Origin of the sequence: uncultured Porphyromonas sp. (assembly GCF_900541275.1) — a bacterium.
In the GTDB taxonomy this organism is placed as follows: Bacteria; Bacteroidota; Bacteroidia; order Bacteroidales; family Porphyromonadaceae; genus Porphyromonas_A.
On sequence record NZ_UQJH01000010.1, the window covers coordinates 1 to 49,959 of the forward strand.

At 56.3% G+C, this 49,959-nt stretch carries 39 protein-coding genes; 27 read left to right on the top strand and 12 right to left on the bottom strand.

Annotation, left to right across the window (positions count from 1 at the left end):
• The first annotated feature begins 847 nt into the window (after positions 1 to 847).
• From QZR17_RS05490 to QZR17_RS05560, 15 genes are all read left to right on the top strand, one after another.
• Complete coding sequence (locus QZR17_RS05490) at positions 848 to 2,680, top strand: DUF6259 domain-containing protein (protein WP_297128679.1); 1,833 nt, start codon at positions 848 to 850, stop codon at positions 2,678 to 2,680.
• Positions 2,681 to 2,712: 32 nt separating this feature from the next.
• The gene (locus tag QZR17_RS05495) at positions 2,713 to 4,329 is read left to right on the top strand and encodes a phosphodiester glycosidase family protein (protein ID WP_297128680.1); all 1,617 of its coding nucleotides are present in this window, start codon (positions 2,713 to 2,715) and stop codon (positions 4,327 to 4,329) included.
• Positions 4,330 to 4,355: 26 nt separating this feature from the next.
• Entirely contained in the window at positions 4,356 to 6,596 is a 2,241-nt protein-coding gene (locus QZR17_RS05500) for an alpha-N-acetylglucosaminidase (protein WP_297128683.1), read from the top strand.
• Positions 6,597 to 6,630: 34 nt separating this feature from the next.
• Positions 6,631 to 6,837: a twin-arginine translocase TatA/TatE family subunit gene (tatA, locus tag QZR17_RS05505; protein WP_297128686.1), complete on the top strand. Its 207-nt coding sequence runs from the start codon at positions 6,631 to 6,633 to the stop codon at positions 6,835 to 6,837.
• Positions 6,812 to 7,630, top strand: coding sequence for a twin-arginine translocase subunit TatC (locus QZR17_RS05510; RefSeq protein ID WP_297128689.1), 819 nt, complete (start codon positions 6,812 to 6,814; stop codon positions 7,628 to 7,630). Before tatA ends, QZR17_RS05510 begins: the two co-directional genes overlap by 26 nt.
• A 47-nt stretch (positions 7,631 to 7,677) precedes the next feature.
• On the top strand, positions 7,678 to 8,490 hold the full coding sequence (locus tag QZR17_RS05515; RefSeq protein ID WP_296159935.1) for a glycerophosphodiester phosphodiesterase family protein: 813 nt from the start codon (positions 7,678 to 7,680) through the stop codon (positions 8,488 to 8,490).
• A 41-nt stretch (positions 8,491 to 8,531) separates the two neighbouring features.
• Complete coding sequence (locus tag QZR17_RS05520; protein ID WP_296159941.1) at positions 8,532 to 9,626, top strand: DUF4434 domain-containing protein; 1,095 nt, start codon at positions 8,532 to 8,534, stop codon at positions 9,624 to 9,626.
• Complete coding sequence (locus QZR17_RS05525) at positions 9,623 to 11,554, top strand: FAD-dependent oxidoreductase (RefSeq protein ID WP_297128691.1); 1,932 nt, start codon at positions 9,623 to 9,625, stop codon at positions 11,552 to 11,554. The genes QZR17_RS05520 and QZR17_RS05525 overlap by 4 nt, the downstream gene beginning before the upstream one ends.
• A gap of 79 nt (positions 11,555 to 11,633) precedes the next feature.
• Positions 11,634 to 12,320 carry a GDSL-type esterase/lipase family protein gene (locus QZR17_RS05530; protein WP_297128694.1) on the top strand — a complete coding sequence of 229 codons (687 nt, stop codon included), beginning with the start codon at positions 11,634 to 11,636 and terminating at the stop codon, positions 12,318 to 12,320.
• A gap of 9 nt (positions 12,321 to 12,329) precedes the next feature.
• Positions 12,330 to 13,751 (top strand): sugar porter family MFS transporter, encoded by a 1,422-nt coding sequence (locus QZR17_RS05535; protein ID WP_297128697.1) that lies wholly within the window; start codon positions 12,330 to 12,332, stop codon positions 13,749 to 13,751.
• A 13-nt stretch (positions 13,752 to 13,764) separates the two neighbouring features.
• Entirely contained in the window at positions 13,765 to 16,050 is a 2,286-nt protein-coding gene (locus tag QZR17_RS05540) for a family 20 glycosylhydrolase (RefSeq protein WP_297128699.1), read from the top strand.
• A gap of 127 nt (positions 16,051 to 16,177) precedes the next feature.
• Positions 16,178 to 19,252 (top strand): TonB-dependent receptor, encoded by a 3,075-nt coding sequence (locus tag QZR17_RS05545; RefSeq protein ID WP_297128702.1) that lies wholly within the window; start codon positions 16,178 to 16,180, stop codon positions 19,250 to 19,252.
• Between the two features lie 31 nt (positions 19,253 to 19,283).
• Positions 19,284 to 20,987 (top strand): RagB/SusD family nutrient uptake outer membrane protein, encoded by a 1,704-nt coding sequence (locus QZR17_RS05550; protein WP_297128705.1) that lies wholly within the window; start codon positions 19,284 to 19,286, stop codon positions 20,985 to 20,987.
• 19 nt (positions 20,988 to 21,006) lie between these two features.
• Positions 21,007 to 22,821: a DUF5018 domain-containing protein gene (locus QZR17_RS05555; RefSeq protein WP_297128708.1), complete on the top strand. Its 1,815-nt coding sequence runs from the start codon at positions 21,007 to 21,009 to the stop codon at positions 22,819 to 22,821.
• Positions 22,822 to 22,872: 51 nt separating this feature from the next.
• Positions 22,873 to 24,072: an AGE family epimerase/isomerase gene (locus QZR17_RS05560; RefSeq protein WP_297128711.1), complete on the top strand. Its 1,200-nt coding sequence runs from the start codon at positions 22,873 to 22,875 to the stop codon at positions 24,070 to 24,072.
• A 64-nt stretch (positions 24,073 to 24,136) separates the two neighbouring features.
• On the opposite strand, the gene QZR17_RS05565 is transcribed toward QZR17_RS05560, so the two are convergent.
• From QZR17_RS05565 to trpS, 11 genes are all read right to left on the bottom strand, one after another.
• The gene (locus QZR17_RS05565) at positions 24,137 to 25,108 is read right to left on the bottom strand and encodes a metallophosphoesterase family protein (RefSeq protein WP_297128714.1); all 972 of its coding nucleotides are present in this window, start codon (positions 25,106 to 25,108) and stop codon (positions 24,137 to 24,139) included.
• Between the two features lie 107 nt (positions 25,109 to 25,215).
• Positions 25,216 to 25,830 carry a ribonuclease HII gene (locus tag QZR17_RS05570; protein WP_297128717.1) on the bottom strand — a complete coding sequence of 205 codons (615 nt, stop codon included), beginning with the start codon at positions 25,828 to 25,830 and terminating at the stop codon, positions 25,216 to 25,218.
• Positions 25,827 to 26,861, bottom strand: coding sequence for a cation diffusion facilitator family transporter (locus QZR17_RS05575; protein WP_297128720.1), 1,035 nt, complete (start codon positions 26,859 to 26,861; stop codon positions 25,827 to 25,829). The genes QZR17_RS05570 and QZR17_RS05575 overlap by 4 nt, the downstream gene beginning before the upstream one ends.
• Positions 26,840 to 27,601 carry a hypothetical protein gene (locus tag QZR17_RS05580; protein ID WP_297128723.1) on the bottom strand — a complete coding sequence of 254 codons (762 nt, stop codon included), beginning with the start codon at positions 27,599 to 27,601 and terminating at the stop codon, positions 26,840 to 26,842. Before QZR17_RS05580 ends, QZR17_RS05575 begins: the two co-directional genes overlap by 22 nt.
• 11 nt (positions 27,602 to 27,612) lie before the next feature.
• Positions 27,613 to 29,028 (bottom strand): UDP-N-acetylmuramate--L-alanine ligase, encoded by a 1,416-nt coding sequence (gene murC / locus QZR17_RS05585; protein ID WP_297128725.1) that lies wholly within the window; start codon positions 29,026 to 29,028, stop codon positions 27,613 to 27,615.
• A complete protein-coding gene (gene murG, locus QZR17_RS05590) occupies positions 29,000 to 30,136 on the bottom strand; it encodes an undecaprenyldiphospho-muramoylpentapeptide beta-N-acetylglucosaminyltransferase (protein WP_297128728.1) in 1,137 nt (378 codons plus the stop codon). Before murG ends, murC begins: the two co-directional genes overlap by 29 nt.
• A gap of 10 nt (positions 30,137 to 30,146) precedes the next feature.
• On the bottom strand, positions 30,147 to 31,550 hold the full coding sequence (locus QZR17_RS05595; protein WP_297128731.1) for an FtsW/RodA/SpoVE family cell cycle protein: 1,404 nt from the start codon (positions 31,548 to 31,550) through the stop codon (positions 30,147 to 30,149).
• A gap of 3 nt (positions 31,551 to 31,553) precedes the next feature.
• A complete protein-coding gene (locus QZR17_RS05600; RefSeq protein WP_297128734.1) occupies positions 31,554 to 32,222 on the bottom strand; it encodes a DedA family protein in 669 nt (222 codons plus the stop codon).
• Positions 32,223 to 32,228: 6 nt separating this feature from the next.
• Entirely contained in the window at positions 32,229 to 34,223 is a 1,995-nt protein-coding gene (locus tag QZR17_RS05605) for a hypothetical protein (RefSeq protein ID WP_297128737.1), read from the bottom strand.
• Between the two features lie 282 nt (positions 34,224 to 34,505).
• Positions 34,506 to 35,000, bottom strand: coding sequence for a DUF3127 domain-containing protein (locus QZR17_RS05610; protein WP_297128740.1), 495 nt, complete (start codon positions 34,998 to 35,000; stop codon positions 34,506 to 34,508).
• A 56-nt stretch (positions 35,001 to 35,056) separates the two neighbouring features.
• Positions 35,057 to 36,055, bottom strand: coding sequence for a tryptophan--tRNA ligase (gene trpS / locus QZR17_RS05615; protein ID WP_297128743.1), 999 nt, complete (start codon positions 36,053 to 36,055; stop codon positions 35,057 to 35,059).
• Positions 36,056 to 36,303: 248 nt separating this feature from the next.
• Here trpS and QZR17_RS05620 point away from each other — a divergent pair, with 248 nt between their 5' ends.
• The 11 genes from QZR17_RS05620 to QZR17_RS05670 all read left to right on the top strand — a co-directional run bounded on the left by QZR17_RS05620 (position 36,304) and on the right by QZR17_RS05670 (position 47,882).
• Positions 36,304 to 37,866 carry a HAMP domain-containing sensor histidine kinase gene (locus QZR17_RS05620; RefSeq protein ID WP_297128745.1) on the top strand — a complete coding sequence of 521 codons (1,563 nt, stop codon included), beginning with the start codon at positions 36,304 to 36,306 and terminating at the stop codon, positions 37,864 to 37,866.
• A 9-nt stretch (positions 37,867 to 37,875) separates the two neighbouring features.
• Positions 37,876 to 38,616, top strand: coding sequence for a response regulator transcription factor (locus tag QZR17_RS05625; RefSeq protein WP_070464831.1), 741 nt, complete (start codon positions 37,876 to 37,878; stop codon positions 38,614 to 38,616).
• A 9-nt stretch (positions 38,617 to 38,625) separates the two neighbouring features.
• Positions 38,626 to 39,126, top strand: coding sequence for an SsrA-binding protein SmpB (smpB, locus tag QZR17_RS05630; protein WP_018106577.1), 501 nt, complete (start codon positions 38,626 to 38,628; stop codon positions 39,124 to 39,126).
• 360 nt (positions 39,127 to 39,486) lie between these two features.
• Positions 39,487 to 40,896 carry a TolC family protein gene (locus tag QZR17_RS05635; protein ID WP_297128748.1) on the top strand — a complete coding sequence of 470 codons (1,410 nt, stop codon included), beginning with the start codon at positions 39,487 to 39,489 and terminating at the stop codon, positions 40,894 to 40,896.
• A gap of 15 nt (positions 40,897 to 40,911) precedes the next feature.
• Positions 40,912 to 41,844: an HlyD family efflux transporter periplasmic adaptor subunit gene (locus tag QZR17_RS05640; RefSeq protein WP_297128751.1), complete on the top strand. Its 933-nt coding sequence runs from the start codon at positions 40,912 to 40,914 to the stop codon at positions 41,842 to 41,844.
• Positions 41,845 to 41,846: 2 nt separating this feature from the next.
• Complete coding sequence (locus QZR17_RS05645) at positions 41,847 to 42,806, top strand: ABC transporter ATP-binding protein (RefSeq protein ID WP_297128754.1); 960 nt, start codon at positions 41,847 to 41,849, stop codon at positions 42,804 to 42,806.
• A complete protein-coding gene (locus tag QZR17_RS05650) occupies positions 42,799 to 43,536 on the top strand; it encodes an ABC transporter ATP-binding protein (protein ID WP_296158870.1) in 738 nt (245 codons plus the stop codon). Before QZR17_RS05645 ends, QZR17_RS05650 begins: the two co-directional genes overlap by 8 nt.
• Positions 43,533 to 44,681, top strand: a complete 1,149-nt coding sequence (locus tag QZR17_RS05655; protein ID WP_296158871.1) for an ABC transporter permease — start codon at positions 43,533 to 43,535, stop codon at positions 44,679 to 44,681. Before QZR17_RS05650 ends, QZR17_RS05655 begins: the two co-directional genes overlap by 4 nt.
• On the top strand, positions 44,678 to 45,799 hold the full coding sequence (locus tag QZR17_RS05660; protein WP_296158872.1) for an ABC transporter permease: 1,122 nt from the start codon (positions 44,678 to 44,680) through the stop codon (positions 45,797 to 45,799). Before QZR17_RS05655 ends, QZR17_RS05660 begins: the two co-directional genes overlap by 4 nt.
• Before the next feature lie 332 nt (positions 45,800 to 46,131).
• On the top strand, positions 46,132 to 47,433 hold the full coding sequence (locus QZR17_RS05665; RefSeq protein WP_296158873.1) for an AAA family ATPase: 1,302 nt from the start codon (positions 46,132 to 46,134) through the stop codon (positions 47,431 to 47,433).
• Positions 47,430 to 47,882 carry a hypothetical protein gene (locus QZR17_RS05670; protein WP_296158874.1) on the top strand — a complete coding sequence of 151 codons (453 nt, stop codon included), beginning with the start codon at positions 47,430 to 47,432 and terminating at the stop codon, positions 47,880 to 47,882. Before QZR17_RS05665 ends, QZR17_RS05670 begins: the two co-directional genes overlap by 4 nt.
• 60 nt (positions 47,883 to 47,942) lie before the next feature.
• Here the strand turns inward: QZR17_RS05670 and QZR17_RS05675 are convergent, their stop codons facing one another.
• Positions 47,943 to 48,869 (bottom strand): DUF5106 domain-containing protein, encoded by a 927-nt coding sequence (locus QZR17_RS05675; protein WP_297128759.1) that lies wholly within the window; start codon positions 48,867 to 48,869, stop codon positions 47,943 to 47,945.
• 870 nt (positions 48,870 to 49,739) lie between these two features.
• On the opposite strand from QZR17_RS05675, the gene QZR17_RS05680 reads away from it, so the two are divergent.
• Positions 49,740 to 49,959 (top strand): DUF3575 domain-containing protein (locus tag QZR17_RS05680; protein ID WP_297128762.1); only part of this gene is annotated, 220 nt, incomplete at its 3' end.

Sequence of the window (49,959 nt, forward strand, 5' to 3'; positions counted from 1 at the left end):
GTACGCAGGGAGAGTAGGTAGCCGCCGTCTTTTTGAGAGGAGAGATCAGACACACTCGTGTCCGGTCTCTCCTCTCTTTTTTTGCTCTGCGGTAGGCCTCAGTCGCCTAGTCGGATCAGTTTGTAGGTGTAGGATGTATGGCGCTGTTCCGCGTGAGCCCATGCTTAATGAGGGCGGCATAATGTGCCGCGCGCCGAAGCCGACCGTTAGCTCCTGGTGGTATTCTAAGTACTCTTTGGGGGAACTTTTTGTATGAGAGCTGCTGACCGTATAGTACAGCGTAATGCTCTCCAATTTCTCTCTGAGCGCCGACAGCCCCCTCCACACCTCATTTTCAACTCATCTTCAAATCTATGGATTGATTAAAATAAAATTAGAACCGTCTGATAACCAGATTTGTGATCACTCGCCTTAATGAGTGAGCATCTGAAATAGAGCGCAGAAAGTAAACTCTGCAACACGTTTTTCCCTATATTACTTATAATAATTATAAGTAGCCTTATTTATCCAGTCTTGATTAAATATATATGGGCATCGCTGGTATTTTATTCGATTTGTCGAGGAAATAGTTGGTGGAGATAAAATAATTAGTAGATTTGCGATGAGACTGATCGAGCTTTTGATAAGAATCGACAAAGTCCGTCACAAGCAATCACTACATAAGCCGCCAGCTGTTATGAGAATGAAAGAATGTTACGCACGACGCATCTCGCTAATGCTTCTGTTTATGCTACCGCTGTTGGGGCTTATAGGTCCCCTTTCTGCGCAGCAATACAGAGCTTTGACGCTACGTAGTGACGAGGTGTCTCTTTCTTTCAGCTCAGGAGACGGGTATGGTTTTAGTGTTTTGTCTCCTACTACCTCTGCCTCTTCAGAGGTTGATAGGACTCTCCCGTGGAGTCTGCAGTTACCGGATGGTGAGCTCTCTGACAGCCAAGTAGAGTATGTAGGTGGTCGTCAGGTGCGTGACGACCTCGTCGAGCTGACCTGGCGAGTGAGACAGGATGTCGGTACCTCTACTGTTACAGTGGAGATCTCTAACGTGGATGGTGATCCACTCCCCGAGTGGAGCCTTCGTATCACCGGCCCGATCGTCCGACAAGTAGACCAGATTACCTTTCCGAGGTTCAAGGTTCCCCGTGAGGATAGTATGGAGTTGATTATGCCCGTGGGGTATGGCATCTCGAAGACGATCGAGTTGGGGACTGAGGCCTGTCTCCCTTATCCATCCGGAAGTGGGACGATGCAATTTCTTATGGCATCCTCCTCGAGCGGAACCGCTTTTATCTCAACACGTGACACGGAGGGACACTTCAAGCACTTCAGGAGTGTTGCAGATGAGCAGTCAGTATCGATGTACGTTACTGTCCCTGTCTCAGAGGACTGGAGGCGTAATGATGATCTGCGATTACCATGGTCAAGTGTTATTGGCTATCGCAAGTCCGGGTGGGAGAGTACGGTAATTGACTGGTATCGACCCTTTACTTATCAGACAGAGTGGGGGGCAAAGACAGTCACTGAGCGCCAGATCCCGCGCTGGCTGATGGAGAATGACCTTTGGATCCAGAAGCAGAAGGAAGATAGCTATAGTGAATTGCTTCGTGCTATGGCGCTGTATGGTAATAACGTCGGCGTACACTGGTATCACTGGCATCATTACCCATTTGATACGCGATACCCTGACTATTTCCCTCCGAAGCCTCTGATCAAGGAAAAATTTCGTGAGCTATCCCATATGGGCGCTCACGTAGTACCCTATATTAATGGGCGTCTCTGGGATCCACTGTCGGAGGCTTTCCGCACCTATCATGGTGATAAGGCGCTCTGTGTGAAGAAGGACGGGTCCTTCTACGAAGAAGTGTATCGCTCTAAGGTCCCTCATAATGTGGCTTGTCCATCCTCTGAGATCTGGCAGAGAGTTCAGGGTGATGTGATCGATAGCATCAGTAAGAGACTCTCTACATCAGGAGTGTATATAGATCAAGTGGCTTGTGCGGCACCTGATCTCTGCTATAATCCCGACCATAACCACTCTCTCGGTGGTGGCAACTGGTGGGCTAAGGGGTATCGTGATATGTATCAGGCTGCTCGTGCGAGGTCTATAAACGATGGACAGATCCTTGCGACAGAGGAGTGTGCTGAGTGTTACATCGACCTTTTTGACCTGATGCTCATAGTGAATACCGACAGGCGTGGAGATAATAAGCCTATTCCTCTCTTCCCCATAGTCTACTCTGATAGAGCTCTCTACACAGGATTTTGCTATATCGCATCGCCCATTAATAATGGATCCTTCAAGTTTATCACTGCCAAGAGTCTCCTCTGGGGAAGTCAGCTTGGCTGGATACAGCCGGGAAGGATTGTGGCTGCAGATGCACAGCGGGAAGCCCTTTTCCTGAAGCGTATGCAGCAATTCCGTGCCAAGGTCAGGTCGATCCTCGTCGGCGGGCAGCTTCTCTGTGAGTGGTTTCCCGGCGAAGTCCCCCTGATGGATGTCCCCGGTCATGGTCAGTATCCAGCTGTATTGGGTGCTAAGTGGCGCTCCGCCGAGGGGAAGCCTTATCTGCTACTTGTCAATTGGGATGATCAGTCTCACAAGCTGACGCTACCCACCGGGAAGAGGATAACCCTCGCTCCACTCTCCGCCCGGGTAGATGAAGTCCCCTGTCAGGAAAAATGAAATAATCGATCAACTCATACTATATCTACCTTATGAAACCCTTATCTATCCACGTCTATTCTCTGCTGCTCCTGCTTGCGGTGGCGGGATGCAGTAAGTCAGCTGACTCGCAGCCTGAAAATGTAATCATGCCGGAGAATCTCTCCATCACACAGTCGATGGAGACCGGTAGGGTGATACTCTCCTGGAGTGATCCCAATGGCTCGGTTGATGGCTTTGAGGTCAGCTACAAGCCTGTCGGCACGGAGCAGTATGTGGCACTTGCTAAGCTGCCCGCCGATGCTCGCTCTTACGTGGTGGATCAGGAGATAGCTCCTGATGCATCGTACTACTTTGCTGTCGCTGCTCTGCGCGGTGATAGTCGCTCATATCCTGCCACCTCGCTCTACAAGGTGATCAAGGCAGATGCAATCAAGGGCGTCAGGATCTTACGTACCTATGCCTCCCATGCCGGGGTAGGGGTAGAGTATGAGCCTGCCAATCTGTTTGTAGGGGAGCGCAAAAACTTCGGGCTGATAGTCACACGTACTCCTGAGGAGTCAGCTGAGCCTATACTGGATATCCCTGCTCCTGCTGACTTGAGAGGTAAGTCGGGCTGTATGCAGATGATACCCATCACTCGCCTACCTAAGGATGCGACAGAGATTTATGTCAGAGCCTACGCTCTCGGTGATAAGTCTCGGTACGTAAGTGAGCCGTCTAAGGTTGTTCTCCCGGAGCAACCTGCAGCCATCAAGCTGGACTGGAAAGAGATCACCCCTGACGGACTTAAGGGCAAGGTGGAGGTGTATAGCACTACCTCTACTCTCAATGGACGACCCTTCAATGCCTGGTATGCTGTAGGTAATCCGGAGAAGAGCCGCATCAAGCGCAATGACCCCAGTACCAATACCTCGCTGACGGAGCAGGCCAAGCAGCTCTCAAAGGCTCTTGTCCTTGTGAATGGCTCCTACTTCTACATGAATACTACGCTCGGTATTTATGGACACAATGGGCTGAAGGGTGTCAATCATCCCCTTCGCGGTTCCTTGAGGACCAAGCATCCGGAGTACAACGTCATGTACCATGCGATGAGAGGATTCTTTGGCGTGACGAAGGAGGGAGACGCCAGGGTCTACTGGGGAGGATCAGAGGCCGGCGAGCCACACCTCTATGAGCACCCGATGCCTATCCTCCTGGGAGAGGCAAGATACGACTCTTATCTTCCTGAAATTGTAGGCAAGCCTGTAGAGTGGGTCCCCTACTATGGACTGTCCGGTGGACCGGTAGTACTTAAGGATGGGAGAGTGCCTGTAGACTTCACACCATTCCGTGAGGGTGATGAGTACTACTTGGCCAATTTTGAGCTTATGCCCTACGATATTTTCGGATCAGATATTCGTCCGGATAGGACAGCGGTAGGCATACGAGAGGATGGTCGCATTGTCCTCTTCGTCTGCGATGGACGTATTCCTGAGAGCAAGGGAGCTGACTTAGTGGAGCTCGCTCAGATCATGAAGGGACTGGGATGTAAGGATGCCCTCAACCTCGATGGCGGAGGCTCTACCAACATGTGGGTCAGTGGCGAGATCGTTAATCATAAGGACATAGTAGCTGCAACCGGTGACACCCGTGCGATCAAGTCGATCATCGGATTTTTTGAGAAATAACTCGGCTGCCATTTGTTGTCTCTGATATGAAACAGAAGATCACTTTAGTACTTATCCTCCTTCTCCTTCCTCTTATCCCTGCCTGCGGAAATGGCTCTGAGGAGACGGATGAAGCGATTGCTCCCCTAATCGGGCTGTGTGATCGTCTTTTCCCGGAAAGGAGCGGAGCCTTTCAGTTCGTGCTTGATAGAGACACCACTTCATTGGACTCTCCGTCTCGGTACAGCGTTGTTGCCGAGAGAGGTAAGGTGACTATCAAGGGAAGTGATCCCCTTGCCCTCTCTGTGGGTCTCAATAGGTACCTCAGCGAGTACTGTCATACCTATGTAAGCCCGTACACTTATGATAAGGTGGAGCTGCCCGGTCGTCTCCCCGATACCAAGGGACCCCTTGAGGGATCGGCTGTTGTACCGGAGCGGTTCTTCCTCAACTACTGCACCTTCGGCTACAGCATGCCTTACTGGAAGTGGGCTGACTGGGAGCGCCTAATCGACTGGATGGCTCTTCAGGGTGTCACCATGCCTCTGGCTATTACTGGTCAGGAGAAGGTGTGGCTTGACGTCTGGACGGAGCTCGGTCTCGATCCGGAGTCCGTGAAGAGCTACTTCACCGGTCCGGCCCATCTCCCCTGGCATCGTATGAATAATATCGATCGATGGGAAGGTCCGCTACCTGACTCCTGGCTTGATGAGCAGGTGGAGCTACAGAAGAAGATCCTCGAGCGTGAGCGGTCCTTTGGGATGACACCTGTCTTGCCGGCATTTGCTGGTCATGTCCCCCAGGAGCTTGCCCAGCACTACCCCGATGCAGAGGTGCTCCGGCTTGGTAAGTGGGGCGGATTTGAGGAGAAGTACGGGACTTACTACCTCTCACCGGCTTCGCCACTATTCCGCAAGATCCAGACCCTCTATCTGGAGAGGCAGACTGAGCTCTTCGGCACCGATCATATCTATGGCATAGATGCGTTTAATGAGGTGGACTCTCCCGACTGGTCACCGGAGTTCCTTGCCGAAGTCTCACGGGCAATCCACACCTCACTAACCGATGTCGATAGTGAGGCCAAGTGGCTCATGATGACTTGGCTTTTTTATTACGATAAGGAGCACTGGACTCCTGAGCGGATACGGGCATTCTTAGAGGCAGTCCCCCAGGGGAGCATCTACCTGCTGGACTATTACTGCGATAAGGCTGAGGTCTGGAGGGAGACGGAGGCTTTCTATGGCCAGCCATACTTGTGGTGCTACCTCGGTAACTTTGGCGGCAACAGCTGGCTCTGTGGTAATATGCGTGATGTGCAGGAGAAACTAACTGCTGCGCAGGCCACACCCTCATCAGCACCTATGGGTATAGGCTGTACTCTGGAGGGTCTGGATGCCAATCCGATCATGTATGAGTATGTGCTCTCTCAAGCATGGACGAGCGCACCTACAGCGGATGAGTGGATCAGAATCTGGGCGGATAAGCGCGGTAATAACCCTGCGAATAATTACGTGTACGAGGCTTGGAAGATCCTCGAGAGCTCAGTCTACCGCGACTTCAGCAGAGGAGGTCAGGCGGTGCTGATCCACGCACGTCCCTGTCTGCATGGCTATCAGGGCTGGTGCACAGTGCCCGACTATGAGTATGACAACGATGATCTGCTACGAGCGTGGCAGCTGCTCTTGCAGGGCTACACCTTTGCCGAGACTCACCACAGGGAGCTTACCTATGATCTCGTAAATGTTGGTCGCCAACTCTTGGGGAATCGGTTTATGGAGCTCAGAGATGCCCTTACTAAGGCATACGAGGATAAGGATCTCGACCGAGTATCAGCTGTAGGACAGCAGATGGAGGAGCTTATGGACGACTACGCCGCGCTCCTCACGTATGAGCCCTACTTTACGCTCGGTAAGTGGCTCCGAGATGCGAGAGACTATGGCTCTCACAGTGAGGCAGAGGCTGACTACTACGAGCGAAATGCACGCAGCATCCTCACTGTATGGGGGCAGCCGGGGCGTCAGCTCACAGACTATGCCAATAGAGCCTACGCCGGTCTGGTCACAGACTATTATGCTCCCCGATGGAAGCGATTTATCGAGTCAGTGGAGAGCTCTCTCAGGGAGGGTGTCCCGCTTGACGAGGAGCAGTTTAGGGCAGAGATGATCGCCTTTGAGGATCAGTGGAGACACTCTACGGGGGAGATCGCAGAGGTCAGGCCATCTATGCCCATAGATCGTTATGTGTCACTTCTTATAAGTAAATACTTTCCCTCCGATGAGTCCCGATAGGGGATCATCCGGAGCTCAAATTATCAATAGGCTTATGAATTACTTACCACTACTATTTCTGCCAAGGGTCGGTATGGGCGAGCTGTTAGTTATCTTAGTCGTTGTCCTGATCCTCTTCGGCGCAAAGAGGATTCCGGAGCTGATGCACTCCTTCGGGAAGGGGATCAAGAGCTTCAAGGATGGGCTCAATGAGGATCTGACGGACCCCAAGGACGATGACTCATCCAAGGAGGAGAAGTGAGGAGCCCGATTTCTGGGATAATGCAGAGGTCCTGAGAGGCGTACTTATCAGGGTGTTTATCTACTTCCTGGTCGCTTTTTCAGTTGCCTTTGTCCTTGTCCCCAGGATATTTGACTCAGTGATCCTTGGCCCCTGTAGGGCGGACTTTGTTACCTATCGCTGTATTGAGCGGCTCAGTCCCGTGGAGAGTTTCGAGACCGGTAGCTTCCCGATAGAGCTTGTCAATATCAGGCTAGGGACGCAGTTCTTCCTCCATATCAGGGTTGCCATTGCCATTGCTCTGATCGTCCTCGTACCTCCTGTCTTGATAGAGGTCTGGTATTTTGTACGTCCCGGACTCTATCGAGGAGAGGCCATTGCCCTGAGGCATGTCCTCTTGGGGATGCCGATCCTATTTTACCTGGGTGTCTTAGTGGGTTACTTCTTGGTATTTCCACTGACATTGCACTTTCTTGTGTTTTACAATCTGAGTGACCTCATTGCTAATCAATTGTCTTTGGAGTCCTATATGAGCAACTTCTTTACCCTCATCTCAGCGATGGGCATCATCTTCCTGCTCCCTCTGGTGGTGAAGTTGCTGGCTACTATAGGTGTCCTCAATGTCGACACTCTCAAGCGAGGTAGGCAGTACGCTGTAGTTGTCCTGCTTATCCTTGCTGCCGTCATCACCCCCAGTGGCGATCCACTCACGATGACGGTCGTTTTTGTCCCGCTCTATCTGCTCTACGAGCTGTCTCTCCTGATGGTTAGGGTGGAGAAACCCGGAGTCGCAAAGACGATCCCCTCTGACTGATAGACTTAATGGCACAACTGCTGATAAAATCAAATCAATCACTATATATGAACTATCGAAAGCTTACTCTCTGCCTCCTTCTGGCATTTCTTGCACACCTCCCGCTTATGTCGCAGACAGCCATAATTGCCCATCGTGGGCTATGGAATGTCCGTGGAAGTGCCCAAAACTCTATCGAGTCACTCCATCGAGCCTACGACATCAGGGGCATCTATGGCTTAGAGATCGATGTGCAGCTGACGAAGGACAGCGTCCTTATACTCTCACATGACCCTGATATCGGTGGCTATCGTATCGACAAGACAGACTGGTCTCAGCTCAGAGATAACGTACGTCTCCGCAGCAAGGAGCAGATCCCTACGCTGGATGAGTTCCTGGAGGCCTTGAGCTCGTACCCCGACCTAAAGCTTTTCTTAGAGCTCAAGACTCAGGAAGACCCAGGCTCAGAGCGCTATCTCGCAGATCAAGCTCTTGCTATGGTCAAGGCGCACGGGCTACTGGAGCGGACAGCCTTTATCTCCTTCAGTATCGAGATCTGTAAGCAGCTCGTCAAGTCCTCTCCCGAGTCACTCGTCATGCACCTGAGAGCTGACTATAGTCCCAAGGAGCTGTATGCTATGGGGATGAGGGGAGTAGACTACAATTACTCCGTCTTCTGGAAGCATCCGGAGTGGTTTGATGAGGCCCGATCGCTCGGCATGTCCATAGGCGCTTGGACGGTCAATGAGCCTGCCACGATGCAGTACTTCATCATTCCCAGAGGGTTTGACTTCATGACGACAGACAACGTCATACCCGCTATGGATGTCTTCGACCTCCTGAAGATAGTCCCGAGAGACATCAGCAAGCCGATCAAGTAAGGTCGATTATAACTATTCCCAACAAAGCCCAATAGATAATTATGGAAGATAAGAGTAGAAGAAACTTCCTTAAGAAGAGCGCAGCCATAGGCGCTGCAGCCCTCTCCTCCACGCTACTCTCCAGAGCAGAGTCCATCACGGATGTGTACGGAGAGCCCCTCACCACAGAGTCCCGACTCCGGACGGCTCCTGTCGGTAATGCACTACCGATCACAGGGACCTTCCTTGATGAGATCACCCATGATATCCCCTGCCAAAACTGGGGCGAGGAGGAGTGGGATCGGGACTTCGGGTATATGCGTGCTATCGGCATAGATACTGTCATAATGATCCGCTGCGGGTATCGTAAGTTTATCACTTATCCGTCGCCCTACCTGATCAGCAAGGGCTGCTATCGCCCCGGGCGAGACCTGCTCGACCTCTTCCTGCGGCTGGCACAAAAGCATGGTATGAAGTTTTACCTCGGTCTCTACGACTCGGGAGTCTACTGGGATACCGGTGATATGTCTCACGAGATCGAGGATAATAAGTATGTCATCGATGAGGTGTGGGAGCGCTACGGTAAGCGGTATAGCAGCTTTGGCGGATGGTATATCAGTGGGGAGATCAGTCGTGCTACCAAGGGGGCCATTGGTGCCTTCCACGCGATGGGCAAGCAGTGCAAGGATGTGTCGGGAGGACTCCCCACCTTCATCTCTCCCTGGATAGATGGGAAGAAGGCTGTGATGGCCTCCGGCAGTGCGCTGACCAAGGCTGATGCTGTCTCCGTGCAGCAGCATGAGAAGGAGTGGGACGAGATCTTCTCCGGGATTCATGATGTGGTGGATGCCGTAGCCTTCCAGGATGGCCAGATCGACTACGATGAGCTGGATGCGTTCTTTGAGGTGAATAAGAGGCTCGCCGACAAGTACGGTATGCAGTGCTGGACCAATGCTGAGACCTTTGATAGAGACATGCCGATACGCTTTTTCCCGATTAATTTTGAGAAACTTCGTCTCAAGCTCGAGGCTGCTAAGCGTGCCGGGTACGATAAGGCGATCACCTTTGAGTTCTCCCACTTCCTCTCGCCTCAGTCTGCTTACCTGCAGGCAGGTCATCTATACGACAGATACCGTGAGTACTTTGGCATAAGATGAGGACCATCTCTCTCCATAGTTTCGTCCGGGCTTTCCTTGTCGCACTGTCCTGCCTACTGATGGGTCAGACCCTCTCAGGTCAGGAGAGAGCGTACGATGTGGTCGTTGTGGGTGGTGGTGTCGCCGGTACCGCGGCAGCACTACAGTCGGCCCGCATGGGATGCTCTACCTTGCTCCTCTCTGAGTGTGAGTGGCTCGGCGGGATGCTCACCTCGGCCGGAGTGAGTGCCGTGGATGGTAATTACCGGCTGCAGAGTGGCATCTACGGCGAGTTTCGTCGTGCCTTGGTCGATCACTATGGAGACGACAAGGCGCTGGCGACCGGCTGGGTGAGTCGGACACTCTTTGAGCCTTCTGTAGGGAATGCGATCCTACTACGTATGGTCCGCCGGGAGTCTCACTTGACGCTCTACCCCTCGACCACAGTCTCCTCTATAGTGACAGCCCCCGGAGAGGGGTATCGTCTGCGGATAAGTAGGCCGGAGGGCTCAGAGCAGGTGCTGGCGCGTCGACTGATCGATGCGACAGAGCTTGGTGACATCGCGGGAGAGCTGGGAGTGCCGTACGATGTGGGTATGGAGTCAAGGGCTATCTCAGGGGAGGATGTCGCTCCGGAGGAGTCTAATCACATCATACAGGATCTCACCTATGTAGCCATACTCAAGGAGTACGATCACCCCATACCGCTCCACCGACCGGAGGGCTATGACCCGAGGGAGTTTGCTTGCTCTTGCAAGACGGATCTCTGTCATACCCCTGTCAATCCGAACCGCACCCTCTGGTCGCCGGAGGATATGCTCCGGTATGGCAAGTTGCCCAATGGTAAGTATATGATCAATTGGCCGATAGAGGGCAATGATTACTACGCCAATGTGATAGAGTCATCCGAGGAGGAGCGTCAGGAGGCTTATCAGCAAGCTAAGGAGAAGACCAAGCGCTTCCTCTACTTCATACATAATGAGCTGGGCTTTGATCACCTCGGTATTGCGGATGATGAGTACCCCACTGCAGATGGCTGGCCCTTTATCCCCTACCACAGAGAGTCACGGCGGATCAGGGGGATAGTCCGCTTTGATCTCAATCATCTGGAGCACCCATACGATCAGCCACTCCCTCTCTATCGTACCTCTGTGGCGGTGGGAGACTATCCGGTGGATCATCACCACGAGGCCTATACCGGTGAGGAGGCGTTACCCGACCTCCACTTCCATCCGGTACCCTCCTTTGCTGTCCCGCTGGGCGTAGTGATCCCTCAGGATCAGGGAGACCTCCTCGTCGCGGAGAAGTCTATCTCCGTGTCTAATGTCGTCAATGGTACTACTCGGCTCCAGCCGGTGGTCATGCAGCTGGGACAGGCCGCCGGTCTGCTTGCCGCACTCTCCGTCAGGGATGAGATCTCTGCGGCAGAGGTCTCTGTGAGAGCTGTACAGCGTGAGCTGCTGAGGCGAGGTGGGTATCTGATGCCCTTCCTTGATGTCCCTCAGGGCGACCCTCTCTTCCTCCCCCTACAGCGCATAGGCGTCACCGGGATCCTGAGGGGTGAGGGCAAGACTATTAATTGGTCCAATGAGACGTGGATGCGTGTCGATGCTCCGCTCCACTACGGGGAGATCTTCTGCCTGGAGGAGTACTACCCCGATGCGGTGGAGCAGATCCGCCGGTGGAGAGGAGCCGATCAAGAGGAGGTATCGGTATCCCAGGCACTCCGGCTGATGAGCCTGCTCTCCCAGAGAGAGGTGACAGAGGCTGAGCTCCCGGGGCAAGACCTAGGAGGGACGATCTCGAGGGGAGACTTTATCCTCCTCCTGGATCGCATACTCAATCCCTTTAGTCAAGAAGTGGATCTCTACGGAAATAAGGTGTGCCGACCTGGTGGCTCACTAATACCGGTAAAAGAAAAGTCTAATATCGGTATTAGTGATCTCTAATATCGGTATTAGATCAAGCCCTTGTCCGCTGTAAAGAATCGATGTGATAATCACGGCATTATAATCAAGAAATAAAGACATGAATAGGTATCTGCTTCCGATCCTGCTGCTCCTCCTCGGAGCACAGTCGCTTTACGCTCAGCGCGAGCTACCTCCCTTTGAGCCCTTTGTCCACTATACTATGAGGGAGTCGATGTTTGAGGAGGCTCCCACCCATAATGGTGCGATCATCTTCCTCGGCAATAGCATCACTGATCACTGGCAGTGGCACGAGTACTTTACGCCACCCACCGGTGTCGCGATCCTCAATAGAGGTATCGGGGGTGACATCACAGCCGGAGTGCTCCACCGTATGCCTGAGATCATCCGGCATCAGCCATCCAAGCTCTTCCTGATGATTGGTATCAACGACCTCATCGGCTCTAAGCCCAATGCTCAGATCATTGCTAACATCGAGCATATCCTGAGTATCCTGAAGAGTCAGTGCCCCGACACGAAGATCTACCTCGAGAGTATACTTCCGATCAATCGGGAGATCTTCAAGACTGACACGCCCTCAGTAAGCACCGATAATATCCGTCAGGTCAATGCCGAGCTCTCAGCCCTGGCTAAGAGGATGGACTGTACTTACCTGGATATTTTCTCTCTCCTGATAGACCCGGAGACAGATATGCTGTGCGCCTCCTATACCCGTGACGGCATCCATCTGACTGCTCAGGGCTATCGTCTATGGATCAATGAGATAACCCCCTTGGTGGAGAAGTAAGGCAACAAGATGGAGAAGAAAGAGACCAACTACGGCTACCTGCTCTTCCTGGCGATAATTGCTGCTCTCGGAGGCTTCCTCTTTGGCTACGATACGGCAGTTATCTCGGGGACCATCCCTCTCGTGGTGGGGCAGTATGGCTTAGATACCATGTCGCAGGGCTGGTACGTGGGCTGCGCTTTGGTAGGATCGATTATCGGGGTGCTATGCGCCGGGATCCTGAGTGATGGGATAGGGCGCAAGTGGAGTATGCTGCTCTCTGCGGTCCTCTTCACTACCTCTGCGGTAGGCTGTGCAGTCTGCCACTCATTTGATCAGCTGGTAGTCTATCGTATCATAGGAGGGATGGGGATCGGCGTCGTGTCGATCGTCTCGCCACTCTATATCTCTGAGATCTCTATCCCTAAGTATCGCGGACGGATGGTGGCACTCTACCAGCTTGCTGTCACCATTGGTTTCCTCGGAGCATACCTCATCAATTTTGCACTCCTCCGATGGTCCTCCTCTGAGCCGAATCTCTCCGGAGACTGGATGCAACTCATCTTCTCCGCAGAGGTATGGCGTGGGATGCTGGGCATGGAGACGATCCCTGCTCTGCTCTTCCTTGTGGCTATACTATTTATCCCCGAGAGTCCCCGATGGCTCATCCTGAGACATAAGGACGACCAGGCAAGGGCGATCCTACGCACTATGCATAGGGACCCTGAGGTGGTCGAGAGTCAGATGAGTGAGACGAGAGCAGCTATCGCAGCAACATCCGCTGAGCAGAGCTCTCTCCGGCTCCTGAGGGAACCGGCTGTCCTCCGCCCGGTCTTGATCGGGGTGGCGATCGCTATGCTCGGACAATTTATGGGAGTCAATGCTGTGCTCTACTATGGTCCCTCTATCTTTGAGGGTGCCGGGCTGGCAGCGCAGGACTCTCTATGGTATCAGGTGTGGATCGGTATAGTCAATGTACTTACCACCATGCTGGCGATCTTCCTCATCGATAAGGTGGGGCGGAAGACTCTGGTCTACTATGGCGTGTCAGGTATGATCGTGTCGCTGGTGCTGATAGGGCTATACTTCCTGTATGGTGAGACGATCGGCATCTCGTCCACCTGGTTGCTGGTCTTCTTCCTGGCATACATATTCTTCTGCGCGGGGTCTATCAGCGCGGTGATCTTTGTCTTCCTCTCAGAGATGTATCCGACCCGCATCCGAGGTCTGGCGATGTCCTTGGCGGGTCTCTCGCTATGGATCGGGACCTACCTGATTGGTCAGCTTACGCCCTGGATGCTGGAGACGCTGACGCCGTCGGGGACCTTTTTCCTCTTTGCACTCATGTGCCTGCCCTACCTCTATATCGTATGGAGGCTGATGCCGGAGACTACCGGTAAGAGTCTGGAGGAGATCGAGCGCTTCTGGTTCCGCTCTACTCCATCTCGATGATGACTTAGTCGCCATGAGCTCCACCTCGTACATACTCCGACTCCTCCTCTCCTGCGCTGCCCTCGTAGGAGGTCTCTCCGCCTATTCTCAAGAGGAGGACTACACCCTGATCCCCATGCCTCAGCATGTGGAGTCTCTATCCGAGGGGTATTATGAGTGGTCCGATGGAGTGAGGCTGTCGCTGCCCGAGACTCTTAGTGATCTCTTGCCTATTGCCAGAGAGTTGGTCGGTGAGATCAAGGAGGCGGGGGAGGTCTCGGGTCTGAGCGTCTCGTGTGAGGAGTCGACGGATCGCTCGATGATCCACTTCGAGTATGATCCGGGGATGACGCCGGACGGGTACACACTCAGGATAACTCCTGACGCAGGTGTCCTCCTCCGCTATAAGGAGATCGAGGGAGCGCGCTACGCCCTACAGACGCTTAGGCAGCTGATCACTCCGAGAGGGCTTCCCTCACTGGAGATCGAGGATCGACCGCGGCTTCCCTACAGGGGACTGATGCTGGACGTGTCACGCCACTATATGCCCCTCCCCTTTATCCTCCGACTTCTCGATGAGATGGCTCGGTATAAGCTCAATAAGCTCCACTGGCATCTCACGGATGGTGGTGGATGGCGCCTGGAGATCAAGAGCATCCCTGAGCTGGTAGGCAAGACTGCTTACCGTAGCGAGCCTCACTTTATGACCTGGTGGGACTCCGGTGACAGACGGCATATTCCCTCTGACTCTATCGGCGGCTATGGTGGGTACTACACGCAGGAGGAGGTCCGCGAAGTGGTCCGCTTCGCTCAGGAGAGAGGCATAGAGGTGATCCCTGAGATCGAGATGCCGAGCCACAGCAGTGAGGTGCTCTATGCCCTTCCGCAGCTCTCTTGTAGTGGTAGTCCGGCAAGGTACGAGAGAGATCTCTGTCTCGGTAATCCTGAGACCTACACCTTTATACACCGGGTCCTGGATGAGGTGATGGATCTCTTCCCCTCTCAGTATATCCATATAGGGGGCGATGAGGCAGACAAGAGAGGATGGGAGACCTGCTCACGATGCAAGGCTCTGTGTGACAGGGAGGGGCTGGAGAGTACAGACGCCCTGCAGGGTTACTTCATGACCTCCATCTCAGAGTACGTCACCTCCAGGGGACGCACAGCCATAGGCTGGGATGATGTCCTCGGTGGAGGAGCACCTCACGAGATGACTATTATGTCCTGGCGTGGTGAGGAGGGAGGCATCACGGCAGCCAAGTCCGGTCACGATGCCATAATGTGTCCTGTGGGGATCCTGTATCTGGACTACTATCAGTCGGATAGACGCTATGAGCCGGAGGCCAATGGCTGGACCACTACCTTTATGAGGACTTACGGGTATGATCCTATACCCCCCTCACTCACATCGGATGAGAAGAGGCACATCGTAGGTGTACAGGGAAATCTTTGGACGGAGTATGTGCCTACACCGGAGCATGCAGAGTATATGATCTTTCCTCGCCTCCTGTCTCTCGCCGAGATAGGCTGGACTGAGGTGTCGCGGAAGGATCCGGAGTGCTTTAAGTGGCGTCTCAATCGCGAGGTGGAGAGACTGCGGGGTAGGGGCGTCAATAGCTATAGTCCCTCCTCCATCTTGGATGAGAGTATGACTGTCGACAATGCTCATCGGAGGATACTGGTAACACTGGAGAGTGAGCGACGTCCCCTCGAGGTACATTATACACTGGACGGGACGATCCCGACACTCTCCTCGCCGAGATACAGCCTCGGTGACACCATCGTGGTGAGCGACTCTGCACGGATCATGGCGGCGCACTTCGTGGCCGGCAGGATAGATGGTCGGGTGACGGAGGTGGATGCTGACTATCACTTGGGGGTGGGTAAGAGACTTACCTGGCTGACCCCCACCAGCAGGGAGTATGCCTCTGTGGGTCTTGAGACGGCGCTGCTGGACGGCGTGCGGGGGACGGCAAACTTCTCTGATGGTAAGTGGCTGGGGACTCGTGCCTCTCGCGACAATGTGGCGCTTATCGATCTCGGAGTGGTGCAGCCCATACACAAGGTATCGACCCGATGCATGCAGCAGGCGGGTCCCGGTCTCTATATGCCTCGCTGGGTCGAGGTCTCTCTCTCCGAGGACGGACAGACCTTTACCTCCTGTGGCAGGATCTTATCTGCCACCTCCCCCGACGATCGGAGGCAACGCATAGAGACATTCACTACCAGGACAGATCGTAAGGCGCGCTACATCAAGGTGCACTATCATATGCCTACGGACGATAAATACCTGATGACGGATGAGATCGTGATCTGGTAAGAGTTGATAATGAGATTAATAATAATAGTTTTATAGATTCACAAACCCTAATAAGTCAAAACCGCAGATTATGAAGATCCCAACTGCCTCTATCTGCTGGAGATTGGCCCTTGTGGTTGGAGTGCTAATGATGGCACTACAAGTCACAGCGCAGGGGCAACAACTCCAAGTCACCGGTCAAGTGACTGACAATACCGGACTGCCTCTTACCGGCGTCATGGTAAAGGTCAAGAATACCGGTAACGGCACTGCAACCGATCAGGAAGGTCGGTACTCTATCCGTGCTGCCAAGACCGATGTGCTAGTCTTTAGCTTCATCGGTATGGTACCGCAGGAGATAACCGTCGGAAGTAAGACGGTGATCAACGTCAAGCTACTGGACAATGTAGAGCAGCTCAGTGAGCTGGTCGTCGTCGGCTATGGTACTCAGAAGAAGGAGCACCTTACCGGTGCCGTCTCTACGATCTCCAAGTCCGACCTCACTAAGGTCCCGACAAGTAATGTCTCTCAGCTGCTCGTCGGAAGAGCTCCCGGTCTCTCCGGTGTCCAGTCCGGAGGTGCACCAGGAGCTGATGGCACAGAGATCCTGCTCCGTGGCCTCAATACCTATAACGGTAGCTCCTCTCCGCTGATCTTAGTCGATGGTGTGGAGAGAAGGATGAATGAGGTCAATCCTCAGGATATCGAGAGCATCTCCGTGCTTAGGGACGCAGCTGCGGCTGCAGTCTATGGTATGCGTGCAGGTAATGGTGTCATCCTCATCACCACCAAGCGTGGTGCTGAGGGACGACACAATATCAGCTACTCCGGCTCTTACTCTTGGTCACGCCCGACGACTCTTCCTGAGTTTGTCAACGGTCTGGAGTATATGCAGTGGTACAATAAAGCGCTCGAGCTGGATGGCAAGGCTCCCAAGTTCACTGAGGAAGAGATGGCCCTGGTCACCAATGGTGATCCTACCGATGGGTATGAGAATACCGACTGGATCGCTCCTGCACTAAAGGCCACCTCTATGCAGAAGCACACCGTGTCTCTGACGGGAGGCTCCGAGCGCATCAAGTACTACACCAGTGGTGAATTCATGAATCAGAATGGTATCCTCAACACCAACCACTATAGTCAGTACGGTATACGTGCCAATATTGATGCTGTTCCGGTAAAGAATATCACAGTGTCCATCAATCTCGCAGGTAGATACCGCAATAACTTCATCGATGGTATCCTCTCCTGGGGCAATCAGGAGGCGGGCAACGTCTGGGGCTTACTCATGTACGCGAGGCCATTTGTTCCCCGAGAGTATGACGGCCATCCCACGGCTCCTGCTCGACTTCCGATCAATCCCTACTACAGTATCGGGAACTCCGGATCTGCAGAGAATAAAAATTATGCCTTCGAGGGTTCTGGTAAGATCCGCTGGGACATCCCTTACGTAGAGGGTCTCAATGTCTCGATGTTTGCCTCTTGGGATTATAAGGCACTTAATGGCAAGAGCTTTAATTACGCATATGAGGTGATGTGGTACGACTTCGGGAAAAAAGCGTATACCCTTAGAGACGCTACGAATCTGCAGAAGGACGGTAGCCTCTATATGAGCAACACTCAGAATATCGGCTATACCCTCCGACCCGCTATCGAGTACAGCAATACGTTTGATAAGCACCATATTGGTGCCCTCTTCCTCTACGAGCTTAATGGTCTCTACACCAGTAATTTCCAGGCCCGTCGTCGGAGCTACGACCTCTTCGATATCAGAGAGCTAGATTTCGGTAAGATCATTCCCGAGGCAGGTGAGCGCTGGCCTGGAAACGGAGGAAAGAGTGGCAGTATTGCCAATGCCGGGTACGTGGGGCGTGTCAATTATGCCTATGACAAGAAGTACCTCGCAGAGTTTTCATTCCGCTACGATGGGACCTATCTCTTTGCTAAGGACTACCGCTGGGGCTTCTTCCCCTCCGGCTCCCTCGCTTGGGTGATGTCTGAGGAGAGTTTCATCAAGGACCGCACCGATATCGTCGATATGCTTAAGCTTCGTGGAAGTATCGGTCAGCTGGGACGTAATACGGTGGCTCCCTATCTCTTCCTCAAGAGCTACAGTCTCCAGAATAAGAATGTAGCCTTCGGTAAGGACCCGCAGGCACAGAACACCTTGGTCACCTCCTCTGCCGGTATGCCTATCCCCGACCTGACCTGGGAGAAGACGCGGACCTACAACCTCGGCCTTGACCTTACTCTCTGGAGGGGACTCCTGGGTCTTGAGATGGATGTCTTCTATAAGTATACCTATGATATTCTCCAGCCTCTCGGGGGTAATTATCCACCCTCTCTGGGAGGAAACTATCCCACGATCGAGAACTCAGGTACCTTTGACAACCGAGGCTTCGAGCTGGTGCTCTCACATCGCAATACCGTAGGAGATCTGCACTACAATCTCAGTAGTACCATTTCGTACACTCACAACCGCATCCTCAAGAGAGCAGAGCCGGACAATATCCTACCCTGGCAGAGTCAGATAGGGCGCTCGGTAGGTCGAGTGCTTGGACTCAAGGCAGTGGGTCTCTTCCAGACACAGGAGGAGATTGACAACGCACCCAGACATCCCAGCAAGGTCCGGCTGGGAGATATAAGGTACGAGGATATCAATGGTGATGGACGTATCACTGTCGATGATAAGGTGGAGATAGCCTCCTCCAGATTCCCGGAGCTGGTCTATGCAATCAACGGCTCACTCGACTGGAGAGGGATAGACTTCTCTGTAATGTTTCAGGGAGCGGCTCTCTATAGTCAGATGCTTCAGGGTGCCTGGAATAATGGCGTCGAGGATATGACCCCTCTGACGAAACCCTTCTATGGCGGAGGAGATACCCCGCCAAGGTATCTTGTAGAGGGAAGCTGGAGGCCCGATAACACAGGCGGGAAATATCCTCGTCTCTCTATCGTGGGAAATATCAATAACGCTTGGACCTCAGACTACTGGCTGATCAATGGATCCTATCTGAGGCTCAAGAATGTTACCCTTGGCTACACGCTCCCGGAGACACTGACGAGAAAGATGAGTCTGCAGAGCCTCCGAGTCTATGTGGCCGGAGTCAATCTCCTCACCTTCTCCGGCTTTAAGTACGTAGACCCCGAGGCACCCAGTGTCCTCCAGGCCTACTATCCTCAGCAGAAAACAGTCAGCCTGGGACTTGATGTCTCCTTCTGATGAAATCATTTACTAAGAAATACTCAAGGATATGAGACAGATAATAGCTAAGATAGCGGTACTCTGCTTCTCGCTGGGCGCGCTGTCGGCTGCGATGACGGGGTGTAGCGATCCTCTGGAGATAGACCCCAATGATCGGTATAGTGAGCGTACCGCATATGCCAATATGAAGAATCTTGACCTCCACGTCAAGAGTTTCTACGGAGTACTGATGTCACCGCACACGGCTGAGATCAGGAGCAATGGGCGCATGAGTGAGCTCTACACGGATCTGATGAAGCCCACCTTCTATAATCAGACTTTCTCCGAGAATGATAAGATCTTCTATCAACCTCAGAGCTATACACAAGCCTTTGTCCTCGACAACTGGGCTGATATGTATAGTCGGATCAAGAGGATCAACGAATTCCTTGTCGACTGCAATAAGGGTAAGCTCTCTGAGCTTCCCCAAGATGAGGTGGCCATCCGCATAGCTGAGGCACGATTCTGGAGAGCATTTGCTTATCAGGAGTTGATCCAGCGATATGGAGGTGTTGTCCTCCGGATCAGCGAGGAGAAGGTCGATGATCAAAATGACCGCTCTAAGGCCCGCTCATCAGAGAAGGAGTGCTGGGACTTTGTCCTTAGTGAGTACGCCAAGGCAGCGGAGAAGCTACCCGAGGAGTGGCCTGCACTGGACCTGGGTCGAGTTACTAAGGGTGCCGCATGGGCACTCATGTCCCGCGCGGCTCTCTACGCCGGCAGGTGGCAGGAAGCGCTGGATGCGGTGTCTCAGGTAGAGCGCTTGGGTAAGTATGCTCTTCTGGACGACTACAGCAAGGTCTTTACCACGGAGCACAATAAGGAGCTCATCCTTGCCGCCTACTTCGATAAGCCGAGCCTGCAGCACAATTTTGATAATTATTACGGAGCGTCTGCCGACTTCCTCGGTCATGAGACCGGCGTGGTGGCTACCCCGACGGAGGAGTTTGCCGGGAGCTACGAGATCAAGGTGGGCGATGTGTGGAAGCCCTTCAGCTGGGACGAGGTGAGGTCTACCGGGATTGACCCCTGGAAGGATCGAGACCCTCGCTTCTATGCCACTATTCTCTATAATGGAGCCCCATGGAAGCGCCTTGTCGATGTTGCCAATAAGCGATGGGAGCCACGCAATCTAGAGCTTTTTGTAGGTGGTGTAGATGGCTTCCATGAGTATGATACTGCCGATAATACTCGAAGCACGACCACCGGGTATGTGGTGCGCAAGTATCTTCAGTATGACCCCGAGTCAGATCTCGTAAATATCAAGAGTGATCAGTACTGGATCGAGATGCGATTTGCAGAGGTATTGCTCATCAAGTCTGAGGCTCTGGCGCGACTGGGGAAGTACACCGAGGCCTACCAGGAGCTCAATAAGCTGCGCACCACTCGTGCGTCGGTACAGCTGCCGGCGCTTGCTCTCAAGGCCTCCTGGGAGGAGTACCTGGGTGACTTGCAGCTGGAGCGCATCAGGGAGCTTGGTCTGGAGGGACACCGCTTCTGGGACCTCCGTCGATGGGGTATCGCTCAGAGGGTTATGGATGGCATGCAGCGCCATGGAGTCAAGATCACCAAGAGTGACGACCACTTCGTGTACCAGTATATTGCCGTGGATCCTCAACCGCTCATCTTCCCGGAGAGGTATCTGATCAACCCGATCCCGCTTAATGAGTTTAAGAACAACGCGGCTCTTGAGCAGAATGAACAGTGGAAATAACTTCGAAACACGTACAGCTATGAAAGTAAGATATATACTACCTCTCATGGGTGCGCTCCTCGGACTTCTGACGGGCTGTCAGAGTCCGGTCGAGCCCGGCTACACCAAGGAGGCGGACTTGCATACATTGTCGGTAGAGGGGGCTTTTTGCTCCAATAAAGATAAGACCTTCAAGGCTACTATCGATGATGAGGAGGGGCTCATTACTCTTAAGATCCCCTACTATCTCTCCGATATCGACCCGATACAGGGTGACCTGACCCAGATGGTCCTCACTGCGGTGATGCCTGTGGGTGCTACATTTGAACCCAAACTGGAGGGCGTCCATGACCTCACTAAGGACTTTAGGTCTACCATACACTACGTAGATGGAAGTAGCAAGGAGTATACTTTCCGCGCAGAGTATGTACTGTCCGACCGTTCTGACGTCACCTCGATGAAGCTACTCAACGGAGGTGACAATGCAAAGTTCATCTATATCCTACAGCCGGCGAGTGAGGATGGTACACGCGTCATTAAGGTTGTACAGCTTGGGTATAAGCACCTCCAGATGCTTAAGCATGCCAAGCTGGAGATCGAGACCTCGCCATGGTCGACGCTGAAGCTCCCTGCTGAGGGGGCAGAGATGGACTTGACAGACGAGAATACCTCTTTCACAGTAGTTTCCCAGAGTGGGAAAGAGACTAAGTATAGCTTTAAGATCGTAGATCCCAACTACGCACCGCTTGGTAAGCCGGGCGTGATCTCCCCACTCTTCGGAGTCAAGGTGATTAAGGATGGTGATCACGGCTGGGTCGATGCTCAAAATCGCTCTATGGCTGTGATCGGAGACGAGCTGATCATCGCCAATCTTAAGGGTTCACTCCTTCGCCACAATCGCTTCACAGGCAAGGCTACCGGTAAGACCGTCAATCGTGATCCCATCGTTGGTGATATCCATGGTATCGCTCACGATGAGGCAGGTCACCTGGTGGCTACCACGATCTCCTCGATCGAGAATAAGTGGGTTCCCAATCACACGCTCGAAGTATGGGTCTGGAAGGATGGGATCGATGGTGCTCCGACCAAGATCTTCACGCAGGATCTTCAGCACGATCCGATGTTTATGGGCAAGAATAAGAATGCCAATACCGGCCGTACTATGGGCATTGCCGGCAATGTCCTTAGTGGCAAGGCACGCATTGGATTTGTCTTCAATGGCCTCAATGAGTTCTTCGTACTTTCTCTTAAGGATGGTGAGGTCGTTAAGCACAGCGGACTTATTGCTCCCAAGAGTGTGATAGCCCTTACCAATGCCTCCAAGTGTGTCCCCACCGGTGTAGAGGACAGCGATCCTGTCGTGATCGGTGCTCTCGTGGACCGTGGTATGGTCAAGGTGGGTATGGATGGTGAGACCCATTACTTCGGCCCCGGTAAGAATTGGTTTACGGTCAATGGGAATACCAAGGGCTTCGGCTATACTCACTTCAATGGTATGGAGCTGGTCGCTATCGGCAATGGTGAAGTACCCACCTGGAGCGCTGCTATCGACTGGAGGAATCGTCTCATCGTGGCTGATATCAAGAGTGGTGCCCCGGCATCTCTCACTGATGGTGAGATCCTCGACTCGTACAATAAGAAGTACGATCCCTCCGCCAGCGGAGACCTCTCAAAGCCTAATGAAGTAGACTATGGTCGACTCTACGGTTGGCTCAATGAGCGCGTGGGGACAAATCCCAATAAGGTGGGGGATGCCTGCTTCTACGTCAGCCCCGATGGGACTACGGTCCATGTCTATCTTATGGTGACTGATATGGGATTCATGGGCTGGGAGATCACGAAGTACTCCATCTAAGGCAGATCTCCCCTCAAGCAACTATTACCACTCAATTATCGAACCCTAACAATGAATTCTTCAACACAAGAATATCTACACAACTTAATCACTCAGTGCAGAGAGGAGTTGCAGGAGAGTATCCTCCCCTTCTGGCTCGAGCATGGTCTCGACCGGAAGTATGGTGGTATGCTCACTTGTGTCGATCGTGACGGGACGCTGATGGACGGGACCAAGTCGGTCTGGTTTCAGGGCCGTGCAGCCTACATCCTCTCCTACGTCTACAATCACGTCGACCCACGTCCTGAGTACCTTGCGGCAGCAAAGAGCATCCTTGACTTCGCAGAGCAACACTGCGTTGACCCGGAGGATGGTCGTTGGTACTTCGAGGTGACTCGGGAGGGACTCCCTCTCCGTAAGCGTCGCTACGTCTTCTCTGAGACCTTCGGCATCATCGCTATGGCGGAGTACGCGCTGGCATCGGGGGATAGGAGCTATGCCGACAAGGCTCTCCGGCTCTTCCGCCAGGTGCAGGAGTGGCTGGAGACACCCGGTGCACTGCCACCGAAGTACCTCCCCACTCAGCCCGCCATAGGGCACAGCATCCTGATGATCCTGATGAATACCGCTGCGGTGCTTCGTCAGGTGGTCGATGATCCGATCCTGGAGCGACAGGTGGAGAAATCGTATGAGGCGATCCGCCACAAGCTATGGCACCCGGAGTACCACATCATCCTCGAGAGTGTCACCCCTGAGGGCGACCTTATCGACACCCTTGGGGGGCGGACGATCAACCCGGGGCACTGCATAGAGACCTCTTGGTTCCTTATGGAGGTGGGGCACGCCTTCCCCTCCCTCCCGATCTCGGATGAGATGCGCACCTTTGGCCTTGACGTGCTGGATGGCGCCTGGGAGTGGGGCTGGGACGAGCCCTATGGCGGTGTAATCAACTTCCGCGACTGCAAGGGCTTCCCGAGCCAGGACTACAGCCAGGATATGAAGTTTTGGTGGCCCCAGACTGAGGCAGCCATTGCGCACCTCTACGCCTACAAAGAGACCGGTCGGGAGGAGTACCTCGAGAGTCATAAGAAGGCACTCGACTGGGCATGGACCCACCTCCGTGACGCTGAGTACCCCGAGTGGTATGGCTACCTCCACAGAGATGGCACGGTGGCTCAGCCGGCTAAGGGTAACCTCTTTAAGGGTCCTTTCCACATCCCCCGTATGCTGACTAAGCTGATCATTCTCTCCCAGGAACTCCTCGGAGAGTAGGCACCTGAATTTATTTCAGAGGGCTGCATTACTGATATCACAGTGATGCAGCCCTCTGTATTTGTCATCTACTGTACTGAAAGGTAGGTCCCTTCTGATCCTCACCTGAGATAACTACATAGGTATCGAAGCGTTGCTCTCCCTCGTAGAGGACAATGATCCTGCCGCCACGGGAGAGCCCTTCATAGGCATCAATGCCACTGACTCTTCCGTATCCAAGAGCAAGCCCCTTGTAGAGCCCGATCGCATCATTGGAGTGATCGTGCCCGCAGAAGGCTCCCATAACCCCTCTCATCTCCAGCATGGTGCTGAAGAGTCCGCTATTGATCGCCGGAGAGTTGACTCGCCACCGCATCTCACCGACTACCTCCTTATTGTCTGAGAGCGCGCTATACTCCGGTATGGGGATGTGGAAGAAGAGTAGGGTGGGAAGGGTATCATCTCCTATCTCCTTCTGTGTTTCTGTATGTACCCTCCTTAGCCATTCTATCTGGTCAAAGTGAATGATGTCGTAGTGGCTCAGAGACTGATCGTGGTGGTACTGATTGGAGTCGATGAGGTAGAGGAGTGCTTTAGTAGTGCTTTCTTTGGACCCTATGAGCCTAAGCTGCTGATTGCCTCTCCCGCTGATCTCTACAGGACCTCTCTGACTCAGGCAGTAGGGCGTCCCCTCCAGAAGCGTATAAATGGAGTCCTTGGCAATCGTCTCTGCATCGTGATTGCCGAGCAAGACGACATAGGGCTGTCGCTCCTCTGTGAAAAATCGTATGATACTCCGCCACCCCTCTGCTGCCGGTGCCCGAGTCACCACATCACCTGTCAATACGACTAAGTCAGGCTGCTCTCTCGTGATAATCTCTCGGAGTATTGTCAGAGTCTGATCCTTACCCGGTGAGCCGGGATCTAAGTGCAAGTCGGTAAATTGTGCAATCTTGAAGGTCCCGTCCTCGTGAAAGCGGAGCGTGTCAGTCTGTGCATAAAGGTAGGGTGGCCGGAGGGCTATAAGTAGGAGCAGTGTGAGCAGTAATCTACGCATGTCTGAGGGTATTGATTGTGAATAGTGGATGGCTGTATCTCCGCCCGCCAAGATAGCTAATGATACGCTTATCATACACCTCTTTGATACTCTCGGGAAGAGGGGGATCAGGTGTCGAAGAGTGTGGGGCGGCAGGGGGCGAAGGTGCGTCGGTGGTGTGGCGTGAGGCCGTGCGATTGGATGGCGGCGAGATGGGCTGCCGTGCCATAGCCGGCGTTTCGCTCCCAGTGGTACTCGGGGTACTTCTCGGCAAGATGAGCCATCAGATGGTCGCGGTAGACCTTTGCCACAATGGAGGCGGCAGCTATGGAGGCGACCCTGCCGTCACCCCCTACGATCGTCTCGTAGGGGATCTCGAGGTGGCTACGGAAGCGGTTGCCATCGATGAGGAGGTACTCCGGGCGGGGCTCCAGCCCCTCGATGGCTCGCTCCATGGCGAGGAAGGTGGCTCCGAGGATATTCAGCCGGTCTATCTCCTCGACGGTGGCGCTGCCGACGGAGACGGCGATCGCTTTCTCCCTTATGGTGAGGTCGTAGTCCTCGCGACGATGGGTTGTGAGTTGCTTGGAGTCGGTCAGTCCGGGGAGGTCAAAGTCCTCCGGGAGGATCACAGCAGCGGCCACTACAGGTCCGGCAAGGCAGCCGCGACCTACCTCGTCGATGCCCGCTTCAAGGCGGACGGACTGCAGTCGGGCGGGGAGGTGGAGGGGACCCTTTGTCATCTATCCGGGAGTGGTTCGCCCGAGTCGGGATCGCAGAGCTCCGGTCGGCGCTGCATGAAGTCCCTCGTGTGGCGGTAGGGGTGGGCGGGCTCCATGTGGACTACCACGTGTGTCCGTACACCGAAGTGGTCCAGGAGCACCTGCTCAGTCTCGCTTGCGATGTCGTGTGCCTCGTAGAGGGTGAGGAGTCCGTCGGCTCGTATGTCCAGTTCGATAGAAAGCGTCTCAGACCCGATCATACGCGCCATGATGTGGTGGGGCGAGGTGGCACCCGGGACGGTGCTGACGACGCTTCGGATCTCCTCCACTGTCTCAGCGTCTACGGTGCTGTCGGTGAGCTTGAGGATGGCAGGGCGGTAGACGCATATACCGGAGCGGATGATGAGTCCACCGACGATGATGGCGGCGAGTGGCTCAAAGAGTGTCCCCTCCCCCGGGATCAGCCGAGCGCCCAGCACGCCTATCACCACGGCTGAGGCGGAGAAGACGTCCGAGATGTGGTCCATCGCCTGAGCGTGGAGTGCGTCGGAGTGGGTCTCCTTTGCCTTTTGCTCAGTGTAGTAGTAGGTCATGAGCTTCATCACGACCGTGCCGACGGCCACCCACAGGGCGATCACCTCAGGCTCCTTGGGGAGCACTCCTTCGCGGAAGAAGGCATAGAAGGTGCGGCAGGAGCCAAAGACGATCAGCACTCCCGTCACCAGCATCGACAGGGCGATCAGGAGCGAGCCGACGATCTCGTACTTGCCGTGGCCGTAGATGTGCTCGTCATCCTCCTTAGGCTTCGCTGAGATGTGGAGGAAGATGTAGGTGATGATATTGGCACAGATGTCGAGGAGCGAATTGATCGCATCGGCAATCAGTGCAGCCGAGTGACCGGTGATACCGGCGAAGAGCTTTATCGGTGGCAGGAGAAAATTGACGAGTGAGGAGAAGGCGTAGGCTCGCTTTTTCTCCCGTTCGTTGGCCTCGATCTCTTGCTCGGTCACCGCTCGATCGTGGGGAGGGACTACTTCTCTCTCTTCACGCATACGATCTGATTTTCATAGGAGAGCTTGACGAGGGCGTACTTATTGGTCCCCACTTGTGGCTCAATGTCCTTGTAATAGATGGGTATCTTGGCGAGGTCCTGCTCGAGCGTCTCCAGCCCATGGAGCTCAAAGACCACGGTCCCGACTCTTGGGTAGAGGTGTATCTTGCTCTCTGAGATGATCTCGATGTAGCTGAAGAAGTGACTCCACTCGCTGTGGTCGTAGAGGTACTGCGCCAGCGGGTAGAGGACGTAGTGGATCGTGCCGTCGGTCATCGTGCCCTCTGCAAGGGGGACGTAGGCAGCGGAGCCTTGTCTCTGAGGGACGGAGATCCCCTCATCATCGAGGTACCAGGAGGTACCGTTGCGGAAGTACCGGATGATCGGCGTGCGCTCGTGGACGACGACGTGGAGCCGCTTTGTCGAGGGGGAGATGAAGGCGGTGGCGCTGCGGATGTAGGTGGAGGCGTCCACCAGATCTCTCTCGATGCGGTCGGGGTCCACACCGCGTGAGACGCTGTCCTTGAGGTCGATCGGGAGTACCGCTGCCACCTCTCGCTCCCTGAGGAAGCGCCCCTTCCCTGTGTCCACGATACGGATCACCGTGCGGGAGGGGTGGATCGCGTAGGAGACGTGGCGCCGCGCAATGACAAAAGAGCAGCCGAGCAGCACCACCAATAGTGCCATCAGCGTGCAGCCGAGGATCCGGCGGACTTTCTCTTTCCTTGTGCGGCGTATCATAGGCGTGTGGCTTACTGCTCTGATCTCCTGAGGTGGTCGATCACCTTTGGGATCTCAAACTCTATGTCCCCTGCACCCATCATCACCAGCACGTCGAAGGTGTGGTGCTCCAGCTCCTCCGGCAGTGCCTCGAGGGGTACTACCCTCTTGTGCGAGGAGGTGATCCGCTCAAGGAGTGCCTCCGAGGTGACGCCGGGGATCGGCTCCTCGCGGGCGGGATAGATCGGGGCCAGGATGACATCGTCCACCGTGGAGAGCGCCTTGCCAAAGTCCTCCATAAAGTCCCTTGTGCGGCTGTATAGGTGGGGCTGGAAGACGAGCGTGATGCGCTTCCCCGGGTAGAGCTCTCGTATCGAGAGGAGTGACCGGCGGACCTCACCCGGGTGGTGCGCGTACTCATCGATCACCACGGGACCATCGGTACATATGCGGGTCCGCTCAAAGCGGCGGTGGATCCCGCGGTAGTCGGCAAGGGCGGGGCGGATCTCCTCCTCCGTCAGCCCCACGCGGAGCGCCATGGCGATGGCAGCGGTAGCGTTGAGGACATTGATCCGTATCGGTGTGCCCAGCTCGAGATGGCGGAGGACACCATCAGGGGTGTGTAGGTCAAAAAAGAGGTGCTCCCCCTCGTAGCTCACCCGGTCGTAGTGGTAGTCGCACTGCTCCGAGGCGCCATAGCGGTAGAGCCGGGTCCCCTTGGGAAGCGACTCCGGGTGGATCTCAGCAGACTCCTCAGCGATCACGAAGCCTCCGGGGCGCAGTAGCCCGACAAAGGTGCCAAAGGCTGCCACATACTCTGCCGCAGTGCCGTAGATATCGAGGTGGTCCGCCTCCGTCGCGGTGACGATCGCCGCATAGGGGGTCAGGCGGTGGAAGGAGCGGTCAAACTCGTCCGCCTCCACCACCACGTAGTCACTCTCCTCATCGAGAAGGAGATTATTTGAGTCGTAATTGAGCATCAGACCACCGATAAAGGCATTGACACCCAAGTGGGAGCGTCGCATCAGGTGGGCGAGGAGGGAGGAGGTGGTGGTCTTGCCGTGCGACCCGGCGACGCAGAGGGCCTTGTGCCTCCGAGTCACCTGCCCGAGGAGCTCAGCCCGCTTGATCTGCGGTACGTCGTGCTCCCGGTAGTAGGTCCGCAGTCCATTGTCCTCATGGATGGCGGGCGTGTAGACGACTGTCAGGCCTGGCTGATCCGCGCGGAAGGGCTCAGGCAGCAGCGTCGGATCGTCATCGTAGAGGATCTCCGCCCCGAGCGCCTCCAAGCGATCGGAGACCGGCTTCCGCACGTGGTCGTACCCCCCTATGGTGTAGCCGTAGTAGAGGAAATACTCAGCGAGGGCACTCATACCGATGCCCCCGATACCGATGAAGAAGATGGCTCTTGATGAGGGATTAGGGTCGGGCATAGCGCTGGATCTCATCGACAATTCGTTGTGTGGCATCCGGTAGCCCGAGCTCCTTGGCAGCCGTCGCCATACGCTCGCACTGCTCCGGATGGCTCAGCATATCGAGTGCCGTCGGGACCAGGTCGGTCCCCGCCTTGCTGTCAGGCACCATCAGGGCAGCCCCGCGGTCGACGAGGGACTGAGCGTTGTGTGTCTGGTGGTCCTCGGCGACGTTGGGTGACGGGACGAGTATCGCCGGCAGCCCGAGGGCAGTCAGCTCAGAGATCGTGCCGGCACCGGCTCGTGAGATGACGAGGTCAGCGATGGCATAGGCGTGGTCCATCTCGCTGATGAAGGGCATCAGGTGGATCGAGTCGAAGTCTCTCACCTGACGCTCCAGCCCACCGTAGTAGCTCTCGCCACACTGCCAGATCACCTGCAGGTCCTCCCGGTAGGCGAGCTGAGCGATCGACTCGAGGATGCTCTTATTGATCGTCCCGGCACCGAGGCTCCCACCGAGGATCAGGAGGGTCCTCTTGTCGGGCGAGAGGTCAAAGGTGGTATATGCCGCCCGGCTCTTCCGCTCCGTCTCCAGCAGGCTGTGGCGGATCGGATTGCCTGTCAGGACGAGCTCGGGGGTGTCGGGGAAGAAACGGCGCATATGGGGGTAGGCGGTGCAGACGCACTTCGCTTTTTTTGCCACCAGCTTATTGGCCTTGCCGGCATAAGAATTTTGCTCCTGCACCACCACCGGTATACCGAAGTGACTGGCGGCGATCAGCGTCGGCGCACTGGCGTACCCGCCCACACCGACGACGACCTGGGGGTCAAAGTGGTGGACAAAGTCCTGCGCCTGCTTCGTGCTCTTGTAGAGCTGGGTGGTGAAGGGGATCAGCGAGAAAAGTCTCTTGAGCCCTCCTCCACTGGAGAGGCCGCGGACCGGTAGGAGGTGGATCGGGTAACCTGCTGCCGGCACCCGCTTTGCCTCCGCACGCCCCTCCGCACCGACAAACTGGATGTCGCACTTCGGGAAGCGGCGGCGGATCTCATCCGCTATGGAGAGCGCCGGGAAGATATGACCACCGGTGCCACCACCACTGATGATGACCCGATACAATTCTGTAGATGCTGTTTCTTTATCCATAAAAGCAAGACTATTCTGCCCCTCCGGACTTGGACTCCTCGCGGAGCCGCTCCTTCTGGTGCTTGGTTAATTCGTCAGTGAGCTGTATCTCCTCCTCCAGCTCCGGCACCTCCTCCAGGTCGATGATCCGGTCGGGATGTCCCGATACAGCAGCGTCCTGGTAGAGTCGTCGCTTATTGATGTCGTGTGCGATGCTCTGCACGATGGCGAAGTAGATCGCCGTGATGATGTACGAGGAGCCACCCTTGGAGATAAAGGGCAGCGTCTGTCCCGTCACCGGTAGCAGGTTGGCAGCCACCGCCATATTCATCATCGCCTGTGTGGTGACGAGTATCCCCACGCCCATCAGGACGAGGGTCCGGTACATGCTTCGGGAGCGACTGGCGAGCATCCCGCAGCGGAAGAAGAAGACGAGGTAGAGGATCAGCAGTCCGGCAGAGCCAATGATGCCGTACTCCTCCACCACCACATTGTACACATAGTCGGAGAAGGCCTGTGGGAGGAACTGCCGCAGCTCGCTCTGCCCCGGACCCTTGCCGATGACGTTGCTATTGGCGATCGCCTTCTGGGCCGCCACCACCTGGTAGTCGCTGCCCATGATGTCGTCGTAGGTCTCCTCATTGATCGGCTTTCCCCACTTCTCAAAGAATCCTGTGAGGCGACTGTACCCGGTCGAGGTACGACCGATGTCGACGACCGACCCCTTGGGCGCCACCATCACGACCAGTACCACCAGGGCGATGACTGAGCCGGCTCCGAGGGTGAGCCAGCGCATACTCTTCCGGTGCGCCCCGCCGACCCACATCATCAGGTAGACGATCAGAGCGAGGAAGACCGCCGTCGAGATATTCTCCATGAAGATCAGGAGGCAGGTGATCCCGGTGGCGATGATGATGGTCCAGAAGACCCGCAGCGATGAGTGGGTGTCATCGCTCCCGCGGAGGAGGCTGGCGGTGAAGTTGATCAGCGTCAGTCGCGTCAGCTCCGAGGGCTGGAAGGTGAGGAAAAAGATCTTCAGCCACCGCTTCCCGCCATTGATCTCTATGCCGATGAAGGGCACCAGCATCAGCAAGATGAGGGAGAAGACGAAGGCTATCGTCGATGATCGCAGATAGTATGAGCTCGGGACGTGCGACCCGAGGACGATGATGCCGAGGGCGCAGACCACCAGGATCAGGTGCTTCAGGATCTGCCCAAAGAAATTTTGCCCGCTATTCTCTGCTCGAAACGCCTCCTGGCTCACGGCGGAGAAGACGACGATGATGCTGATCAGCATCAGGGCAAAGGTCACGATCCAGATCCCCTTGTCGCCTACAAAGAGGTTGGACAGCCTGTCCCACCGAGCCCAGCGGACTCCCTTGGCGGCCGCCGGCTCGTCGCTCTCAGGCACGATGAATGGTCTCTCCTCAGCCATAACTCACTTGCTCTTCTCCTGATCCTCGAGGCTCTCATCGAGGGACTTACGCCGGTGTGCCCGGTACATCATTACCCCGAGTACGATCACCACCACGGCGATGATGATACGCCCGATCTCCGTGCTATAGCGGGAGACCATAGGGCTGAGCTGATCCATCGGCACGACGTGCTCGAGATACCACCCGATGGCGATCAGCACAGTATTCCAGAGGCCCGCCGCTAGCGCGGTGTAGAGGTAAAAGGGTGCCAGCGGCATCCGCGACAGCCCTGCCGGTAGCGAGATCAGCTGCCGGATCCCCGGGATCAGCCGACCGGTGAAGGTCGCCACCTTACCGTGCCGGACGAAATACTCCTCCGCGTGGCGCACCCCCTCCGCGCTGAGGAGGAAGAATGCCCCCACGCGGCTCCCGGCAAAAGCATAGACGACCGGGCGCCCGAGCCAGCGGGCGAGGAAGTAATTCACCGACGCCCCGATGAGCGCTCCGAGGGTGCCGAAGAAGAAGATCCCCACCACGCTCATCTCCCCCGTGCTCGCCGCCAGATAGGCTGCCGGTGGGATCACGATCTCACTCGGGAAGGGGATGAAGGAGCTCTCTATCGCCATCAGCAGTGTGATGGTGAGGTAATTGAGATGCTCCAGGCACCAAGCTATGAAGGGGATGCTCTCCATCTGTTGCTATCCGAGCTGATCTGTCGGCAGAGGCTCCACCGACAGGGTGACAAAGTATGATCGCTGCTCACCAGTGAAGCGGTCACGCTTCCGGAAGACAAAGCCCCGGAGAGTGCAGCTGTCGCCCTCCGACAGCTCGATGGGCGCTAAGCTCTGGGAGAAAGTCCCCGTGACTCCTTCGTCCGTCTCTATCGTCACGCGGGACTCCTCCGTAGAGATCACCCGTGCGGGGACGAGGGGGAAGTCCGCCAGCGCCTCTTCCGGGTCGATGCGATGCGGAGCGAGCAGGAGCGCCCGCTGCTGGGCGGGACGCTTAGGTGTAGGCTTACGGATCGTGTCGTAGAGGAGGATAAAATTGACGAAGTCCCCGATCATAAAGTCCTCCTCCTCTCCCGGCAGATAGTGGTGCTTGCTCTCCGAGTCGATGAGGTGGAAGGCGTGCATCCCCTGGCTGTAGCCGGTGATGTAGGCGACCCTGAGGGGGAAGAGATCGCGAGGGTCCGCCTCCGAGGGCTCCATATGTACCACGATGGCGTGGCTGTCCTCCGGCTCGATAAACTTCACGTCGAAGAGCTTCCCTCTCAGGTCTCCCTCAGGCAGCCCCATCTCTGTGGGGTTGGTGAGCAGGACCCGTCCCTCGGGGCTGCTGAGCTTCAGCATCGGCACCACCTGCCGCATCGGCTCCTTGAGGCGCAGGGCGATCACGTCCATCACGATCATCGGGGTGGCAGCGAGAGACCGGTACACATACGCCTCAGCAGGCTGGGCATCGAGGATGTAGTGTGCCTTATTCTCCTTATCCTCCTCCGTCCCCTCAGGGATCATCTCCTGCATCTTCTCGTAGCTCTGCGGTAGCTTCCGTCCCCTCTCTCCGGCGATCTGTGCGATGATCCGCAGCTCCCGGAGGGCCTTGTCGTAGTCGCCACGGTCGATTAGTAGCTTAGCGTAGTGGAGCCGCACGGTGAGGAGATAGGGCTCGTAGTCGTCTGTCTCCTCCTTCAGCGCTTTGGCGAGGGCTGCTGCCTCCAGCGCCGGGTCGTCAGAGAGGAGCGAGGCGAGCTCGCCCCAGATGCGAGGCTCGGAGTAGATCATAAGCACCCGCTGATACTCCTCGAGTGCGGTCGCCCGCTCCCCCTCGAGGAGGTGCAGCCTCGCCTGAGTCAGCTTGACGAGGCGGTCGTCCGGGTATAGGCTCTCTAGTCCCGTGAAGAGCTCGTAGATCATCTCCGGCACCTTGGTCTCCCGCCGGTCCATCAGCTCCTCTATAGCAACCGTGAGGGCGCGGTCTACGAGGGAGGGCGTCTCCGGTCCGCGATCCTTACGCCCTTTACCACTGCCACGCTGCCAGTCCTCCGGGCGGAGAGACTTGGCGGGATCCCACTTAGTGAGGAAGTCGGTAAAGTCGAGGCGCTCCCTGAAGAGGCTCTTCACGCGCAATACTTGGTCGAGCACACGGGAGTTGAGTGCTGACGGACGCTCTATCTCGAGGCTGAGATAGATCCGCAGCGCTTGGCGTACCTCCTCGATTGTGATAAACTTATTACGTGACTCAAAGAAGTCGCTCACCACCTGGGCAACCCGTGGATGGAGTGCCTTGTGTAGCCCCTCCTTGGAGTTGTGCCAGCTAAGGACTTTGTCAAAGGTCTGCCTGACCTGATCCCGCCTGTGGTAGGGGTTTTTCTCCGTCTGATAGCCGGTAAGTAGCTCATTCAGCTCCCCGAAGTGTGGCACCACGCTCTGACGTAGCGAGGCGAGGGACTCCTCTGCCATCGGCGCGGTAGCCCCCATGCCCTCAATAAGCGTCTCCATCTCCGCCACCATCTCAGCAGCGGTATCTATCTCACCACCCTCAATGACACCGGTGGCGACGTCCTTCAGCACCCAGAAGAGTGCCGACGAGGACCACTGATTGGGGGACTCCTTATAGTCCTCCCGGGCAAGCTTCACAGCGCTCTCCAGATCGCCCTCTTGGCGGAGGGCCATTACCTCTTTATATCCCATACTCTCATACTCTATCACTCTTACTCTCATCCCCACGGGCGGGGGCTCGATGCTGTATCATAGCTCAGCCATAGGGTCTCCATCACACGGCCACATCATAAGACCGATGGAGGACATGGCACACGCTCTCTCCCACTTGCGGGAGCTGGTGCGTCGAGCCTCAGATCATCACCGAAGCGAGGGAGAGCCACTTTTCCCAAAGGGGCTCCCTCCGCTACTTCTCTCAGGGTCCGACAGGTGGTTCTCAGCCGCTCACCGGACCTCCGGATCGATGGATCTCTCTCAGAAGGGCAGGTCGTCTACGCCGCCACCATTGCCACCCTCGCCCTGCTGGGGACCATAGGGCTGCTGCTGGGCACCATAGCCGGGCATACCCTGAGGAGCAGCCTGACCGCCGTAGCCGGGCATCCCCTGGGGGGCCTGAGGCTGGGGACCGAAGTTGCCCATCGGCTGACCGTAGGGGGTACCCGTCTGAGTGCCGGCCATCTGACCGGCATCGATCTTCACGATGTTGCGGACGCGGATGTCGGTGTACCACCGGTCGTTGTACTCGCGGCTATTGACGTAGAAGAAGACCTGCACGGCATCGCCCTGCTTCAGATTGTACCCCTTCACTCTGTCCTCACCGAAGACGGAGAAGTGGACCTTTGTCGGATACTCCTCCTGAGTCTCCACGATATACTCTTGGACAAAGAAGTCCTTGCCTGTGTTTCTGCTTGTTCCCTTGCGTGGTTCCAGGATCTTGATGATGGTTCCGGTCAGTTGTCCTTCGTTCATTTTCTTGCTTGTTCTATACGGTTGTATTGTATGTTGGTATCTATTACTTGTGTGGCTCAGCCTCTGTAGGGCGGGAAGCCGACGATACTGCGGACCTCCCTCAGCGTCGCCTCCGCACTCTCGCGGGCGCGCTCGGCGCCTGCGGTAGCCACCTTCTCGAGGTAGGTGCGGTCGCTACTGTACTCCTCGATCCGCTCGCGGATCGGTGCGATGAAGGCATTGAGATCCTCGGCGATCTGCTTCTTCAGGTCGCCATAGCGGATCGAGCAGTCGTCCCACGCCGCGCGGTAGAAGTCATTTGTCTCCTTGTCCGACACGATCTCGAGGAAGGTAAAGAGGTTTTGGATCACCTCCGGCTTCTCGCTATGAGGCGCCTGGGGACCGGCGTCGGTCACCGCTTTCATCACCTTCTTGCGGATCGTCTTCTCGTCATCGCGGAGGTAGAGGGCATTTCCCTCGCTCTTGCCCATCTTGCCCGAGCCATCGAGACCGGGGATCTTCACCGCGTTGTCCCCATTGCTGGAGAGCGACTTGGGGAGGGGGAAGAAGTCTACCCCGTAGGTGCTATTGAAGCGCTTGGCATAGATGCGCGCCATCTCCATATTCTGCTCCTGATCCTTGCCGACCGGCACGCCCCACGCCCGGTGTTGCAGGATGTCTGCAGCCATCAGCGTCGGGTAGGTGAGCAGTCCGGCATTGACATTATCGGGCTGCAGGCGGACCTTGTCCTTAAAGGTCGTCGTCCGCTCCAGCTCGCCCATATAGGCGAGCATATTGAGGTAGAGGTAGAGCTCCAGCGTCTGATGGACGTCGCTCTGCATGTAGATGGTGCACTTCTCCGGATCGAGGCCGCAAGCGAGATACTCCGCCAGGATGGTATAGTCATTGGCGATGATGTCCTTAGGGTGGGGTGCTGTCGTGAGGGAGTGCCAGTCAGCGATAAAGAAGTAGCACTTCTCCTCATTCTGTAGCTTGAGAAAATTGATGACAGCCCCGAAGTAATTCCCCACATGGAGGTTTCCGGTAGGACGTATGCCACTTACGATGGTATGCATAGATCTTATTATTAGAGTATTAATCAGTCGTCGTCAGGTCGTTGTGCTACCGGGATGATCCAGACCCGACCGATGTGGGACAAAGGTACTAAAAAAGAGATACAGATCTCACCCCTCCCCGCCCCACTTCCCTGACCTCCTGACCCGTCCTAAATAGCCCTTGACCGCTTGTGTTTAACACTTAGGGCGTGTAACATTAACGCTCGTTATGTTAATGGAGTGGGGAAATTCGCTACCTTTGGAGCGATATGAAGAAGTCTACCCTCTGGCTCATCGTGGTGGTGATGGTCGTCGCCTTTGTTGGCCTGCTGTTTATGCAGGTCAAGTACATCGATGCGACCTATCAGGCGAGGAGGTTCCAGTTTGACAGCTCAGTCAGGCAGGCGCTCTTTGAGACGAATCACGACCTGGAGCGGGATGAGATGATCGACATCATCCGGGTCGATCTCGGTCTGCCGGGCTATGTGGTCCGGGACTTCCTGATCCGCCCGACGGAGGGGAGCAAGTCGCCCTTTGACCTCGGCACAGCGGGGCAGGGGCTACCGGACTACAAGCTGGAGCAGCTCCCGCAGCCACCCAAGAAGTCGTACGACTTCGTCACGCCCGGCGATCGCTTCCGTGAGGCGGAGCGGATGCTGCGGAGCCACTTTGCGGAGCCGGATAGCGTCACGCAGAGGATCCTCCTGCAAGTGGCGCTGGAGGGGCTGCGTAAGGCGCAGTACCGACCGATCTACGACCGCATCGACGGGCAGCACCTGGAGGAGTACCTCCTGGAGTCACTCGACAAGTATGGGATCACCATCCCCTTCCGCTACGAGGTGGTGGACAGCCGGGGCACGATCTCTTTCTCCAATGGCAGCCTCCCTGTCGATCAGCCCGATAAGATATATACCCAGGCGCTGCTTACCAATGACCCGCCCTCGCGCCTCCACTACCTGAGGGTATACTTCCCCGGGCAGGCGCGCTTCATCTCATCGACCATCGGCTTCCTGATCCCCTCCGTGATCTTCAGCATCCTGGTGCTCGCCACATTCATCTACACCATCATCACCCTCTTCCGGCAAAAGAAGATCGATGAGATGCGGATCGACTTTGTCAATAATATGACCCACGAGCTCAAGACGCCGGTCAGCACGATACGTCTCGGTGTCGAGATGCTCTCCGACCCCGACATTGGGTCGCAGTCCGATCGCCGGGCGCGCATACTGGAGTCGATCAATGCTGAGGCCTACCGCCTCACGCTGCTGATCGAGCAGGTGCTGCAGATGTCCTTCTTCGACAGCCACGACTCCCGCCTCCGGCTGCGGATGACGGAGCTCGATATGGAGGAGATCATCATCGACGCCACCTCGACCTACTCGCTCAAGGTGGAGGAGGCGGGTGGCAGCCTCGACCTTGACCTCGAGGCGACCCGCACCGAGGTGCTGGGCGACAAGCTGCAGCTGACGAATATCATCTTTAATCTCCTCGACAATGCCATGAAATATCGCCGTCCCGATGTGCCACCGCACATCACGGTACATACGGCGAGCAACGACCGCAACCTGACCATCCGCGTGGAGGACAATGGCTGCGGCATCAAGCGCGAGTATCTCAAGAAGATATTCGACCGGTTTTTCCGTGTCCCGTCGGGCAATAGGCATGACGTCAAGGGCTTCGGTCTCGGCCTCCCTTACGTCGCGCTGACGGTGAAGTCGCACGGCGGACACATACATGCGGAGAGCGATCTCGGGGTGGGCACCACCTTCATCATCACTCTGCCGCTGCTGACCGGTAAGAGTAAGAGTAATAATGTAAGAGTAAATAAGTAAGAAACGATCATGGAAAACTCAGTAAAAGTATTCCTCTGTGAGGATGATGAGAGCCTCGGTCCACTGCTGGCCGACTACCTGACAGAGAAGGGCTACGATACCGACCTCTTCAAGGACGGAGAGGCAGGGCTTCAGGGATTTGAGGAGCGCCCACGCTACTGGGACATCTGCGTCCTGGACGTGATGATGCCCAAGAAGGACGGCTTCGAGCTGGCCAAGGACATCCGCGCGCTCAATCCTGAGACCCCGATCATCTTCCTCACCGCCAAGACGCTGAGTGAGGATGTGCAGGAGGGCTTCAGCCTCGGGGCAGATGACTACCTCAAGAAGCCCTTCAACACCTCTGAGCTGACGATGCGCATCGATGCGGTGCTGCGTCGCGTCCAGGGGAAGAAGCCTGATGACGTCGCCTTCTACCGCATCGGAGACTATGTCTTCGACACGCAGCACCAGTCCCTCCAGTACAAGGACGAGGAGCCGGTGAGCCTGACGACCAAGGAGACGGAGCTGCTGGCGCTCTTCTGCGCCAATGCCAATAGCACCGTCGACCGCTCCTTTGCCCTCAAGACGATCTGGGGCGAGGACACTTACTTCAACGCCCGCTCCATGGACGTCTACATCACCAAGCTGCGGAAGCACCTCGCCCAGGATCCCGGCATCGAGATCCAGAATAAGCACGGCAAGGGTCACCGCCTCATCACTCCGGGAGCTAATTCGGAGCCCGATGAGTCCAATACTAAAGTGATCTGATCCCTACCGATGGCCAAGACATCCACATCCAAGAAGGGGCAGGGAAAGACCCCCTTCCGCAAGAGCGTCAATATCCGCAATAAGCGGGCGACGTATGACTACGAAGTGCTGGAGAGACTTACCGCGGGCATCGTCCTCACCGGTAATGAGATCAAGTCGATCCGCATGGGTCGCGCCTCTCTCGGTCAGAGCTTCTGCTATGTCGATCGCGGAGAGGTGTGGGTCAAGAATATGTATATCGGCACCTATGCCTTTGGCTCCTGGACCCAGGAGGGCTCGCGACGTGACCGGAAGCTGCTGCTCAATAAGCGGGAGATCCGTCACCTCACCGAGGCACAGCACGACCCGGGCTTCACGATCGTGCCGCTCCGGCTCTTCATCAATGGCAAGGGACTGGCGAAGCTGGAGATCGCCATCGCTAAGGGTAAGAAGGAGTACGATAAGCGCAATGCCATCCGCGACCGCGAGATGAAGCGGGAGCTGGACCGCGCCCGCCGGACGCCCTATTGACTTAGGCGTCTCTAGAGAGGGGGCTACAGCTTTGTGTCGGGGTATTGGTCGCACGCCACGGTGACCGGTACCCCGACACTGCCAAGTAGCGTGATGCCCCCGGGAGTGCCGGGAAACTTGTAGAAGACCTTTGCAAAATGGTCTTTCGCCGAAAAAGCACCGCTTTTTCGGCAGGGACTTTGCAGAACACTCCAGATGCAAGGAACTGAGAGTGAGGGCGAAGGGAGTGTGCTTACGCACATGACCAAGCCCGAATCTCGAAAGTGACGCCGCAGATGGGGTATTATGCAAAGGTCTCTGTAGATTTGTGGAGCCGATGGGAGCTGGTCCCATCGGAGCATAAGAGAGACTTACATACAGATGAGCAAGTATATACGATATATCCTCTTTGCCGTCGCGCTACTTACCGGCGGGGCTATGGTCTGCGCCCAGGAGCTGGTGGCGGAGCAGATCTCCCTCGAGGAGGTTCGCTCGGCGGCGGAGAGCCACTTCCCTCTCCTCCGACAGCGGGAGGTGATGGATAGGGTGGTCCGGGAGAGCAGCCGGGCGATGAAGTACGTCTACATCCCCCAGATCAGCCTCACCGGCGGTGTCAATTACATCTCCGATATGCCCAACCCCACGAAGCAAGACCTGATCAAGGGCGAGAAGCTCCAGGTGGCTGTCCCCTCCTTCCTCAAGGAGATGGGCATCCCCCAGGAGACGTGGGACGGGATGATGGACGAGACAATGGCGAGCATCGCCTCGCAGATCAAGATCCCCTCGATCCCCAAGATGCAGTGGGGCATCGGTGTCTCCATCGCTCAGCTTCTCTGGGATGGTGGCAATGCCGCCGCCTCGGGGCGGGTGCTGAGAGCCACGCAGGCCCAGCGCGATGCCCGGACGGAGGAAGCGCTGAGGGAGGTGCGTAAGTCGGTGACAGAGATCTACTTCGGTCTCCTCAAGGTGGACGGACAAGCCGCCCTCCAGTCGACGCTCATCGAGGAGTTGCGCCGTCAGGCGGAGCGGGTGGAGGCGGCGATAGCGAGCGATGTGGCTACCCGCGCCGATGCGGAGGAGATCCGTGTGGAGCTGCTGCGGGCGGCTCAGGATCGTGCTGCACTGCAGGAGAGTCGTCGGGCGCTGATGGAGGCGCTGACGATCTACACCGGTCTCTCCCTCGGTGAGGAGACGGTGGTGACACTGCCCCCGACACCGGTCGAGCCGGTGGCTACCGCTGACGGTCGGGTTGCTCCGCTTCGCCCTGAGCACCGGTACTACGATGCGCTGACGGCGGAGGCAGAGGCGACGTACGACAGCTACCTCGCCGGGCTGGTGCCACAGGTGATGCTGACCGCCACGGCGATGTACTCCAATCCTTACCCCAATATCTTTAAGCCCGGGGCACACCCCTTCGGTATGGTGGGGCTGAGCTTCCAGTGGACCTTCGGTCAGCTCTATGGTCTCGGCGCACAGCGCACCCGACTCCGGGGGATGACGGAGATGGCTGAGATGCAGCGGCAGACCTTTGAGCAAAAGACCTCTGCTGAGCTGGCACAGGCTCGTCACAGCGTGCAGCAGAGTGCCGAGCAGATGCGGCTCGATGAGGAGATCGTCGCGCTCCGCAAGAGCATCAGCGACCGCTCCACCGTGCAGGTGGAGGAGGGCGTGATGACCCGGCGTGATGCCCTCCAGCTCCTGACGAAGTATAGTGCTGCCAAGCAGACGGCCGACCTCCACCGCATAGAGTACCTCGAGGCGCTCTACCGGCTGGCGGAGATCGAGAGATAAGTAGATAAGAAAGTGATGATGATGAAAAAAGAGATACGATACAGGTCCCTCACGCTCACGCTCCTCCTGCTCCTCTGTGTGAGCTGCGGTCGAGAGGATAAGAGTGTCCTCGGGACCGGGAGCTTCGAGGCGACGGAGGTCCTCGTCTCCGGTGAGGTGAGCGGTAAGCTGATCCGCTGGGACGTAGCCGAGGGCGACCGGCTCGAGGAGGGCGCCGAGGTGGGGCTCGTGGACACCATCCAGCTGGCGCTGAAGCGTGAGGCTCTCCGCCACTCCGGTGCGGGTGTGGCGGTCTCATCGCCCGATGTGGCGACCCAGATCGCCCCCCTGGAGGCCAAGCTGAGCGACCTGCGCTCTCAGCGGGAGCGCGTCAAGCGGCTCCTCGATGCCGATGTGGCGACGAAGAAGCAGCTCGATGACCTCGATGCCGGCATAGCCCAGCTCGAGGGGCAGATCGAGGCGACCAAGGCGACCCTCTCCAATAGCCGTGGACAGGTATCGGCTCAGCGGTCTGCCATCGACGTGCAGGTGGAGCAGGTGAGCGACATGATCCGCCGGTCGGTGATCACCGCTCCCATCACCGGCACCGTGATAGCCAATTACGTCCACCGGGGCGAGCTCGCTGCGGCGGGTCATCCGCTCTTCCGCATCGCCAATATGGACGAGATGATCCTCCGGGCCTACATCACCGGTGAGGACCTCGGACTGATCCGGGTGGGGGAGAGCGTCCAGGTGCGTGTGGATGGTGCCACGGGTGAGAGTGGCAGCCGCATGTATGACGGGACGATCAGCTGGATCTCGCCTAAGGCAGAGTTTACCCCCAAGTCGGTACAGACACGAGACGACCGTGCGGGGCTGGTCTACGCTGTCAAGGTACGGGTGCCCAATGAGGACGGGTACCTCAAGATTAGTATGTACGGCGAGCTGCTCCGACCCACAGCAGAGTGAGGATGACGGAGGTGAAGGACGATATCATCCGTGCGGAGGGACTCAGGCTTGTCTTCCGCAGTCCGGGTGGCGAGGCAGTCGGTGTAGGTACGGCACCGGCGGGTCTCTCCTTCACCGTCCGCCGCGGAGAGATCTTCGGCATCATCGGCCCCGACGGAGCGGGCAAGAGTACCCTCTTTCGGATCCTCTGCTCTCTCCTCGAGCCTCAGGAGGGCAGCGCCATCGTAGATGGCTACGATGTGGTGCGGGACTACCGCGAGCTGAGGCAGCACATCGGCTACATGCCGGGCACCTTCTCCCTCTATGGAGACCTCACCGTGCGGGAAAACCTTGACTTCTACGCCACCCTCTTCGGCACCACCGTGGAGGAGAATTATCCCCTCATCGCCGACATCTACTCCCACATAGAGCCCTTTGAGAACCGCCTCGCTGCCCATCTCTCCGGAGGGATGAAGCAGAAGCTCGCCCTCTCCTGCGCCCTGATCCACAAGCCACACGTCCTCTTCCTCGACGAGCCTACCACCGGCATCGACCCGATCAGCCGTGCCGACCTCTGGCAGATGCTGCGCAAGCTGGCGAGAGAGGGCGTCACCGTAGTCTCCTCCACAGCCTATATGGACGAGGCGAGTCGCTGCGATCGTGTCGCCTTCATGCGGCAGGGTGACTTCATCGCGCTCGACACGCCCGAGCAGCTGGTCTCGCACTTTCCCCTCCCCCTCTACCGCCTGGAGGCGACCGATCGGATGGCTGCCCTCGAGACGCTGGAGGCCTGTCCGCAGGTGCTGCACGTCTACGCCTTTGGCGACTCCTTCCACATCACCCTCCGTGATCCGGCAGATGAGGCGGCGCTGATGAGCTATGTCGCCGCCTCCCCGCTGCTCTCCGGCAGCCGACCGGTCGCCACGGAGCCCACCCTGGAGGATGCCTTCCTCCTCCTCTCCACAGACGACAGCGATGAGTGATCCGGTGATAGAGGTAGAGGGGCTGACCAAGGTCTTCGGCGACTTCACCGCCGTGGACCACATCTCCTTCCACGTTGATAGGGGCGAGATATTTGGCTTCCTCGGTGCCAATGGCGCTGGCAAGTCCACCGCCATCAGTATGCTCTGCGGCATCCTCAAGCCGACCGCCGGGCGCGGCACCGTCGCCGGGTACGACATCCTCCACGAGGGGGAGCGGATCAAGAGGCACATCGGCGTGATGAGCCAGCGCTTCTCCCTCTACCCCGACCTGACGGTGGAGGAGAATCTCCGGCTCTACGCCGCTATCTATGGGATGAAAAAGAGGGCGATCAGGGAGCGCACGGATGAGCTACTCGGACAGCTTGACTTCGAGGAGTACCGCCACACCCGCGCCGGGCACCTGCCCCTCGGGTGGAAGCAGAAGCTCGCCTTTGCCTCGGCGATCTTTCACCGCCCCGAGGTGGTCTTCCTCGATGAGCCTACCGGCGGCGTCGACCCGCTGACGCGGCGGCTCTTCTGGGAGCTGATCTACCGCGTTGCCTACGTTGACGGGATTACCGTCTTCGTCACCACACACTATATGGATGAGGCGGAGTACTGCGACCGGGTCTCGATCATGGTCGATGGCGAGATCCGTGTCCTCGGCACACCGGCGGAGCTGAAGGCTGCCGAGGGAGTCCCCGATATGGGTAGCCTCTTCTCCGCCATCACAAGGCAAGGTAAGCGATGAGACAAGGAGAGAAGAGAGGGAGAGTCCCACGGCGCGGAGGCTCACAGATGCGCGCCTTTATCATCAAGGAGTGGAAGCAGATCTTCCGCGACCCGCTGACACTCCTGATCCTCATCGCCATGCCGATCACGGAGATGCTCCTCTTTGGCTTCGCGATGAATATGGACGTCACCGACATACGCACCGTCATCATCGATCACTCGACCGATGAGACCGGTGAGCAGCTGGCGGAGGCGCTCGAGGGCAATGCCACCTTCCTCTACCGAGGGATGCTCGCTGACAGCGGGGAGGCGGAGGAGATGATGAAGGCGGGCGACATCGACCTCGCCATCGTGGTGCCGGAGGACTTCGAGCGGGACCTCCTCACCGGGCTACCGACCAGCCTGCAGGTGATCGCCGATGTGTCGGACCCCGCTATGGGGAGCATCCGGGGCGCCTATGCTCAGCAATTCATCGCCGACCAGCTGAGCCGCCACACCGGTGGCGAGGGGATCCCCTACAGCATCGAGGTCACACCCCAGATGCTCTACAATCCCGGGCTCGTCTCCGCCTACAACTTCGTCCCCGGACTGATGGGGCTGGTGCTCCTCGTCATCTGTACGCTGATGACCAGTATCAGCATCGCGCGGGAGAAGGAGCAGGGCTCCATGGAGCTCCTCCTCACCACCCCGGCTCGACCGACGACGATCGTCCTCTCCAAGACCGTCCCCTACCTCGCCGTCTCCCTCATCATCATTGCGATCATCCTCGTCATCTCCCGCTTCGTCCTCGGGGTGCCGATCCGCGGATCCCTCGCCCTGATCCTCCTCGTGACGCTGGTCTTCACCTTCTTCAGTCTCGCCTTTGGCCTCCTCCTCTCCAGCCTCGTCAAGTCGCAGAAGGAGTCGACGATCCTCACCGGCTTCAGCGTGATGATGCCGACGATGCTCCTCTCGGGGATGATCTTCCCGGTGGAGAATATGCCCCTCATCCTCCGATGGATCTCCCGCTTCATCCCCGCCACCTACTACATCACCTCGATGCGCAAGCTGATGATCCAGGGCACCGGACTCTCCGCCATATGGGTCGAGCTGCTGGTGCTCGTCCTCTTCGCCATCATCACGATAGCCCTCGCCATCCGTAACGTCAAGCCCCGCCTGAGATGAGTACTGCCTTTGGATACCTCTTGGAGAAGGAGTTTAAGCAGATCGCTCGCGACAGGATCCTCCTGACGATGATCTTCTTCTTCCCGACGATCATGATCGGCCTGACGCCCTGGGTGATCAACTTCAACCTCCGCCACCTCGACCTGGCGGTTGTCAACCACGACCCCGCAGGAGCGCAGGCTCGGCTCATACTGCAGAAGGTCGAGGCCTCCCCCGACATCGGCCTCGCCGGGGTCTACTCCTCCGAGGAGCCGGCCTACGAGGCGGTGGACCGGAGTAGGGCGGATGCGATCCTCGTGATCCCGCCCGACTTCTCCCGCGATATGGAGCTGTCGCACCACGCCTCTGTGCGGCTGATCGCCAATGCCGTCAATAGCACCAACGCCATTATGGCGATGAATCGCATGAGCGGACTCATCGCTGACACCTCCGAGGAGATCCTGACGGAGAGGACTGGGCTTGCGGCAGGTAGCGGCCGACCGGTGGAGATCCGGATGCTCGACCGGTACAATCCGACACTCAATTACAAGTACTACATGCTGCCGGCGATCCTCGTGATGGTCCTGACGATGCTCTGCGGCATCTACCCCGCCATCGGACTGGCGCACGAGAAGGAGGTGGGCACCATCACCCAGATCAATCTCTCCCCCCTCCGGAGCAGCACCTATATCGTTGCCAAGGTGCTCCCCTACTGGCTCATCGGGGTCAGCACCACGCTCCTCGGCACGCTGCTGATCTACCTCATCTACGGGCTCGCTCCGGTGGGGAGCTACCTCCTGATCCTCCTCAGTGCGCTGCTCTTCTCGGGGGTGATCGCCTTCCAGGGTGTGGCGGTAGCCAACCTTGCCAAGTCGGTCCAGCAGGCGATGTTTATGGAGCTCTTCTCGGTGATGATCTTCTTCATCATCAGTGGACTCTTCACCCCCATCAGCACGATGCCGTGGTGGAGCAAGGCGATCGCCTACATCAATCCCCTCACCTACCTCAATATCATCATGCGGATGGTCTACCTCAAGGGGAGCACCCTCACCGACCTCTGGCCCTACTTCGCCGCCCTCACGGCGATCGGCCTCCTCAACGCCCTCCTCGCCGTCCTCACCCACCGCAAGCGCCAGTAGGCCCCCTCTCTTTTACCCCTCCCCTCTGAGAAATCTCTAATATCGGTATTAGAAAAGCCCCACATCCGACAGCTCATACACAGTCTATTGTGCGTCACCCCTACTCATCTCATTTCGTCAAGTACCTAATAAGTGATTTAATTGTACCTTTGGTCAAGGAGAGGGTCTTCATAGGATACCTCCGGCTACATAGGAGGAGATGAGGCTTGGGTACTATGGCACGCTTCTCTCGAAGCCGAGGCTTCATTCATCAGTAGTTTTTCTTAGTCCCCCATAGGGGGACCACAAGTCTCTGATCAAGACCTTTTTTTGTAAGATTTTTATTTATACGGATGAGTACAACACTGACAATACAGCACATTGGTCCCATAGAGGATGTGACGCTACCCCTCAGACGTCTCACCATCCTTATTGGTGAGCAAGGTGCCGGCAAGTCGACCATAGCCAAGGTGCTCTCATTTTGTCTTTGGGTGGAGAAGGAGTGCTCAATGTCGCAGTCTTTTGATGCCTTTGCTGTCCCGGGGTACTTTGCCTCTTCCCTCGAGCGCTTCCATAAGATGAAGGGTTATCTCAGGGAGGATAGTTTTATCCGTTACACCTCAGATACGCTCGCATTCACCTACGAGAGGGGGCGCTTTGAGGCTGAGTGGAGACTTGGGCGCTGGGACTACCTGCGCCGTAAGACGCTATACTTACCTGCGGAGCGAAATATGATCTCTGTGGTAGAGAATTGGTTTGACATCAATCTTCCGGACAATAGCACTCGTAGTATGCTCCGGGAGTGGGAGTATGCTCGCAAGCATTATCCTCGTCAGGATTTTGTCTCTATCCTCGATCGTGCTGAGTACTACTATGGACAGAGTGATGGTGAGGACTACCTCCTCTCCAGTGACGCTCAGGTACGTATGAAAGAAGCATCGAGTGGGTTTCAGTCTCTTGTCCCCCTTATTGTTCTCTTACAATTCTATGGCTATGACTACTACGTCAAGTACTTTTCCGACTACATATCGATCCTGCAGACCCAGCGATCAGTCGATGCTTTTCGTAGGAGCTATGCCGAAGTCGTCGGACGAGAACTTACAGATAAGGAGAATAAGCTGATACAGGTCTTCCGGGAGAGTGGCATTCCTCCCTCCCCCCTTGGGGAGTCTTATGCTCATACGCTCGTGGACAATGAGCGTACGCGGGAGGCAATGAAATTGGCGCACAATCTGATGGTCCCGCACGATACCACCTTTGTCATCGAGGAGCCAGAGCTCAGTCTTTACCCCTCTGCCCAAGCGGACTTACTACGATATATCGTCAGGGTAGTCCTCTCGCCTGACTTTGGACACTCTGTCCTTATGACCACTCATAGCCCTTATATGTTAGCAGCACTCAGTACGCTTATCACGGCAAGTGAGGTTGGGCAGATCGCACCGAGCGAGACAGAGCGCATAGAGCCTAAGGTTAATTGGGTTAAATATGAGTCCGTTGGCGTATGGAAGCTATTCTCTATATCTGACACCGAGGAGGTCAGAGACCTTATGGATCCGAGTCTTCGAATGGTAGAAACAGAGGCAATCGATGATGCGTCAGATGAGGAGATGGCTAAGATAGAGGCTCTTCTTGATCTCAAGTATAAGAGCGTATGAAGCGGGAACAGATCTTATCCACCTATGGATCCGCGATCCGAGAGCATAGCCTGACTGTAAGATTTAGTGAGAAGGGAAAGACGTACGTTGGGGTCAATAAGGATGCCTCAATGATACTGGAGTATAGCCCGGATCATATGACCAACTTCCAGCGATCAAGCAGAGGTCGCTGTGATCGGCTTTTTTTCAAGACCGAGGGTGGTCAGGCAGTCTACCTCGTGGAGCTTAAGGGTGTGGACTTACGTCGTGCCATACAGCAGATTTATGAGACTTACGAGGATATGATCACCCCGTATCACAAGACGATACTCTGTCTCGCACCGGTACACGCGAGGGTGGTAGCGAGATGCGGTGTCCCCAAGGGGGCAAAGATGCACGAATTAGCGAAGCTCCGCAGTATGGTCACTTCTCTCCTCATACGTGAGAATCGGCTCGAAGAGTCTATATAAGACCAAGGTGCCGGCACCTCTCCTCTCTATCACCCCACATCGTCTCGGAGTGATGGTGGGTCACTCGGGATGCTCTGTCAGGTACTGCTCCACCACGGGGAGTGGCTGATCCTTGATCAGGACGATCCCCTCACCGGAGAGGAGGTAAAAGGTGGGCATGGCACGGAAGTCATACAGCTCGATCCCCTCGAAGTCACGCACGTTGCGACCCTGAAGCCAGCGGGGATCGAAGTGGCTCCTCTTCTCCTCCCACTCCTCGACCGTACCGCCGGTCGCGAGTGCCAGGATCCTCAGCCGCCCCTCCTCCAGTGCCCTATCGAGCACCGCTGAGCGTCTCATCTGCTGTGCGGTCACATCACAGCCACTGCAGTCGGGTCGGAAGAAAAAGATCAGGATCGGCTCCGTGTCGTAGAGTCCACGGAGATGGTGTGCTCGCCCCTCCACATCGCTGTAGCTAAAGTCTGTCGCAGCCGTGCCGGGGTAGTTTTTCCGTATCTGCTCGCAGGCAAAGGCCAGTCTATCCCGCTCCGCTACCGGGAGGGAGTCCGATCCCATCGCCGCCTCTACGAAGGGTAGGTAGAGCGTCTCATCGTACCGGGGTGAGGTGGGGTCGTAGAGTAGGGCGGAGAGGCTACTCATCAGCAGGCTCAGCGCTGCGGGGTTGCGCTCCGCCTGCCCTACGAGCTGTCGGGCAGCCGTGCGGCGGCGTGCCTCATCCACCCCCTTGGACAGCCCGAGATAGTCGACGAGCGATCGGGTAATGAATAGGGTGTCCCGCTCTATCCCCGGCTCGCTGAAGTCCACCCTATCCCAGTAGTGATCCAGCAGGTAGAGGCGCCTCTCCTCCTCCGATCGGACCATCACAGGTATCTCCGGCAGCACCAGCTGACGCTCGTGGGCAATGGTCTGCTCACTCTCCTCCGACCTCTTTTTGCCACCACATCCTCCGATCAGGATCAGAAGGAGCAGCGCTATGATTAGTTGCATTTCTTTCATACTGCAATGATACACATTTTCGATCACCAGAGGCTACGCCCGACCGGATTCTGCAGGGGTGACGCATTTGAGCGGTACAGAAGCCTATCCACTCATTGTGAAGAGTGGCGAACGATGCACCCCGACAGGGGTGCTCGCTCCATAGGCATCGGTCATCCGCGAAGCGGTGACCGATGTACAGAGCCCCAGCCTACCACCTCGACCCCTTGTGGGTCGCCGAGCAGACATCTCCAATGCCGGCGACCCGCAAGGGGTCGAGGGATGATGTGTACGCTTATACATCGGTCATCGGCACTTCGTGCCTCGACCGATGCCTATGGAGCGTGCATCCTTCGGATGCGGGAAAGTCGCCTATGTAGCGGTCTTCACATGCGCTCCTGTCCGATGACCCTAAGGAGGTCGGCAGGGAGAGCACCCCGACAGGCGTGCTCGTCTTTTTACCCGGGAGACCTCGGGCAAATCCAAAAACGTCACCCCGACCGGATTCTGTAATTGGAGCCTTTTTTATACAATCTTGGCATTATATCGGCCCTTTCGGCGATGAGTTTTATATTCTACACACTCTCTCTGAAAGCTTGATCCCATCAGTATTTCACGACAAAAAAACCATTGCGTGAAAATAATTTATCTAAAAATGATTTGTTCAATACAAGTAATTAGAGGTACTTTTGTAGCGTCAAGGGAGTAGCCTACAGCGTGTAGTCACTTTGTAATCCTATCGAGAAGCTTTGTTAAGTCTTGTGTGGTCATTGAGCGACCACGGGTAGGGAATGTACAATAATCCTTTGTCGCGCATCTGATCCGGTGGGGTCGGATATGACAGATGAGAGATATGATAATAGTTGTTTAATCCAGTCATATATGAATCGTTACGCTAAAATACTTCTGATCCTCCTGCTCTCAGGGCTCGCTCTTCAGGGCGTGCAGGCACAGAAAGTAGCAGTTAAGACCAATGCCCTCCATTGGGCTGCAATGGGCTCGCCCAACGCTGCCCTTGAGTTTGCGATGGGTCCGAAGGTGACCCTCGACCTCTACGGAGGGGGCAACCTCTGGAAGTTTGAGAAGCCCCTCGAGGTGCGTC

What these genes read in the sequence shown, in the direction of transcription:
- QZR17_RS05495 (WP_297128680.1), top strand. Translation starts at nt 2,713, where the DNA reads ATGAAACCCTTATCTATCCACGTCTATTCTCTGCTGCTCCTGCTTGCG.
- QZR17_RS05500 (WP_297128683.1), top strand. Translation starts at nt 4,356, where the DNA reads ATGAAACAGAAGATCACTTTAGTACTTATCCTCCTTCTCCTTCCTCTT.
- tatA (WP_297128686.1), top strand. Translation starts at nt 6,631, where the DNA reads ATGAATTACTTACCACTACTATTTCTGCCAAGGGTCGGTATGGGCGAG.
- QZR17_RS05510 (WP_297128689.1), top strand. Translation starts at nt 6,812, where the DNA reads ATGACTCATCCAAGGAGGAGAAGTGAGGAGCCCGATTTCTGGGATAAT.
- QZR17_RS05515 (WP_296159935.1), top strand. Translation starts at nt 7,678, where the DNA reads ATGAACTATCGAAAGCTTACTCTCTGCCTCCTTCTGGCATTTCTTGCA.
- QZR17_RS05520 (WP_296159941.1), top strand. Translation starts at nt 8,532, where the DNA reads ATGGAAGATAAGAGTAGAAGAAACTTCCTTAAGAAGAGCGCAGCCATA.
- QZR17_RS05525 (WP_297128691.1), top strand. Translation starts at nt 9,623, where the DNA reads ATGAGGACCATCTCTCTCCATAGTTTCGTCCGGGCTTTCCTTGTCGCA.
- QZR17_RS05530 (WP_297128694.1), top strand. Translation starts at nt 11,634, where the DNA reads ATGAATAGGTATCTGCTTCCGATCCTGCTGCTCCTCCTCGGAGCACAG.
- QZR17_RS05535 (WP_297128697.1), top strand. Translation starts at nt 12,330, where the DNA reads ATGGAGAAGAAAGAGACCAACTACGGCTACCTGCTCTTCCTGGCGATA.
- QZR17_RS05540 (WP_297128699.1), top strand. Translation starts at nt 13,765, where the DNA reads ATGAGCTCCACCTCGTACATACTCCGACTCCTCCTCTCCTGCGCTGCC.
- QZR17_RS05545 (WP_297128702.1), top strand. Translation starts at nt 16,178, where the DNA reads ATGATGGCACTACAAGTCACAGCGCAGGGGCAACAACTCCAAGTCACC.
- QZR17_RS05550 (WP_297128705.1), top strand. Translation starts at nt 19,284, where the DNA reads ATGAGACAGATAATAGCTAAGATAGCGGTACTCTGCTTCTCGCTGGGC.
- QZR17_RS05555 (WP_297128708.1), top strand. Translation starts at nt 21,007, where the DNA reads ATGAAAGTAAGATATATACTACCTCTCATGGGTGCGCTCCTCGGACTT.
- QZR17_RS05560 (WP_297128711.1), top strand. Translation starts at nt 22,873, where the DNA reads ATGAATTCTTCAACACAAGAATATCTACACAACTTAATCACTCAGTGC.
- QZR17_RS05565 (WP_297128714.1), bottom strand. Translation starts at nt 25,108, where the DNA reads ATGCGTAGATTACTGCTCACACTGCTCCTACTTATAGCCCTCCGGCCA.
- QZR17_RS05570 (WP_297128717.1), bottom strand. Translation starts at nt 25,830, where the DNA reads ATGACAAAGGGTCCCCTCCACCTCCCCGCCCGACTGCAGTCCGTCCGC.
- QZR17_RS05575 (WP_297128720.1), bottom strand. Translation starts at nt 26,861, where the DNA reads ATGCGTGAAGAGAGAGAAGTAGTCCCTCCCCACGATCGAGCGGTGACC.
- QZR17_RS05580 (WP_297128723.1), bottom strand. Translation starts at nt 27,601, where the DNA reads ATGATACGCCGCACAAGGAAAGAGAAAGTCCGCCGGATCCTCGGCTGC.
- murC (WP_297128725.1), bottom strand. Translation starts at nt 29,028, where the DNA reads ATGAGATCCAGCGCTATGCCCGACCCTAATCCCTCATCAAGAGCCATC.
- murG (WP_297128728.1), bottom strand. Translation starts at nt 30,136, where the DNA reads ATGGATAAAGAAACAGCATCTACAGAATTGTATCGGGTCATCATCAGT.
- QZR17_RS05595 (WP_297128731.1), bottom strand. Translation starts at nt 31,550, where the DNA reads ATGGCTGAGGAGAGACCATTCATCGTGCCTGAGAGCGACGAGCCGGCG.
- QZR17_RS05600 (WP_297128734.1), bottom strand. Translation starts at nt 32,222, where the DNA reads ATGGAGAGCATCCCCTTCATAGCTTGGTGCCTGGAGCATCTCAATTAC.
- QZR17_RS05605 (WP_297128737.1), bottom strand. Translation starts at nt 34,223, where the DNA reads ATGGGATATAAAGAGGTAATGGCCCTCCGCCAAGAGGGCGATCTGGAG.
- QZR17_RS05610 (WP_297128740.1), bottom strand. Translation starts at nt 35,000, where the DNA reads ATGAACGAAGGACAACTGACCGGAACCATCATCAAGATCCTGGAACCA.
- trpS (WP_297128743.1), bottom strand. Translation starts at nt 36,055, where the DNA reads ATGCATACCATCGTAAGTGGCATACGTCCTACCGGAAACCTCCATGTG.
- QZR17_RS05620 (WP_297128745.1), top strand. Translation starts at nt 36,304, where the DNA reads ATGAAGAAGTCTACCCTCTGGCTCATCGTGGTGGTGATGGTCGTCGCC.
- QZR17_RS05625 (WP_070464831.1), top strand. Translation starts at nt 37,876, where the DNA reads ATGGAAAACTCAGTAAAAGTATTCCTCTGTGAGGATGATGAGAGCCTC.
- smpB (WP_018106577.1), top strand. Translation starts at nt 38,626, where the DNA reads ATGGCCAAGACATCCACATCCAAGAAGGGGCAGGGAAAGACCCCCTTC.
- QZR17_RS05635 (WP_297128748.1), top strand. Translation starts at nt 39,487, where the DNA reads ATGAGCAAGTATATACGATATATCCTCTTTGCCGTCGCGCTACTTACC.
- QZR17_RS05640 (WP_297128751.1), top strand. Translation starts at nt 40,912, where the DNA reads ATGATGATGAAAAAAGAGATACGATACAGGTCCCTCACGCTCACGCTC.
- QZR17_RS05645 (WP_297128754.1), top strand. Translation starts at nt 41,847, where the DNA reads ATGACGGAGGTGAAGGACGATATCATCCGTGCGGAGGGACTCAGGCTT.
- QZR17_RS05650 (WP_296158870.1), top strand. Translation starts at nt 42,799, where the DNA reads ATGAGTGATCCGGTGATAGAGGTAGAGGGGCTGACCAAGGTCTTCGGC.
- QZR17_RS05655 (WP_296158871.1), top strand. Translation starts at nt 43,533, where the DNA reads ATGAGACAAGGAGAGAAGAGAGGGAGAGTCCCACGGCGCGGAGGCTCA.
- QZR17_RS05660 (WP_296158872.1), top strand. Translation starts at nt 44,678, where the DNA reads ATGAGTACTGCCTTTGGATACCTCTTGGAGAAGGAGTTTAAGCAGATC.
- QZR17_RS05665 (WP_296158873.1), top strand. Translation starts at nt 46,132, where the DNA reads ATGAGTACAACACTGACAATACAGCACATTGGTCCCATAGAGGATGTG.
- QZR17_RS05670 (WP_296158874.1), top strand. Translation starts at nt 47,430, where the DNA reads ATGAAGCGGGAACAGATCTTATCCACCTATGGATCCGCGATCCGAGAG.
- QZR17_RS05675 (WP_297128759.1), bottom strand. Translation starts at nt 48,869, where the DNA reads ATGCAACTAATCATAGCGCTGCTCCTTCTGATCCTGATCGGAGGATGT.